This window comes from Streptomyces sp. NPDC014907, from assembly GCF_055562975.1.
This window is the reverse complement of the sequence record NZ_JBVHEG010000009.1, coordinates 168965-218920: the sequence shown is the minus strand read 5'-3', so window position 1 is coordinate 218920 and position 49956 is coordinate 168965. Positions and strand designations below refer to the sequence as shown.

Below are 49956 nucleotides of genomic sequence, written 5' to 3'. Positions count from 1 at the left end.
GGCGCGGGGGGCAGCGCCCCCCCCGCGGGGGCGGGCCCCGGCGGGGCCTTCACGGCCCGGGCGGCCCGCAGGGGGGGGGCGGGGGCGGGTCGGGCGGCACCCCGGGGTGCCGCCCTCCGCTCCGTCTCCCCGCCCGTGCGCGGCTCAGCCCTCGAAGGCCTTCGCGTGGTCCCCGGCGAGGTGCAGGTACATCTCGGCGTTGAGCCGGATGCCCGCCCGCTCCTCCTCGGTCAGCGGGCGGCGCACCTTCGCGGGGACGCCCGCGACCAGCGAACCCGGCGGGACCTCCATGCCCTGCGGGACGAGCGCCTGGGCGGCGACCAGCGAGCCCGCCCCGATCCGGGCCCCGTTGAGGACCGTGGCGCCCATGCCCACGAGGACGTCGTCCTCGATGACGCAGCCGTGCACGGTGGCGTTGTGGCCGATCGTCACCCGGGCGCCGATCGAGACGGGGAAGCCGGGGTCGACGTGGACCGTGCAGTTGTCCTGGACGTTGGAGTCCTCGCCGATCCCGATCGGGCCGCAGTCCGCCCGCAGCACCGCGTGGTACCAGACGCTCGCGCGCGGGCCGAGGGTGACCTCGCCGAGGACCACCGAGGTCGGGGCGGTGAAGGCGGTCGGGTCGATCCGCGGCTCCTTGCCGCCCACACCCTTGATCAACGCCTCTGTCATCGTTCTTCGCTCCTGATCGTCAGCCGTCGTGTCGCGCCCGGGGCTCCCCCGCCGGCCGCAGCCTATGCCGTGCTCATGACGGACATCACAGCGCACGGCGCCGAACGGGCCGGCGGGGGCCGACTACCGTGGCCGGGTGCCCAGGAACAGAAACACGTTCTCCTCCCTCGCAGCCTGGCGGCGCCGGGCCGTCGCGCACGCCCTCCAGAGCGGCTGGCGCTGGGCGCAGCGGGCCGGAGCCGTCACCGCCGAACACCCCGGGAGGCTGCGCTTCCGCCGGATCGGCGAGGGCACCCGGCTGGCCTTCCCGCAGGGCACGGTCTTCGGCGAACGGTGGATCGAGATCGGCGCCTGCTGCATCATCGCCGAACAGGTCACGCTCACGGCCGGAATGCTGCCCGACCTCGACCTCGGCACGGAGACGGTCCTGACCCTCGGCGACGGGGTCGTCCTCGGCCGGGGCAGCCACGTCATCGCCGACGCGAAGGTGACGATCGGCTCCGACACGTACTGCGGTCCGTACGTCTACATCACCTCGACCAACCACAGCTACGACGACCCGGACGAGCCGATCGGCCGGCAGTGGCCCCGCTCCGCGCCCGTCTCCGTGGGGCCCGGCTGCTGGCTCGGCACGGGAGCGGTGGTCCTCCCCGGCGCGCGCGTCGGCCGGAACGTGGTCGTCGCGGCCGGCGCGGTGGTGCGCGGGGAGGTCCCGGACCACTCGGTCGTGGCCGGCGCCCCGGCGAAGGTGGTCCGCAGGTGGGACCCGGAGAACGGCTGGCAGCCCCCGCTCCGCACCCCCGCTCCCGTACCGATCCCGGAGGACGTCACCCCGGAGCAGCTCGCGGCGCTCGCGGAGTGGGAGATCGAGCAGGCGGGCACGGCGGCGTCCTGACCCGACCCGACCCGACCCGACCCGACCTGACTCGACCGGACGCGACCGCGCCCCGGCGGGGAGGAGCGGGGCGGGGCGGCTTCGGGCGTGGAGCGGGGGACGGAACTTCTCAGGAAGGCCGGGAAGGCCGGGCGGACGCCCTATCCCAGGCGCGGGATCTCGATGGCGGGGCAGCGGTCCATCACCATGTCCAGGCCCGCCCCGCGAACACGGGCGAAGGCGGCCTCGTCGATCACGTCCAGCTGGAACCAGACCGCCTTGGCGCCGATCGCCACCGCCTCGTCGGCGATCCCGCCCGCGAGGTCGCCGTTGACGAAGACGTCGACGACGTCGACCGGGAACGGGACGTCGGCGAGGGACGCGTAGCCCCGCTCGCCGTGGACCGTCTCCGCCTTCGGGTGTACCGGGACGATCCGCTTCCCGAAGCGCTGGAGGACGGCCGCGACCCCGTAGGCCGCCCGGGCCCGGTTGTTCGACAGGCCCACCACCGCCCAGGTGTCGCCCGTGGACGTCAGAATCCGCCGTACCGCCTCCGACGCGGAGTACTCGGCGGGACCGGTGGTCGTGCTGTCGGCGCTCATCGTCTCTGCTGCCTCTCCTCGGCATGATCCGTCTCCCGGGGGAACGAGCCGCGCCGATCGCTGATTCCCGCCGACCCCGACCGGCCGCCCTCCCCGGTCGGCCGCCCTCCCCGGTGGTCCTGCCTCCGGCCGGCCGCCCTCCAGAGGTCATCGCCTCCCATCGGACGCCCCCCGGACCGGCCGCCGGGGAGCACCGGGCCGGCGGAACGTAGGCTGGCCGGATGCAGGAGCAGTACCGCACCCCGGCCCGCGAAGGCGTGCACGAGACCGAGATCAACCGCTCGCGCTTCCTCTGCGCGCTCGCGCCCGTCGCCGACGAGCGGGAGGCGCAGGAGTTCGTCGCGCGCGTCCGGGGGGAACACCCGACCGCCACCCACAACTGCTTCGCCTACGTCCTCGGCGCCGACGCCTCCGTCCAGAAGGCCAGCGACGACGGCGAACCGGGCGGCACGGCGGGCGTCCCCATGCTCCAGATGCTGCTGCGCCGCGACATGCGCTACGTCGCCGCCGTCGTCACCCGCTACTACGGCGGTGTGAAGCTCGGCGCGGGCGGCCTGATCCGCGCGTACGGGGGAGTGGTCGGCGAGGCCATCGACGCGCTCGGCACCGTGACCCGGCAGCGCTTCCGGCTCGCCACCGTCACCGTCGATCACCAGCGGGCGGGCAGACTGGAGAACGACCTGCGGGCGACGGGCCGCGACGTCCGCGACGTGCGGTACGCCGACGCCGTCACGATCGAGATCGGCCTCCCGGACGCGGACGTCCCCGCCTTCCGTGCCTGGCTCGCCGCCGCCACGGCGGGCACGGCCGGGTTCGAACTCGGCGGCGAGGCGTACGGCGACGCGTGAGGCGCGAGGTGTGAGGCGCGAGGTGTGACGCGTGAGGCGTGACGGGCGGTCCCGGGCCGCCGGGCGCCGGGGACGGCCGCGCCCCCGCCCCCGCTCGGGATAGCGTGGTGGACGCACACGACGGGAACCGGCGGCGAGGGGCGGCACACATGCGGGGTGGGACGGCATCGTGAGGCTCCTGCACACCTCGGACTGGCACCTCGGCCGGTCCTTCCACCGCGTCGGACTCCTCGGCGCCCAGGCCGCGTTCCTCGACCACCTCGTGGCCGCCGTCCACGAGCACCGGGTCGACGCCGTCCTCGTCGCCGGGGACGTCTACGACCGGGCCGTGCCCCCGCTGCCCGCCGTCGAACTCTTCGACACCGCCCTGCACCGGCTCGCCGACGCCGGGGTCCCCACCGTCATGATCTCCGGCAACCACGACTCGGCCCGCCGTCTGGGCGTCGGTGCCGGACTCATCGAACGGGCCGGCATCCACCTCCGCACCGACCCCGACGGCGTCGGCACCCCCGTCGTCCTCACCGACGCCCACGGCGACGTCGCCCTCTACGGCCTGCCCTACCTCGAACCCGCCCTGGTCCGCGACCGGCTCGGCGCCGGGAAGGCCGGCCACGAGGCCGTGCTCACCGCCGCCATGGACCGGGTCCGCGCCGATCTCGCCGCCCGGCCCGCCGGCACCCGCTCCGTCGTCGTCGCCCACGCCTTCGTCGCCGGCGGCGCCCCCAGCGACAGCGAACGGGACATCACCGTCGGCGGCGTCGCCGCCGTCCCCGTCGGGGTCTTCGACGGCGTCGACTACGTCGCCCTCGGGCACCTCCACGGCAGCCAGACCCTCACCCCCCGCGTGCGCTACTCCGGCTCCCCCCTCGCGTACTCCTTCTCCGAGGCCGGCCACCGCAAGACCATGTGGCTCGTCGACCTCGGCCCCGCGGCACCCGGCGGCGCGGCCCTCGACGCCGAACGCCTCGACTGCCCCGTCCCGCGCCGCCTCGCCCGGCTCCGGGGCCGTCTGGACGACCTCCTCGCCGACCCCGCGCTCGCCCCCCACGAGGAGTCCTGGGTCGAGGCGACGCTCACCGACCCCGTGCGGCCCGCCGACCCCATGAACCGGCTCGCCGCGCGCTTCCCCCACACCCTCAACCTGGTCTTCGACCCCGAGCGGACCGGCGACGACACCGGCGCCTCCTACGCCCGGCGGCTCCGGGACCGCAGCGACCGGCAGATCGCGGAGGACTTCGTGGCCCACGTACGCGGCGGCGCGGCCCTCGACGGGGCGGAGCGGGCCGTCCTGTACGGCGCCTTCGACGACGTACGGGTCGGCGCGGCCGAACGCGAGGCGGGCCGGTGAGGCTGCACCGCCTGGAGATCACCGCGTTCGGGCCCTTCGGCACCACGCAGACGATCGACTTCGACGCCCTGTCCTCCGCCGGGCTCTTCCTGCTCCACGGACCGACCGGCGCGGGCAAGACCTCCGTCCTCGACGCCGTCTGCTTCGCCCTCTACGGCAGCGTGCCCGGCGTCCGCCAGACCCCCGGCGCCACCCTGCGCAGCGACCACGCCCCCGCCGGCACGCCCACCGAGGTCATCCTCGAACTGACCGTGGGCGAGCGGCGGCTGGAGATCACCCGCCGCCCGGCCCAGCGGCGGCCCAAGAGGCGCGGCACCGGCTTCACCACCGAGAAGGCGCAGACCTGGCTGCGCGCCCACGACCCCGCCACCGGCACCTGGACCGGCCTCAGCCGCTCCCACCAGGAGACGGGCGAGGAGATCACCCAGCTCCTCGGCATGAGCCGCGAGCAGTTCTGCCAGGTCGTCCTCCTCCCGCAGGGCGACTTCGCCCGCTTCCTGCGCGCCGACGCCGAGGCCCGGGGCAAGCTCCTCGGCCGCCTCTTCGACACCCGGCGCTTCGCCGCCGTCGAGGAACGCCTGGCCGACCTGCGGCGCGTGACCGAACAGCGGGTCCGGGAGGGGGACGAGCGGCTCCTCGCCCTCGCCCACCGCATGGCCCAGGCCGCCGGCGGCCCCGGCGCGGTCCACCCCCCGGTCGAGGGACGGCCCGGCGACCCCGGGCTCTCCGCGTCCGTCCTCACCTGGGCCGCCGTCGCCCGCGCCGAGGCGTACGAGGCCCTGGACATCGCGGAGGTGCGGCTCGCCGCCCGCGAGCGCGCCCGGGACGCGGCGCGCGCCGCCCTCGACGCGGAGAACGACCTCGCCGCCCGCCAGGCCCGCCACGCCGACGCCCTCCTGCGCCGCGAACGGCTCGCCGCGCGGGCCCCCGAACGCGACCGCCTCGAAGCCGCACTCGACCGGGCCCTCAGGGCCGACCGGGTCGCCCCCGCCCTGGCGCTGCGCCGGGACGCCGAGCACGAGCACGCCGCCGCGCGGGCCGCCCTCGAACGGGCCCGCGCCCTGCTGCCCGCCGACCTGGCGGACGCCGGGACCGAACAGCTCTCCGCCCTACAGAACAGGCTCCGCGGAGAGCTCGGCGGACTCGAGTCGGCCCGCCGCGCCGAGCGCCGCGCCGCCGCCGTCGCGGAGGAACGGGCCGCGCTGGAACGGGAGGAGCGCGCCGACGAGGACGTCCTGCGGGACGCGGCCGACCGGCTGGCCGGCTGGGAGGGGCGCCGCGCCGGACTCGCCGGACGCGTCGAGGCCGCGCGGGACGCCGCGGCCCGCGCCGAACACCTCGCCGCCCGCCTGGAACCCGCACGCCGCCGCCTCGCCGCGGCCCGCCGCCGCGACGCCCTCGCGCGGGACGCCGAGGCGGCCGAACTCCGCCTCGCGGAGGCCCGCGAGCGGCGGAACGACGCCCACGAGGCCTGGCTCGGCGTCAAGTCCCGCCGCCTGGAGGGCATCGCCGCCGAACTCGCGGCCGCCCTCGTCCCGGGCGACCCCTGCCAGGTCTGCGGCTCCACCGCCCACCCGGCCCCCGCGCGCACCACCGCCGGCCACGTCGACCGCGCCACGGAGGAAGCCGCCTACGCGGCCTACACCGCCGCCGAGGAGGCCCGCGCCTCCGCCGAACGCGAACGGGCCGCCACCCGCGAGGCCTGGGCCGCGGCCCGCGCCGAGGCCCGCGCCGTGCCGGACGGGAACGCGCCCGGCCCCGCCGGTCCGTCCGGCGACCCCGCCGGCCCGGGGACCGGCCCCACCGTCGCGGACCTCTCCCGCGAGGTGGAGGAGGCGGAACGGCGGTACGCCGAGGCGCACGCGCTCGCCGGACGGGAACACGAGGAGCGGGAGGCGCTCGCGCGGGCCGAGCGGGAGCACGAGGAACGGCTGGGCGCGCAGCGGGAGGCCGAGCGGCGGGTCGCCGCGCGGACCGCGCGGCGCGAGGCCCTGGACCGGGAACGGGCCGAACTCGACGAGGAGGTCGCCCGGGGGCGCGGCACGTTCGCCACCGTGACCGAGCACGCCGCCCGCCTGGAGCGCCGGATCGCCCTCCTGGCCGACGCCGCCGACACCGTGGGGGCCGCCGAACTCGCCGCCCGGAGGCTGAAGGAGGCCGACGACCGGCTCGCCGACGCCGCCTACCGGGCCGGCTTCACCACCCCCGACGACGCCGCGGCCGCCTTCCTGCGCGAGGAGGAGCGCCGGGGCCTCCGGCAGCGTCTGGACGCCTGGCGGGCGGAGGAGGCCGTCGTCGCGGACCGGCTCGCCGAACCGGGCACCGCCGCCGCCGCGGCGCTCCCGCCCGCCGACCCCGGGGCCGCCGGAGCCGTCCACGCGGCGGCGGAACGCGCGCTCCGCGAGGCCGACTCGGCCCTGGCCGCCGCCCGCGAGCGGGTCGCCGGCCTGGCCGGGCTGTCCCGGCGGGCCGCCGCCGAGGTCCGGGACCTGGGACCGCTCCGCGAGGAGTACGACCGGGTGGCCCGCCTCGCCGGCCTCACCGCCGGCACGTCCGCGGAGAACGAGCGCCGGATGCGCCTGGAGTCGTACGTCCTGGCCGCCCGGCTCGAACAGGTCGCCGCCGCCGCCACCGCCCGCCTCCTGCGCATGTCCTCGGGCCGCTACACCCTCGTCCACTCCGACGCGCGTTCCGGCACCAGGCGGTCCGGTCTCGGGCTGCACGTGGTGGACGCCTGGACCGGCAGCGAGCGCGACACGGCCACGCTCTCCGGCGGCGAGAGCTTCTTCGTCTCGCTCGCCCTCGCCCTCGGGCTCGCGGACGTCGTCACGGACGAGGCGGGCGGGGTCCGGCTCGACACCCTCTTCATCGACGAGGGCTTCGGAAGCCTCGACGAGCAGACCCTCGACGAGGTCCTCGACGTCCTGGACTCCCTCCGGGAGCGGGACCGCAGCGTCGGCATCGTCAGCCACGTCGGTGACCTGCGGCGGCGCATCCCCGCCCAACTGGAGGTCGTCAAGGCGCGGCACGGGTCGGCGGTGCGGCTGCGGACCGGCGGGGACGCGCTCAGCGGCTGAGGGGGCGCCGGGGCAGCGGCGAGGAGTAGACGACGCTGGTGGTCACCGGGCCGAGCCCGGAGATCCTCCCGGTGATCGCCTCCAGGTCCCGCATGGAGCGCGCGGCGACCTTCAGGACGAAGCAGTCGTCGCCGGTGACGTGATGGGCCTCCAGGACCTCCGGCGTGGTGTCGAGGAGGTCGTGGAACGGCTTGTAGTTGCCGTGCGGGTAGCGCAGCCGCACGAAGGCGAGGACGGGGAGCCCGAGCCGCTCCCGGTCGACGAGCGCCGTGTACCCGGTGATCACCCCGGCCTCCTCCAGGCGCCGCACCCGGTCGGTCACCGCGGACGGCGACATCGACACGGCGCGGGCGAGTTCGGCGAAGCTGGCGCGGCCCTCGGCCTGCAGGGCTTCGAGGATGCGCCAGTCGGTGGCGTCCGGGGAGTACGCGGTGCTCATGGAGGAGGGATAGCAGGGGGGCACCCGGCCGATCAAGCGGACGGCCGGGGACCCGGTCCCGTCCTCAGAGCCGTGAGATCTCGTCCACCAGGTCGTCCAGGCCCAGCGGCCCCTGGGAGAGGGCCGCCATGTGCCAGGCCTTCGCGTCGAACGCCTCGCCGTGCGCCGCCCGCGCGTTGGCGCGGCCGAGGAGCCAGGCGCGCTCGCCCAGCTTGTAGCCGATGGCCTGGCCGGGCACCGAGAGGTAGCGGGTCATCTCGCTCTCCACGAAGGCCGGCGGGCGGCTGCTGTGGAGCTGGAAGAACTCCTGGGCCAGCTCCGGGGTCCACCGTTCGCCCGGACGGAACGGCGAGTCCGCCGGGATCTCCAGGCCCAGGTGCATGCCGATGTCCACGATGACCCGGCACGCGCGCATCATCTGGCCGTCGAGGTATCCCAGGCGCCGTTCCGCGTCGGGAAGGAAGCCGAGTTCGTCCATCAGGCGCTCCGCGTACAGCGCCCAGCCCTCCATGTTGGCGCTGACCTTGCCGATGGTCGCCTGGTAGCGGGAGAGCCGGTCGGCGACGTGCACCCACTGCGCGGACTGGAGGTGGTGTCCGGGCACGCCCTCGTGGTACCAGGTCGACACCAGGTCGTACACCGGGAAGCGGGTCGTGCCGTCCACCGGCAGCCAGGTGCGGCCGGGCCGGGAGAAGTCCTCGGAGGGGCCGGTGTAGTACGGCGCGGCGGCGCCGCCGGGCGGGGCGATGCGGGACTCCACCCGGCGCACCCGTTCGGCGAGTTCGAAGTGGGTGCCGTCGAGCGCCTCGACGGCCTCGTCCATGAGCCGCTGGAGCCAGGCCCGGACCTCGTCGACGCCCTCGATGTGGGCGCCGTGCTCGTCCAGGTGGGCGAGCGCCTCCCACGGGTCCGCGCCGGGCAGGATGCGGCCGGCCTCGGTCCGCATCTCGCCGAGGATGCGGTGGTACTCGGACCATCCGTACGCGTAGGCCTGGTCGAGGTCCAGGTCGGTGCCGTTGAAGAAGCGGGACCAGCGCCGGTAGCGCTCGCGGCCGACCGTGTCCGGCGCGCCGGCGACGGCCGGGGCGTACACGTCCCGCATCCAGTCCCGCAGCGCCGCGACGGCCGCGGTGGCGGCCCCGGCCGCCGCCGCCAGTTCGGCGCGGAGGCCGCCGGGGAGCGTGGCGGGCCCGGCGGCGAACTCCTCGAACCAGCCGGGCCCCCCGCCCTCGCCGCCCGCCCATTCGGTGAGCTGGCCGACGAAGGTGGCGGTGGCGCGCGGTCCCGCGTACAGCCGGCGCTCCAGGCCGAGCGCGAGCGAGGAGCGGTAGCCGTCGAGGGCGGCCGGGACCGCCCGCAGCCGGGCGGCGACCGCCGTCCAGTCCTCCTCGGTCTCCGTCGGCATCACCGTGAAGGCGATGCGGACGCTGTGCGCGGGCGAACGCATGTTGCTGACGGTGCGCAGGTGCTCCTCGCCCTCGTGCACGGCCAGTTCCGCCGTCAGGCGTTCCCGCAGCAGCCGCGCGCACCGCCGCTCGGCGTCACCGTCCGCGCCCGGCGCGCGTTCGGCCCGGTCGAGCCGGGCGAGCGTACGGCGGGCGAGATCGGCCACGGCCTCCCGGCCCGCGGGCGAGAAGTCGGGCAGCAGTCCGGCGCTCTCCCTGACTCCCAGGTACGTACCGGTGATCGGGTCGAGGGCGATGAGTGCGTCGACGTGGTCGTCGGCGACCTGGCGGGGCAGCGGGCTGCTGGAGATCTCTGGCATGGAGGGCATCCTGACGCCTCCGGCGGGCCCGCGTCATCCTCGTCCGGGCTCGGTCGGCCGACAAGGAGGGGCCCCGGAGGGCGGGAGGAGCGGCCCGCACTCCCACTGCTGGAAGATCAGCCGGGTCTCGACCCGGGCCACCTCGCGGCGGGAGGTGAACTCGTCCAGGACGAGTCGTTGCAGGTCGGTGGGGTCCGCCACGGCCACGTGCACCAGGTAGTCGTCGGGCCCGGTGAGGTGGAAGAGCGCCCGGGTCTCCGGGAGCGCCCGGATCCGCTCGACGAACGGACCGATCAGCTCCCGTCGGTGCGGACGGACCTGGACGAGCAGGAGCGCTTCGAGCCCGCGACCGAGTTTGGCCGGATCCAGTCGTAGTTGGTGTCCGAGGATCACGCCCGTGCGCCGCAGGCGGGCCACGCGGTCCAGGCAGGTCGAGGGAGCGACGCCGACCTCGGCGGCGAGGTCGCGGTAGGTGGTCCGGGCGTCGTTCTGCAGGAGGCGAAGAATGTGCAGATCGACCGTGTCCAGTACGACGGAATCGGCCATCGGGCGAACGTAGCACGGCCATTTCGCGCTACTTACCGGTATCCGTTCACAGTGCCGCCATGGACGCCATGGATCTCGGCTCCTCGGTCACCCCGAGGGCCCTTGCCACCGAAGCCGTGCACGCGGGCCGCGAAGACCTCGCCTCGCTCGGGCTGCACGCCCCGCCGCTCGACCTGTCCACCACCTACCCCTCGTACGACGCCCGGGCCGAGGCCGCCCGGATCGACGAGTTCGCCACCACCGGCGCCCGGCTCGACGGACCGCCCGTCTACGCCCGCCTCGACAACCCGACCGTCGCCCGCTTCGAGGAGGCGCTCGCCCGCCTGGAGGGCACCGAGTCGGCCGTCGCCTTCGCCAGCGGCATGGCGGCCCTGACCGCCGTCCTCCTGGCGCGGGCGAGCCAGGGGCTGCGGCACGTCGTCGCGGTCCGCCCCCTGTACGGGTGCAGCGACCACCTCCTCGACGCCGGCCTGCTCGGCACCGAGGTGACCTGGACCGACCCGGCGGGCATCGCGGACGCGATCCGGCCCGACACCGGCCTGGTCATGGTCGAGACGCCCGCCAACCCCACGCTCGCCGAGGCCGACGTCCGGGCCCTCGCCCACTCCTGCGGCACGGTGCCGCTCCTGGTCGACAACACCTTCGCCACGCCCGTCCTCCAGCGGCCGGTCGAACAGGGCGCCCGGATCGTGCTGCACAGCGCGACCAAGTACCTGGGCGGCCACGGCGACGTCATGGGCGGGATCGTGGCCTGCGACGAGGAGTTCGCCCGCACCCTCCGCCAGGTCCGCTTCGCCACCGGCGGGGTGCTCCACCCGCTGGCCGGTTATCTGCTCCTGCGCGGCCTGTCCACCCTGCCGGTACGGGTGCGGGCGGCGTCCGCGACGGCCGCGGAACTGGTGCGGAGGCTCACCGCCGACCCCCGGATCGCCCGGGTCCACTATCCGCGGATCGGCGGCGCGATGATCGCCTTCGAGGTGCACGGGGAGCCGCACGACGTGATCGCCGGGGTGCGGCTGATCACCCCGGCGGTCAGCCTCGGCAGCGTCGACACCCTCATCCAGCACCCGGCCTCCATCAGCCACCGGATCGTGGCCGAGGGGGACCGGCGCTCGGCGGGCGTCAGCGACCGGCTGCTGCGCATGTCGGTCGGCCTGGAGGACGTCGAGGACCTCTGGCGGGACCTGTCGCGGGCGCTCAGCGCTCCGCCGGCCGGATCTCCCCGTGCTGCCGGGTCCGCGCTTCCGGACGCCGTGCCGGGGACAGCCGGGCGGTGATCACCAGCGTGCCCTCCTCGATCTGGTAGTCCAGCGGCAGGTTCAGCGCCCGCATCGCGGCCACCATCCCCGTGTTGGACGACTGGGTCACGGCGTACACGCTGTCGCAGCCGGCCTCCTCGGCCATCGCCACGAGCCGGCCGAGGAGTTCGGAACCGATGCCGCGCCGCTGCCAGTCGTCCTCGACGAGCAGCGCCACCTCCGTCTCGTCCCCGTCCCACAGCAGGTGGCCCAGGGCGACGAGACGGCCGGAGGCGGTCCGCGCGGCGAGGGTGCGCCCGAAGCGGGGGCTGAGCAGGTGGTCGAGGTAGCGGTCGGCGTCGCGGACCGGGCCGTGGTAGCGCAGGCCCAGGGTGCGGGCCGAGCAGCGGTCGTGCATGGCCCGCGCGGCGGCCAGGTCGCGCCGGTCGGCGCGGCGGACGGTGATCTCGTTGCCCTCGGGCAGGGTCAGGACGTCCCGGCCGCGCGGGACGCGCGGACCGAGCCGGGCGTCGAGCTCGACCAGGGCGCGGGCCCGGGCGAACTCGGTCGGGGTGAAGGGCAGGTGGGGACGCTCGACCACGAGCGTGCCGCCGTGCGGGTCGCGCAGCCGCATCACGGTCTCCTCCAGGACCCCTTCGACCGGGGCCCGTTCGCCGGTGGGACGGCCGGCGAGGGAGACGGCCGGCACGGAGTGGAGGGTGCAGCGGCCGAGGAGCCGGCGCAGCGCGAGCGGCAGTTCGGCCGCGTCGAGCGCGGTGCGGGTGGCGAGTTCGAGGACCCGGGTGGGCGTGTCCACCAGGTCGTGGGCGTCGGCCCGTTCGGTCCAGGTGTCCCGCCCCCCGGCGGCCGCGACCTCGTGCGCCAGGGTCCGTGCGGAGAGGTCCGCGGGGGCGCGCAGCAGGAACTCGTCGACCGTGCCGTCGGCCAGCGGGTGCGTCTGGAGGGTGAGGATGTCCACGCCCAGGCGGGCGAGGGCCGTGCACAGGGCGGCGAGGCTGCCCGGGGTGTCCGCGACGGTGGTGCGCATCCGCCACAGCGTGGTCCCGCCCGGTGCCCCCGTCCCCTCCGGTGCCCCGGCCCCCTCCGGGACGCCGGCCTCCGGAGCCGTCCGGGTCGCGGGGGAGGGGCCGGACGGGCCGGTGGCGGGCCCGCCGGTGTCGACGGCGGGTGGGGCGTGACCGCGCCTCCGCGCCCACCAGGTGTGGAAGGCCGCGGTGGCGACCAGCGCGATCGCCGAGAACACCAGCAGGTAGGGGCCGTCGGGCCCCTTGACCACGGTCTTGGCGATCGTGTCGGCCGCCACCACGGCGGTGAACAGGCCGGCCAGCTCGATCAGGTCGTGCCGCCAGTGGTGCGGGCGGCGGATGTTCTTCGAGGACGTCACATCGGTCATGACCTCACTGTGACCCGGCGGTGTTGCGTGATCGCGAACGCCCCGTGACCGATGGGTTAAGCGCCCCTCTGGCGCCTTAAGGGCCGGTTCGGCCCGTTTCCGGCGGCAGTTGACCGGCTTCCCGCCGGAGCGCGTTCAGCAACCTCCTGGCCTGGACCGCCGGGTGGGAGGAACCCCGCTCCGACGCCACCCCGGCGAGCCCGGCGACCTCGCCCCGCGCCCCGCACCGCTCCACGCAGTCGGCCGCGACCGCCAGTACCTCCCCGAGCCCCCGCACCGGCTCCGGCGCGCCGAACAGCTCCGGCAGCATCGCCTCCAGAACCGCCCAGACCGTTCCGTACGCCCCCGTCACGGCCGCCGTCCGGACCGCGTCCGCCACCCGGTTCGGCCTGACCGACCCCTCGGCCACCAGCCGCCCCAGCTCCGTGCCCAGCGCCCGCGCGTTCAGCTCGCCCCCCGACGCCAGGACGAGCAGGGCGTCCACCGCGCGCAGCCGGTCGTCGGGGTCCGGGCAGCCGAGGCCGAACGCCAGGGCCAGACGGACGGCGTGACCGGCCGGCCCCCCGGCCTCGGCCAGCGCGGTCAGGGGCTCGGTCCCCCCGCGCCGGCCGTCGCCGGCGCGGCTCGCCAGGACCGGCAGGACGCAGGCCGCCAGGACCTCGCGATCGGCCGGAAGCACCGGACCCCACTGCGCCTCTCCCCCGATCCGGTGGGAGCAGTGCCGGGGAGCCGCCCGGAGCGCGCCGCCCAGCCAGTGGAAGGCGGCCGGGAAGGACTCCCGGATCACGGCGCGCTCACCGAACTCGACCACGATCCGGCCGGCCGGTCCCCCCTCCTCCGGGGACGGCCGCCCGCCCCGGCGGAAGAGGCGCACGGTCACCCCCGGCGCGTCCTCGTCCCGCAGCCAGGCGGCGAGCCGCAGACCGGCCGCGGTGCCGAGCGCCGCCGCCTCCCCGGCCGCCCGCCCCGCCGACGGCGCGGCCCGCAGGACCCGGAGCAGGGCCTGGGCGAAATCGGCCGGGGCGGGCTCCGCCCCGGCGTCCCGGTAGGCCCGCAGCCGCTCCACGAGGACCGGCGGCTCGATTCCGCCGGTGTGCCGGGTCGGCGTGGCGAGCAGGAACGGCAGCGCGTCCGTGCCCACCAGGGCGGCGGCCTCCCACAGCCGTGCGTCGAGCACCCCCGACAGGGCCTCGTGGACACAGGAGTCCCGGTGGGGCGCCGCCGCCCGGCGCTCCTCGGCCACCGCCCGGTCCACGGAACCGAGCAGCGACGCCAGGACCACCCCGATGCCGTGGGCGGGGTGCGTGACGAGGCGGGGCGCGCCCCGGGACGCCTCCGGGAACGCCTCCCGGAGCGCTTCCGTCACCGCGGCCCGGTCCCGGTGCGCGTGCCGCACCAGACCGTCGAGCGCCCGCTCGAAGGCCACGGGGTCCTCCATGAGCCCCCCGGCGGCCAGCTCTCCCGTCAGGGCCCCGACCGTGGCCGCCGGGGGAGCCACCGGCTCCGGCTCCGGAACGGGCGGCAGGATCTCCTCGTACGGCCCCCGGCCCGCCTCCGCCGGCACGTACCCGAACAGCTCCGCGGCGGCCCGCCGCTGCGCCGGGCCCAGCAGCCCGGCCGCCCCGGCCAGTTCGTCCCGCACCTCCGCGTCCACGCCGGGCAGGTGGCGGCCGACCAGCTTGAGCGCCCGCTCCTGGACGTCGGTGTCCTCGTGCCCGAAGGCCTCCGCCACCGCCGGCAGCAGCTCCCCCGCCGCCTCCGGCTCCCGCGCCAGCACCTTGCCGACCAGCGCCAACTGCGCCCGCACCAGCTTCTTCTCGGTACGGAAGAGCACCGCGGCCGTCATCCCGGCCAGCGCCCCGGCCGGCAGCGTCCCCGCCGCGGCGAGCCCCGCCAGGACCTCCTGCGCGTATCCGGCGGCCGGCGACGGCGCGTCGGCGGCCACCCCGATCCAGTCGGGCACGCGCTCCCGCAGCTCCCCGTCGTCCGGCGCGAGGAGCCGCAGCACCTCCAGCGGGAACCGCAGGTCCCGGGGCCGCCCGCCGCGCAGCAGCCGGGACACGCACAGGTCCAGGACCCCGGCCCGGTCGAGCACCCCTTCCGCCACGAGCGCCGCGAGCGCGGCGGGCCAGCGCGCCGGCGCCTCCGGACCGGCCGGCCGGGTCATCGGGTCGGGGGTCTCGCCCATCGAGAGCGCGTGCGCCACCAGGACCGGGGTCTGCGGGTCCTCGCGCAGCCGCTCCAGGAGCCGCCCGCCGGTGATCCGCCGCGACCAGCCCAGGACGTAGCCGTCGGTCGCCGGCACCGGGCGGCCGGAGCGCACCACGAGCCCGTGGACCAGCGTGTAGCCGTCCTCCGCGACGCTCCGCCGCCGGGCGAGCCGTTCCGCGACCTCCGCCGTCCACGCCGGGTCCCGGCCGGCGAGCACCGAGAGGACCAGGGCGTCGTCCCCGGAGCCCGGGTCCAGCAGGTCGCGCCCGCCGAGCCAGGCGGCGGCCGCCGCGGCGTCCGTGTGGCACCCCGCCCCCGCCACGTACAACCCGCGCCGGACGGCGGCCGTCTCGTGCCGCCGCTTCCGGTCCCAGGAGCGCACCTCGGCGCGCAGCGCCCTCAGCTTCCCGAGGGCCGCCCCGCGCGCGGCGGCGTCCAGCGGCTCCAGGAGCTCCGGCACCCGGTGGACCCGCCCGGCGCGCACCGCGTCGAGCAGCTCCCCGACCGCCGTCCCGGCCCGCGCACCGCCCTTCACCGACACTTCCGCACCGCTCTCCGCAGCGTTTTCCGTCCTGGCTCCCATGGTGTCCCTCCCCGTCCGCTCCCCGCCTCCGGTCACGGGCCCGGTCACGGCACCGGCCCGTACGCCCGCGGCCCCGCGGGGTGCCGGGGCACCCGCTCCGGGGCGGCCGGCCGGCCGGAGCCCGTGGGCTCCGGTACGGACGGACGTGCGCAGGCGAACGCCTGTACGAATCGCGTCATGGGAAAACCGTAGGACCCGCCACTGACAACGCCCCGGCGCGATCACCCCGGGGCCCGAGCGGGCGACCGCCCGGCCCGCGTCACCGCCCGACCCGCCCCGGCCGCGGGACCCCGGTGAAGCACGGGCGGCCCGCCGCCCGCTCAGCCCGGGGAGCCCCCGCCCACCGCCCCCGCCAGCCGGCCGATCCCCTCCGCGACGGCCGCGGGCGACAGGTGCGCGTACCCGATGACGAGCCGTACGGCCCCGTCCGCCGGCCGGGCCGTGCCGTACTCCTCCAGGGTCCGCAGCGCCACCCCCGCCTCCGCCGCCCGCGCGAGGAACCGTTCCGGCGGCCCGAAGCGCGCCGGTACGCGCGCGATGACGTGCAGACCGGCCGCGATGCCGCTCACCCCGGTGCCGGGAAGGTGCTCGGCGAGTGCGGCGAGCAGCGCGTCCCGCCGCTCCCGGTAGGCCCGCTGGCAGCGGCGCAGCTGCCGGTCGTACCCGCCCCGCGTCACGAACTCCGTCAGCACGGCCTGGTCGAGCACCGGGTTGCCCAGGTCCATGGTCCGCTTCCGCTCCACCACCTCGTCCACCAGCTCCTCCGGCACGAGCGTCCAGCCGAGCCGCAGTCCGGGCGCCAGCGACTTGCTGACCGACCCGGCGTAGACGACCCGCTCGGGGTCGAGGCCCTGGAGCGCGCCGACCGGCGCCCGGTCGTACCGGAAGTCGCCGTCGTAGTCGTCCTCGAGGACGTAGCCGTCGACCGTCCGCGCCCAGTCGAGGAGGGCGGCGCGGCGCTCCGCCGACCAGCCGATCCCCGACGGGAACTGGTGCGAGGGCGTCACGACCACGGCCCGTACCCCCGAGGCGGCGAGCGGCCCCGGCCTCAGGCCCTCCCCGTCCAGCGGCAGCCGCACCGTCTCCATGCCGGTCGAGGCGAAGAGACGTCCGTGCTCGGGACTGCCGGGGTCCTCGACGCCGACCGCGCGCAGCCCCCGCGCCCGCAGGACGAAGCCCAGGAGCGTCGAGGCCTGCGCGACGCCGGAGCACACCACCAGCCGCTCCGGATCGGCCACCACGCCCCGGCGCCGCGCCAGCATCCCCGCCAGCGCCTCGCGCAGTCCGGGGAGTCCGCGCGGGTCCGGGTAGCCGAGCGCGGCGTGGGGGAGCCGCGCCAGGACCGACCGCTGCGCCGCCGCCCACGCGCTCCTCGGGAAGAGCGAGAGGTCCGGCGTCCCGGGACGGAAGTCCACCCGGACGCCCGGCGTTCCGGCGGCCGGGTCGCGGGTCCCGCGCACGGCCGCCCTGGCGGCACCGCTCACCCAGGTCCCCGCGCCCCGTTCGCCGCGCAGGTACCCCTCGGCGGTCAGCTGCTCGTACGCCTCGGTGACCAGGCCCCGGGAGACGCCCAGGTCGGCCGCGAGTTCACGGGTGGACGGCAGGCGCGTCCCGGCCGCGAGCCGCCCCGAGCGCACCGCCTCGCGCAGCGCCTCCTGGAGCGCCCTTCCCCGCCGCCGCGCCGGTGCCCCGGCGGCCGGGAGCAGCAGTTCCCACGCGGGCTGCGCCTGGGTCCGCATGTGGAGTGTCCTGTTCTCTCGTCGTGGTCCGGCCCGGAAGCCGATGGTCCGGCCCGGAACCGATGCTCCGGGTCCGCCCGGGAGCCGCGCCCCCTACGGGGAACGGTCCCACCGCGATCGGCGCGGCACCGGATTCTCCCGCAGCCAGTCGAGCCGTTCGGCGGCCTTCCGGGTCAGGGGGTGCCGCGGGCCGAAGACACGGGCGTAGTCGTCGCGGCAGCGGGTGAGGAGCCGCGCGGCCTCGTCGTGCTCGCCGTCGTCGATCAGCACGTTGGCCAGGTTGTCGCGGGTGTGGACGGTCTCCGGATGGTCGTCCCCGTACCTCCCGGACACGGCCGCGAGGACCTCGCGCAGCACCGCCGCCGCCTCCGCGTACCGCTGCCGGGCGTGCAGCACGGCCGCGAGGTTGTTGCGGGAGGCGAGCACCTCCGGGCGGTCCGCGTCCCCGGTCCGGAGCTGGGCGGCGAGCACGTCGCGCATCACCGCCTCCGCCTCGTCGAGGCGGCCCAGCCGGCACAGGGCGGCACCGAGGTTGGCCCGGGCGGAGAGGCCGACGGAGCCGTCCTGTCCGCCGTGGCGCTCCAGACGGGCGACGAGTCCGCGCAGGACCGGTTCGGCCTCGTCGTAGAGGCCGCTCCTGACCAGCGCGGCGGCGTGCAGTCCGGCGTCGGCCAGCACCGCCGGGTCGTCCGGTCCGAGCAGCAGGGTCCTGCGGTCCAGCACGTCCCGGTGGAGCGCGACGGCCTCCGCCTCCCGGCGCAGGTCCTCCAGGACCCTCGCCAGGGCGCTCGCGGCGTCCAGGGTCCGCGGATGACCGGGGCCGAGCAGTTCCGCCCGGCTGGTCCAGACGCTGCGCCAGACCTCCTCCGCCTTGACGAGGTCGCCCATGTCCCCGAGGAGGCCGGCCAGGTCGGCGGCGGTCGTCAGGGTCTCCTCGTGGACGTAACCGAGGGTCTCCGCCTGGAGGCGCACCAGATCCATGAACCGCTCGCGGGCCTCCTCCTGACGGCCCTCCGTCCGCGCCAGCACCCGTGTGTACTCCCGGAAGGCCAGCAGGGTCTCGGGGTGGTCGGGCCCCAGGCGTTCGTAGGCGGCGTTGGCCTTCATCCCGAAGAACTCGTGTGCCGGGATGCCGACCCGGGCGATCTCCTCCTCCCGCCCGTCCTCTCCCGTCAGGGTCACGACCAGGTCCGCCGCCGGGGGCTCCCGCCCGGCCGGGGGCGCGGGCGGTTCGCCCCGCCCCGCGTCGTCGTTCCGCCTCCTGCGCCATCTGGGGGTCATGTCGCGGTCGCTTCCTTCCCTCGGGATCGTCAGGCTCCGGAATGCACATGGGCGGTCCACAGGCTGGGGCTGTCCCGGAAGGCGGCGCGGCACTGCCGGACCGCCCGGTGCAGCGCGAGGGCCGCCCGCCCGGCGTCGAGCCCCCGGGGCCCGCCGTCCCCGTCGTCGAGCAGATGGCGGTAGAGGCTCCGGGTCACCCGCCCCGCCACCGCGTCGTGCACGGGCCACAGGGTGCCGATCACGTGCGGGTAGCCGGCGATCCGGAAGGCGGAGGTGATGTGGAGGGACTCGTCCGCGAGCTGCTCGGAGCCCCGCGCGGTCTCGCAGGCGGACAGCACGGCGAGCGCGGCGTCCGGCAGGTCCAGCCGGGAGACGTCCTGGACCGTCAGGGGGTGTTCCCGGTGGTCGTGCACCAGGAGCCGCGCCCGGGACGGGTCGTCCGGGTCGCTCACCCCGTGGCAGGCGAAATGCACGTACGGGTGCGCGGGCAGCGCCTCCAGGACGGTGGCGAACGTCGCGCCCGGGCCGGAGAGGACCCGGGTGGGCAGCAGCGCGCCCAGCTCCCGCACCTCCCGGCGGACGCCGCCGAGCACGCGCGTTCCGGGGGCGTCCGGCACGGCCACGGCGAGCAGGGCGCCGCCGGGGCGCCGGACCGGTGCGCGCCGCCGCGCGTAGGCCAGGGCGCGGACGGTCGGCGTGTACGAGGAGACCACCAGGTCGAGGACGGCCCGGGGGCGGGGGCCCGGCGGGTCGTCGTGGTGTCCGGCCGCGTGCAGCGGCAGCGCGGCCAGCGCCCCGACCGGCGACCACCACAGCCGGGGCCAGTCGTCGCCGGCCGGCGCGTCGAGCAGGCCGAGCCGGGCGAGGACCGGTTCGGCCACGCGGTCCCAGGTCCAGGCGAGCACCCCCGAGACGGTCTCCTGGGCGCTCCGTTCCCCGGCCGGCGAGGTCGCGGCGGCGAGTGCCCCGTCGAGCCGCGCCACCTGCTCCGCCACCGCGCCGGGACTCACGCGCGGCAGCGGCACCTGCCGCACGCCCCCGGGCAGCAGGACCAGCGCGTCGCTGCGGTAGACGCTGGAGTACGCCATGACCACGGGGCCGTGCCCGGCGCAGGCCAGGACCTCGTCGTGCGTCGGCGGTCCGAGGAAGTTCCCGAAACCCGGCAGTGCGCGGATCTCGCCCACCAGCCGCTCCCACCGGGCCGCGAGGGCGTGCCGCGCGTCGGAGCCGGGGGCGGCGGCCTCCGGGCCGGTGGCCTCGGCCTCCAGCGCGTCGATGCGGTCGCGCACCCGGGCGAGGCGCCCGGCCGCCTCCGGGTGCGCGGCGCGCAGCCGTTCCAGTTCGGCGCGGGCGGCGATCGTCTGGCCGAGCAGGACGCCGCGTCCCTGCTCCAGCAGCAGCGCCGCGTGGTCGGGCCGCCCGAGGTGCACGGCGCACGCGGCGGCGTCGGCGGCCAGCCCCTGGACACCGCTGAGCCGGTGCTCCCGGTCACCGTGCAGCAGCCGTCCGGTGAGGCCGAACGGCAGCAGCGACAGGGCCAGTTCGAATCCGGCGAGGGCCTCCTCCCACCGGCCCGCGTCACCGGCGGCCGCGCCCCAGTCGCGGGCGGCGCGGATGCGGTCGGCGGCCGGGAGGACCTCGTCCGTGGCGACCCGCCGGTAGGCGTCCTCGGCCGCGAGGAGGACCGCGGGGTCCCCGTGCGCCTCGTGCAGCGTGCGGAGCGCGGAGGCGTACGACTGGAGGTGGCCCGCGGTGCGGACGGAGCCGGGGGGCGACGCGTACACCGCGCGGCCGAGCGTGGCCACCGCCCGGTTCAGCAGCGCGTCGTCCCCGGTCGCCCGCGCCCCGGTCAGCTGCGCGAGCCCCAGGTTCTGCAGGTGGCTCGCGTGTTCCGGCCCGCCGTAGGCCGTCTCCGCCACGGCCCGGGTGAGGACGGCGACGGACTCGTCCAGGTCGGCCGGGTCCCCCCGGGCCTGGTAGCGCTTGTGCAGGGCGTTGCCGAGGTGGTTCAGCCGTGCGGCGAAGTGGGCGCTGTCCCCGGGCGTCCGGCCGAGGACCTGCCGGGCGGCCTCCACGGCCTCGGCCGCCGCGGCGGCGTCTCCCGTCCGGTCGTACCAGGTCTGGAGGATGACGCCGAGGCTGGCGAGGGGGACGGCGGGGACCAGGGGCGACCGGGGGGAGCGCAGGGCCGACCGGGCCAGCCCGGTGGCCTCCCGCAGGACCGCCAGGTCGCCGGACCGGTGGTAGAGCTCGCGCAGGACGAGCGCCAGGTTCACGACGCGGCCGAAGCGGTCCGGGTCGCCGGGGGACGACCTCGCGACGGCCTCGCGCAGGTGGCCCACGGCCTCGTCCAGCAGCGTCACGTCGCCGGTGTGCTCGCCGAGCCGGTGCGCGGCGTTGCCGAGGCTGTTCAGGCGGGCGGGGCGCGACCGGTCGGACGGGGCCGTGGCCCGTACGGCCTCGCGCAGGAGCGCGACCGACTCGCGCAGCGGGCCGGTCTCCCCGCCGTGCTCGGCCGACAGCCTCAGCGCGACTCCCAGCACGGCCAGGCCGCGCGCGTGCTCGGGGTGTCCGTCCGGCGTCGCTGCGTGCGCCGCCCGGGCCGCCGCGACCATCGCCCCGACGTCGGCCGCCGACCAGGTCCGTTCGGCCTTCTCGCGCAGGGTCTCGGCGAGCCGGAGCAGTACCGGCGCGTGCCGCGGCGAGCCGGGGGGCGTCGCCGCCAGGGCGGCTCGCAGGAGGCCGGCGGCCTCGTCCGGGGCGGGGGGCGTCCCGGCCGTCCGGGAGGCGCGGTCGAGGGCCACCGCCAGGTTGTACCGGCTGGTGGCGATGTTCTCCGCGTTCCGCGGCTCCTCGGCGGCCAGCAGGTCCAGGGCGCGTCGCAGCAGTTCCACGGCCTCCGCCGCTCCGGCCGCGTCGCCCGTCTCCTCGGCGCGCTCCGACAGGAGGGTGCCGAGCCTGTCGAGCGTCGCCGGCCGCTGTTCCGTACCGTCCGGGGGCATTCCGGCGGCCTTCCGCAGGACGGTGATCGCCGCGTCCCCGTCCGCGCGGTTCCGGCCGAGGTCGAACCGGTCCGCGAGCCCGCACCCCAGGAGGCGCAGGTCCTGCTCGTGGGGGGAGTCGCCGGCCGCCAGCAGGTGGCCCAGGCGGATCGACTCGTCCAGGTCGGGGCGTTCCCGGAAGGACCACCAGCGCTTCATCAGGACGGTGCGCAGGGCCCGGAGCCAGAACACCCGTACGTGCCCGGCGACGGGCTCCCCGTCCAGCGCGGCCCGGCACGTCCCGACGGCGGCGTCCAGCCAGGCGCGCTCGCCCGTGCGGTCGAACCGTCCGACCAGCTCGGCCACCCGGCCGGCGGACCCCCCGGCCGTTCCGTGCGCCTCCGACATCACCGACCCCCCGGTGTCACGTCTCGCCGCGGGCTCCCGGCGACGGGAACTCCACCTCTGCGATCCTACCCAAGTACCTTGTGGGGCAGGCTCGTTATACTGCGAGCGCGGTCGGCCGATCCACGGAGGTGCGGCAGTGAGCGGACCCGGGGACGACACCGCGCGAGACGGCGCCGACGCGGTGGCCGACGGGCCGGGGCACGAACGGCTGGCGGCGCTCTGCCACCGGTTCGCGTCCCCGCCGGGCATGCCGGCGCTCGGCGCGGAGGGAGACCGCCTGGTCGGGCACATCGTCACCCAGGTGCGGAACGGACGTCCCCCCGGAGAACTCGAGGACGCCTTCGACGAACTGGAGGACCGGCTCCTCGCCGCCGGCCACAGCGCGGGCCTCGGCTCCTACCGCACGGACGCCCCGCCCGCCTACCGGAGCTTCCCCGGCACCGGCCACCCCCGGCTCCACGTCCTCGCCTGCCCGCGCGGCCACTGCGCCCGCGTCGAGGCACCGGCGCCCGAGGGCGGGGAGCCGCCGGTCTGCCGCGTCTTCGGCGGACCGCTGCGCGAGGTCGGACTGCGCCCGTGAACGCGTTCCTCGGCGCGCTCGGCGGAAGGCTCGCCGAACGCTGGATGGCGCTCCTGGCGGTTCCCGGCCTGGTGTACCTCGTGACCGCGGCGGCCGCGGTCACCCTGGGCCAGGGCCACTGGCACGACGCCGGGCGGCTGCGGGCGCGGCTCGACTCCCTGGCGGCCGCCCCCGGCGCCCACAGCGCGGGAACCCTCGCGGTGGCCGCGGTCGCCGTGCTGGCCGGGGCGGCGATGACCGGGGCCGTCGCCCAGGCCGGCGGGGCGCTGGTCGAGAAGGTCTGGCTCGTCGACGCGCGCGGACCGCTGACCCGCCGTCTGGCCGGGCGCCGGGCGCGCCGCTGGCGGGAGGCCGACGCCGGGTACCGGGCGGCCCTGGTCGCCGCGGGCCGGGCCCGGATCGGCGGCGCGGCCGACGCCGCCGCCCTCACGGAACGGGCGGAACTGCGCCGCGCCGCCCGTGACCGGATCTCCCCGGTCCCGCCCCGGCACCCGTTCTGGACCGGTGACAGGATCACCGCCCCGGACCGGCGCGTCCGGCGCGCCTACCGCCTGGACCTGACCCTCGCCTGGCCCCACCTGTGGCTCCTCGCCCCCGACCCGGCCCGGGCCGAACTGACCGCCGTGCGCACGGCGCTGAGCGCGGCGGCCCGCCTCACGGCCTGGGGCGCGGCGTACCTCCTGCTGTCCGTCTGGTGGTGGCCGGCCGCCCTGATCGGAGCGGCCGCGGCGGCGACGGGCGTGGCACGCGGCCGCGCGGCGGCCGCCGCGTTCGCGGAGCTGGCCGAGGCGCTGGCCGACCTGCACGGCAGGGACCTGGCGGTGGCGGTGGGCGTGGAGTGCGAGGGGCGCCTCGACCCCGCCGTGGGGGAGAAGGTGACACGGCTGCTGGGCAAGCCGGACTGACGGGGCGCCCGAAGTGGTCCCCGACGGCGGCCCGGAAGTGGACCTCAACCGGGGCCGCGCGGGTTCCTAACGTCGGGTCCATGAACGCGAACTCCCTGCGCGGGGTCCTGGTCGTGACCCTCGCCTACGCCCTCGTCGGCGCCTCCTTCACCGCCAACGGCCTGCTGGGCGCCTACCCGTACGCGGGCGGGCAGGCACTCCGCTACGGCGCCGCCTGCCTGCTCCTGCTCCCGCTGCTCGGCCGGGGCGGACTCCTCCCGCTCCGGCTCCTCGCCCCCCGCCACTGGCTGCGGATCGCCGCCCTCGCGGCCGTCGGCATGATCGGCTTCAACCTCGCGGTCCTGGCCGCCGAGCGGAGCGCCGAACCGGCCGTCCCGGGCGTCCTGGTCGGGTGCGCGCCGGTCGTCGTCGCCGTCCTGGTCCCGCTGGCGGAGGGCCGCAGACCCGCCCGCGCCGTGCTGTACGGGGCGCTGCTCGTCACCGCCGGCGCGTTCACGGTGCAGGGCTGGGGGCGTACGGATCTCGCCGGGATCGGCTGGTCGGTGGCGGCGCTCGCGGGCGAGGTGGGCTTCACGGCGCTCGCCGTCCCGGTGCTGCGGCTGCTCGGTCCGAAGCTGCTCACGGCGACGGTCTGCGGGGTCGGCGCGGTGGAGGCGGCGCTGCTCGGTCTGGCCGTGGACGGCGCGGACTTCGTACGGACGCCGACGGCCGTGGAGGCGGGGGCCCTGGTCTGGCAGGCGGCCCTGGCCACGGTCGTCGGGTTCGTCCTCTTCTACAGGGGCGTCCAGCGGATCGGCATGGAGCGGGCCACCCTCTTCACCGGGGCGATCCCGGTCGCCGCCGCGCTGAGCGCCGCCCTGGTCGCGGACGCCGCCTTCGGCGTCCCGCAGGCGGTCGGCGGTCTGCTGGTGGGGGCCGGCGCCGCCCTGGGCACCGGCCTGTTCACCCGCGCGGGGCGGCCGGTCTCAGCGGCTGCCGTCCAGGATCACGCGCGCGACGAGAGCCGGGTCGTCGTTCATGGGCACGTGGCCGCAGCCGGGCAGCCGGACCAGCCGCGCGGCGGGCAGGACCCGCTTCGCCCGCACGCCCTGACGGCGCAGGAGCAGCCGGTCGCGGCTGCCCCAGGCGACGGTGACGGGCACCGAGGGGAGGTCGTCGCGCCAGAGCACGGTACGGCCCGCCGCCAGGGTCTGGTGGAAACCGGTCGCGCCGCGCAGGGCGAGCGTCTCGGCGACGACCGCCTCGGGTGAACGCCGCGCGGGCCGGGCGTAGATGGTGCTGGTGAGGGCGGTGCGCCCGGCGGGGGTGCGGGAGAGCCGTTCGATCACCGGGACGGGCATCGACAGGGCCGCGCCGCGCATGGCCCGCAGCGTCCCGAAGGCGTACCGCCGCTCGGCCTCCGTCCAGAAGCCGGCGGGGGAGAGGGCGGTGACCGAGCGCACCTGCTTCTCCCGGCCGAGTCCGAGCGCCAGCAGTCCGCCGAGCGAGTTCCCGGCCACGTGCGGGCGTTCGACGCCGAGCGCCTCGCAGAAGGCGTGGAGGACGGGGACGACGGTGGGCAGGTCGTGCGGGGTGCCCTCCGGCAGTCCGTCGGAGGCGCCGAAGCCGGGCAGGTCCACGGCGATCACGTCCCGCTCGGCGGCCAGGACGTCGAGGACGGGTTCCCAGGCCTGCCAGTGGTGCCCGATGCCGTGGAGGAGGAGGAGCGGATCGCCCGCCCCCCTCCTCTCGTACACCAGGGTCGTGCCGCGGGGACCCGTGGGGGTCTCGGTCGTGAACGTGATCCGTGCGGGCATGCGCACTCCCTGTCGTGACACTCCTGGACGACCCGTCAGTAAGGATTACCGGTCGGTAGCCGGGAGTTCAAGGGTCCGGCCGGGAGTTCGGGGTCCGGGCCCGGCCGGGAACGGCCCCCGGGAGCACGGCTCCGGCCGGGCGTTCCGGCGACTGGACAGGCCGGGGGCGGTGAGCTGGGATGGGCGGGTGGCCACCGACATCCCGACCGACACCCTGACCGAACTCTTCGAGGAGCACCGGCCGGTCCTCCTCGGCGTCGCCTACCGGATGCTCGGCCGCGCCGCCGACGCCGAGGACGTCGTCCAGGAGGCGTGGCTGCGCTGGACCGCCGAGGACCGGGCCGCCGTCCGCGAGCCGCGCGCCTTCCTCGTGCGGATCACCACCCGCCTCGCCATCGACCGGCTGCGCCTCGCCCACACCCGCCGCGAGACCTACGTCGGCCCCTGGCTGCCCGAACCCGTCGTCACCGACTTCGGCCCGGCCGCCCCCGACACCGCCGAACGCGCCCTGCTCGCCGACTCCGTCTCGCTCGCCGTCCTGGTCGTCCTCGAATCCCTCTCCCCCCTGGAGCGGGCCGTCTTCGTGCTGCGCGAGGCCTTCGGCTTCCCGTACGGGGAGATCGCCACCGTCCTCGACCGCTCCGAGGCCGCCGTGCGCCAGCTCGCCGGGCGGGCCCGGCGCCACGTCGACGAGGGCAGACCGCGCTACGACGTCGACCCGGCCGAGCGCCGCGACCTCACCGAACGCTTCCTCGCCGCCGCGACCGGGGGCGACCTCGGGGAACTCCTCGCCCTGCTCGCCCCGGACGCGCGCCTCGTCGGCGACAGCGGCGGCAAGGCCAAGGCACCCCTGCGGGTCATCGAGACCGCCGACAAGGTCGGACGCTTCCTCGCCGCCGTGATCGGGGGCGTGGACCTCCGCGGCCACCGTCTCGTCGAGGTCAACGGGGGCCCGGCGCTGGTGGTGTTCGCCGACGGACGACCCGACACGGTGCTCCAGATCGAGGTCGGGGACGGCCTCGTCCGCGCCGTCCACATCATCCGCAACCCCGACAAGTTCCACGGCCTGTCCGGCCTCCGGCCCGCCGGGTCCGGCAAGGACGGGAGGGCCCCCCACCGCGCGGTGTGAGGCCCCCTCGCCCGTCAGCGGGCCGGGAACGGGTGCGGGCGGGCGTCACACACCCGCGACCGACCGGATCCAGGAGCGGTACGCCGTCACGTTGGTGTAGGCCGTGGTGGTCTGGCGGTCGCTGGTGGAGGCGACGCCGACCTGGGCTCCGGCGGCCATCATCGGACCGCCGGAGTCGCCGCCCGCGGTGATGCCGTCGCCCCGGCGGGCGCAGATCGCGGAGCCGCCGTAGGCGTCGGTGCAGCCGCTGGTGACGGTGACGTTGGCGACCTTCAGGTAGCGGGACTGGCAGCTGGCCTCCGAGCCGCACTGGGACGTGGCGCCCCAGCCGTACACCTGGACGTTCTGGCCGACGCGCACGGTGCCCGGCTGGCCGAGCGTGGCGTAGGTCGCCTGCACGGAACGGTCGAGCCGGACGAGGGCCAGGTCCGCGCCGTGCGTGTAGGTCTGGACGCCGTTGGCCGTGGTGCCGCCGCTGTACTGGTCGAGGCTGCCGATCCGGAACGAGAGGCCGCCGCCCGTGACGCAGTGCTTGGCGGTGAGGATCCAGGTCGGGGCGATGATCGTGGCCGAACAGGTCTCCCGGCCGTTCGAGAGCAGCCGGGCCGCCCACGGGGCGTTGGAGGCGTAGCCCCCGCCGATGATGGGCTGCACGGCCTGTACGGCCGGTGCCGCGGGCGCCGGGGCCGCGCTCGCGGTGGGGGAGAGGAGGGCGAGGACGGAGACCGCCGCCGCCGCGAGGGCGGGCAGGAGCCGCGAAGGGCGCATGGTTCCTCTATTCGGAGGGCACGCCGGACGGGCGTGCGGGTGGGGGGCGTGCGGCCCGCGAGGAGCCGCGCGCATGCCGGAACGCCGCCGGCGGGGCGGTGGTTCGGCATGGACATGACCCATGATTCCGAAGGGGAGGACGGACGGGGTAATAGCACTTGGGCATAACGCGGTGCTCTCCCCGGGGGAGGGGGGCGGGGGCGCTCCTCGCGGGCCCGGGGACGTCCCCCGCGCATCCGGGGCCCGGACCCCGGGCCCCGGGCCCCGGCCCCGGATGCGCGGGGGCGCAGGGGCGCGGGAGGCGATCCTCTCCTCCGCCCCCGCGCCTCTCACCCCTCCGAGGGTCCGGAAGGCCCCGGTGAACCGGCCGGCAGCGTGGGCAGGTACCGGGGCGCCCGCCACGCGTCCAGCCGCCGCTCCACCGCGGCCCCCAGCGAGAGCAGTTCCGCGTCCCGGTGGTCACCGGACATCAGGAGCAGGCCGACGGGCAGTTCGCCCACGAAGCCGGCGGGCACCGACAGCGACGGATAGCCCGCGACGGCGGCCGGGGTGGACGACGGGATCACGTCGTTGTCGCCCCGGGCGCAGTCGGTCGTCCAGGCGGGCGGATTCGTCGGGGCCGCGATGGCGTCCAGACGGTACGCGGCGAGCGTCTCGTCGACGGACCGCCGGGAGAGGTCCTTCAGCTCCGCCCGCGCCGCCCGGTACCCCGGGTCCGTCACCGGCGGCGCGGCCAGCGCCTGTTCGAACAGCTCCTGCCCCGCGAAGCAGGACCGCTCGGCGGGGTGGGCACGGTTGAAGGCGATCAGTCCGGCGAGGTCACGGGGTCCCCCGCGCGTGGCGAGATAGGCGTCGATGTCCCGGTGGAACTCGGTCAGGAGCGCCGGGAACTCCAGCTCGGCGAGCCTCTCCTGGTACGGCGGCACCACCTCGACCACCTGCGCCCCCGCCTCCCGCAGCCGCGCCGCCGTCCGGGTCATCAGGGCGTCCACCCCGGGCCCGAGCGAGGGGAGCCGCCACAGCCCGATCCGTTTGCCGCGCAGCCCGGCGGGCCGCGTGGCCGCCTCCGTGAGGCCGGGCGAGCCGGGCCGTACGGTGTCGCGGCCGCTGAGCACCGCCAGGGTGAGCGCCGCGTCGGTCACGTTGCGCGCCATCGGGCCGGCCGTGTCCTGCTCGGCCGAGATCGGCACCACGCCCGCCGGACCGACCAGCCCCAGGCTGGGCTTGTGGCCGACCACCCCGTTCATCCCGGCCGGGCACACCACGGAACCGTCCGTCTCCGTGCCGATCGCCACCTGCGCGAGCGAGGCGGCGACCGCGGCGCCCGACCCCGACGAGGACCCGCAGGGGTTGCGGTCCAGGACGTACGGGTTGTGCGTCTGGCCGCCCACCGCCGACCAGCCGGACGTCGGCCGCGCCGCCCGGAAGTTGGCCCACTCGGACATGTTGGTCTTGCCGAGGATCACCGCGCCCGCCGCCCGCAGCCTCGTCACCAGGGCCGCGTCCCGGCCCGGCGGGCTCCCGGCCAGGGCGAGCGATCCGGCCGTCGTCGACAGGCCGACGGTCTCGATGTTGTCCTTGACGAGGACGGGAATGCCGTCGAGCGGGCCGCGGGCCCTCCCCAGCCGGTGCCGGACGTCGCTGGCGGCCGCCTGCGACAGGGCCGTCGGGTCGGTGCGCAGCACCGCGTGGATCTTCGGGTCGACGGCCTCGATCCGGCGCAGGTACGCCAGGGTCAGTGCCGTCGAGGTCAGCGAACCCCGCGCCATGCGCTCCTGCAGCGCGGGGATCGTCGCCGTGTCGAGGTCGAGCCCGCGGACCGGGGACGGCGCCCGCACCGGGCCGCTCCCCGCCGGACCGGCCGCGAACCCCGCCGGACCGTAGGACTCCGTCCCGGCCCCGGACGGGAACGCGATCCGCGCGGGACCGTACGCCCCGGACCGGGACGCGATCCCCGCCGTGCCCTCCGTCCCGGCCGAGGTCCGCGCCGTTCCGTCCCGTCTGGGCGGTCCGGCCGCCTCCGCGCCCGGGGCGGGCGCGCCCACCGCCAGGGGAGCCGCGACCAGGGCGGCGAGCAGGACCGCCGCGCCCCGCCGCCCCGTGCTCCCCGTGCTCCTCGTGACCGTGCTTCTTCTTCTCGTCATGGCGGGCAAGCCCACTACGGGAGCACCCGCCGCACAAGACCGCCCCACGGGGGACGGCGGCTTTCCACCGCCGCCGCGCGACCGCACGAACCACGGCCTTCCCGCCCCCGAGGAGGGGGTTTTCCGCCACGGGCGCCCCACGGGGGTACGAACGTCCTGTGAACGATCGAGGCCGGAGGGTCACATCCCGGGGTTTTCACCGGAGGATTGGTCTTGACCAAGGGGGTGGCTCGCTTTATGGTCGCAGAGTTAGTGCAGGAACCTTTAATAAACAAGGGCGCGGAAAACGCCGCGGGACACGGCGAATTGCGGAGGATCAGGGTGGGGACCACGCAGCTGGCATCGGTGGCGGAGCCGAAGTACCAGCACCTCAAGACAGTCATCGGCGAAGCGCTCGACTCCGACTTCGCGGTCGGGGAGATCCTGCCCAACGAGCGCGAGCTCGCGGCGCGCTTCGGCGTCGCCCGCGCCACGCTCCGGCAGGCCCTGGAGCAGCTGGAGCTGGAAGGGCGTCTCCAGCGCCGCCGCGGCGTCGGCACCACGGTCGCCCCGCCGCGCGTCGGCGTGGACGTCTCCACCGCCCAGCACGCCTGGCCGGGCGCCGGGGACGAGGCCTGGCAGTCCCTCGACTCCGCCTCCGACGTCGCTCCGCCCGCCGTCGCCCGTCTCCTGGAGACCGGCGACGGAGAGCGGACGCATGTCGTCCGCCGCCTCCGGATCACCCAGGGCCAGCCGGTCGCAGCCGAACTGATCTACGTGCCGACCGCCTCCGTCCCGGGCCTCGGAGCCGTCGACGCCCCCGCCGGCCCGGCCCGCGCCCGCGCCGTGCTCCGTGAGCTCCGGCGCCTCGCCCTCGACGGGCAGGACCGCTCCGTCGAACTCGGCTCCGCCCGCGCCGACGACGCCAAGGAGCTGGACCGGCTGCCGGGCGCACCCGTCCTCGTGGTGACGACCCGCTACCTCTCCGGGGGCCGCACCGCCGCCGTCTCCGTGGCCACCTACCGCGCCGACACCTGCCGCCTCACCTTCGGCGACTCGGGCGACCTGGTCATGGCCTCGTAGGACCCGCCCGCCCGTTCCGCCCCCGGCGACGCCGGGCACCGGCCCGCCCGGGACCGCCCCTCCGGCGGTTCAGCGGCGGGCCGTCACCGTGCCGTCCACCGCGAACAGCTGCTCCTCGACGTGGTCGAGGGCGAGCCGCAGCGCCCCCGTGCCCACCGCGGCCTCGCCCAGCAGGGACAGCACCACCCGGGGCGGCCGCAGACAGAACCGGGCCAGCTCCTCGCGGAGCGGCGGGAGCACCCCGTCGAGACCGGCCGCCCAGCCGCCGACCACCACCAGCTCGGGGTCGATCGCCAGGACGAGCGCCGCCACGTCGTGCACGAGGCGCTGGATGAACCGCTCCACCGCCGCCCCGGCCCGCGCGTCGCCCTCGCGCGCCAGCGCGAAGACCTCGGCGACCGCCTGCTCGTCCAGCGGGTGCAGCGGCTCGTCCGTCGTCGAGAGCAGGTGCTCGGGGGTGACGCCCCGGCCGAGGAGGTGGAGGGCGCCGATCTCCCCGGCCGCCCCGCCGAAGCCCCGGTGCAGCCGGCCGCCGATCAGCGACCCGGCGCCCGGGCTCAGCCCGGCCAGGACGAACACGATGTCGTCGGAGTCGGTCGCGGCACCCTTCCAGTGCTCGGCGACGGCCGCCGCGTTGGCGTCGTTCTCCACGATCACCGGGCAGCGGAAGGAGCGCCGCAGCCGCTCGCCGAGGGCCAGTCCCGTCCACCCGGGCAGCGCCGTGCCGAGCCGTACCGTCCCGTCGGCCTCCACGATGCCGGGCGAACCCACGCCCACGGCCCGCAGACTGGACCGGGCGACCCCGGCCCTGCGCAGCACGTCCGCGACGACCGCGCGGACCCGGTCCAGCCGCTCGTCCGCCGGCGCCGACTCGGACACGTCGCGGGAGCCGGCGCCGATGATCCGCCCGTCCAGGCCGGAGAGCAGGGCCGCGACCCGGTGCGGGCCGATCTCGATGCCGAGGAGGTGACCCGCCTCCGCGCGGAAGCGGAACCTCCGTGCCGGGCGTCCCTGGCGCCGGGCCCCGCCCTCCTCGGGAGCCGACTCGACGACGAGCCCGCCCTCCATGAGGCCTTCGACGACCCCCTCGACGGTGGGCCGCGACAGGCCGGTGACGCGGGTCAGGTCCGTGAGCGTGGGCGCGTCGGCGCCCCGCAGCGCATGGAGTACCACCGCGGAGTTGATCCGCCGCAGCAGAGACGGGTCTCCGCCGGTCAGCCGCCCCACCGTGTCCTCCCAGCTCGCGCACCTGTCAGGCGGATGGTACTCAATGGGTCCGGTCGCGGGGAGGGGCGCCCCGTCACGCTTGGGTGACGTTCCGTGCCCGCTCCCGCCCGGCGCTCGTCCCCGGCGGCGACCGCTCCACCGGCCCGACGGCCACCACCGCGCTCCACGGGGACCACCGCGCTCCACGAGGACCGCGAAGCGGAACGGGGCGCGGCGGACGACGCGGCTCCGTCCGCCGGCGCCCGCCCTACGTCTCCGTCCGCCGCTCGATCCCCGCCGCCTCGCGGAGCCGGGCGAACTCCTCGGCCATCGCCGCCGTCGACCAGTGGGCGTTCAGGCCGCTCGGACTGGGCAGCGCCCAGATCCGGGTGGTCCCGATCGTGCGCTCCTGCGGCCCGACGGCCGCCTTCGGCTCGTCGAAGGCCGCGCGGTACGCCGTGACGCCGGCGATCGCGAGCCAGCGCGGCGCCAGCCGCTCCACCCGTTCGGTCAGCAGCCGCCCGCCCTCCAGGTACTCCTCGCGGGTCAGTTCGTCGGCCCGCGCGGACGGCCGTTCCACCACGTTCGTGATCCCGAGCCCGTACGCGAGGAGTTCTTCCTGCTCGTCCGGCCGCAGCTGCCTCGGGGTGAACCCCGACAGGTGCAGCACCGGCCAGAACCGGTTGCCGGGCCGGGCGAAGTGATGGCCCGACGCCGCCGTCATCAGCCCCGGGTTGATCCCGCAGAAGAGCACCGAGAGGCCGGGCGCGACCACGTCCGGAACGACGCGGTCGCGAGCGGCCTCCAGCTCCTGCCGGGTGAACCGGGGGGACGGGGTCAGAGGATCGCCCCGGGGGTGTAGGCGGCGGCCTCCGGGTGCTGCTTGAGGATCTCCTCGACGCGGGAGACCACGGACGCGACCTGGTCGGCGGCGGCGCCCGTGAAGGACAGCTTGTCCGCCATCAGTTCGTCGAGCCGCGCCCGGTCCAGCGGGATGCGCTCGTCGGCGGCCAGCTTGTCGAGCAGCTCGTTGCGCTCGGCGCCCTGCTCGCGCATCGCGAGGGCGGAGGCGACCGCGTTCTCCTTGATCGCCTCGTGGGCGACCTCGCGGCCGACCCCGGCGCGCACGGCGCCCATGAGGACCTTGGTGGTCGCCAGGAACGGCAGGTAGCGGTCCAGCTCGCGGGCGACGACGGCCGGGAAGGCGCCGAACTCGTCGAGCACGGTCAGGAAGGTCTCCAGGAGGCCGTCCAGGGCGAAGAAGGCGTCCGGCAGCGCGACCCGGCGGACCACGGAGCAGGACACGTCGCCCTCGTTCCACTGGTCGCCGGCCAGCTCGCCGGTCATCGAGGCGTAGCCGCGCAGGATGACCATGAGGCCGTTGACGCGCTCGCAGGAGCGGGTGTTCATCTTGTGCGGCATCGCCGAGGAGCCGACCTGGCCGGGCTTGAAGCCCTCGGTGACCAGTTCGTGGCCCGCCATCAGACGGATCGTCTTGGCGGTCGAGGACGGCGCGGCGGCCAGCTGGACCAGGGTGGTGACCACGTCGTAGTCGAGCGAGCGGGGGTAGACCTGGCCGACCGAGGTGAAGGCGTGCGCGAAGCCGAGGTGCCCGGCGATCCGCCGCTCCAGCTCGGCCAGCTTCCCGGCGTCGCCGCCGAGCAGGTCCAGCATGTCCTGCGCGGTGCCGACCGGACCCTTGATGCCGCGCAGCGGGTAGCGGCCGAGCAGCTCCTCCAGGCGGGCGTACGCCACGAGCAGTTCGTCCGCCGCCGTCGCGAAGCGCTTGCCGAGGGTGGTGGCCTGGGCGGCGACGTTGTGCGAGCGGCCGGCCATCACCAGCTCCGCGTACTCGGCGGAGAGCCTGCCCAGGCGGGCGAGGACGGCGACCGTGCGGTCCCGCATCAGTTCGAGGGAGAGCCGGATCTGCAGCTGCTCGACGTTCTCGGTGAGGTCGCGCGAGGTCATGCCCTTGTGGACGTGCTCGTGGCCGGCGAGGGCGTTGAACTCCTCGATGCGGGCCTTCACGTCGTGCCGGGTGACCTTCTCGCGCTCGGCGATGGAGCCGAGGTCGACCTGGTCGAGGACGCGCTCGTAGTCGGCGAGGGCCTCCTCCGGAACCTCGATCCCGAGGTCCTTCTGCGCGCGCAGCACGGCGAGCCACAGCCGGCGCTCCAGCCTCACCTTCTGCTCGGGGGACCAGAGGACGGCGAGCTCCGCGGAGGCGTAGCGGCCGGCCAGAACGTTGGGGATGCGGGGCTTCGCAGTCACAGCAGTCACGTGGACAGAGTTTACCTGGCGGTTTCTGCAGGTCGGCGCCGCCGTTCGATGTGGAGCTTGCTACGAGACGCGGGTCACGCGGCCCCGCCGCGCCGCACCCCGCGCCGCCCCGGACGGTCCCGTCGTGCCTTCCCCGCGCGGCCTTCCCGCCACCCCGGTCACGGGCCGGCCGGAGGCTCGTACGGGAGGAGTTCCGGGCGCTTGGGCGGGCGGCCGTCGCCGGAGGACCGGCCGGTCAGCCGCCGTCCGATCCAAGGGCCCAGGTGCTGCCTGGCGAAGCGGGCGTCGGCGGCCCGCCGGCTCGCCCAGGGGATCGGCGCGGCCGGCGGCAGCGGCGCCCGCCAGTCCTCCGCGGGCTCCAGGCCGAGCGCCTGCCACACGGCCTCGGCGACCCGCCGGTGCCCCTCGGCCGTCAGATGGAGCCGGTCCACGTCCCACAGCCGGGGGTCGCCGAGGGACGGAGCCCCGTACAGGTCCACGACCAGGGCCCCGTGCCGGGCGGCGAGCGCGTCGATGTGGGCGAACAGCTCCTCCATCCGGGGCCGGAAGCGCTCCATCACGGGGCCGTTCCGGCCGGGGCTGCGCATGAGGACCAGCTGCCCGCAGGCGGGTGTGAGGCGTTCCACTGCCTCGGTGAGGAGGTCCCGCACCCGGACCATGTCGACCTTGGGACGCAGGGTGTCGTTGAGGCCGCCGACGAGGGTCACCACATCGGCCTCCATCGTTGCGGCCGGGCCGACTTGCTCCTCGACGATCTGCCGGATGAGCTTGCCGCGCACGGCGAGGTTCGCGTACCGGAAGCCGGGGGAGCGGGCGGCGAGCCGGCCGGCCAGGACGTCGGCCCAGCCTCCGTAGGAGCCGTCGGGCCTCAGGTCCGACATACCCTCTGTGAAGCTGTCGCCGAGGGCGACGAAACTGTTGTACGTGGCATTGATCTCCATGGCGGAGCGATCATACCGCGCGGTATGCCGCACATGCCGTGGGGAACCCGGGAGGGGAAATCCGATGAGCGACGCGCTGCTGAGCGCCCTGGCCGAGGCCCTGGCCGAGCTGGCGACGGCCGTCGGGACCTGCGACGACGAGGTCCTCGATCCCGGCACGGCGGCGAAGTGGCTGGAGAGCGCGGGCCACCCCCTCGCCGGGCTCACGGCGGCCGACCGGCGGACCCTCGACGGCCTGTTCCGCGCGGCGGCCCCGCGCGTGTCCGAAGGCCCCCGGCGGGACGGACCGCTCTTCTCGGTCTCCGAGGGCCTCGGCCTCACCGGCGACCCCCACGCCGCCGCCTGCGGGGCCGTCCTGGACCACGCCCGGCGCTTCGCCGCCGTCGTCTCCGGCGCCGACCCCGCGCTCCCCGTCCCCGGCTGCCCCGACTGGACCCTCGCGGACCTCACCCGTCACGTCGGCACCTTCCACCGCTGGGCCGAGCACCTCGTACGGACCCGCCCCGCCACCCGCGTCCTCGCCGGGGACGTCCCCCTCGGACTGCCGGACGACCCCGCCGCGTACCCCGGCTGGCTCGTCGAGGGCGCCGCGCGGTTCGCCGCCACCGCGCGCGACGCCGACCCGGACGCCCCGGTCTGGTCCCCGGGCGCGGACCCGCACGTCCGGCACTATCCCCGCCACGTGCTCTCCGAGACCCTCGTCCACCTCGCCGACGCCGAACTCGCCGTCTGCGGCGAGGCGCGGCCCCTCGACCCGGGCACGGCCGCCGCCGCCGTCGACCACTTCCTCGCGGACGCCCCCTACACCCCCCGGATCGCGGAACCCCTCTCCCAGCTCGGCCGGGACGGGGCGGTCCTCCGGCTCACCGCCCGGGACGCCGGCACGGTCTGGACCCTCGTCCTGGGCGGGGGCGGCTTCACCTGGACCCGGGGGAGCGGCGGCGCGGAGCCGACCGCCGCCGTCGAGGCGGACGCCGGGGAACTGCTCCTGCTCCTGCACCGCAGGTACGGGGCCGGCGACCCGTGCTTCGCGCACACCGGCGACCGGGGCCTCCTCGACGACTGGCTGGCCGCCACCGCGCTCTGAACGGAGCCCGGGAAAGCCCCGCTCCCGAAGGGCCCGGTCCCGAAAGCCCCGGCCTCGAAGGCCCCGGTCCCGAAAGGTCCGGTCCCGGACGCGGCACGAGGGGCCCCGGGACGGTTCCCGGGGCCCCTCGTTCCCTTCACGGACCGGTCACGACGCCGCCGGGCGCCCCACCAGCTCGCGCAGCACGTCCTCCATCGCCACGAGACCGGCCGGCCGGCCCTCCTCGTCGAGGACCGCCGCCAGGTGCGTCCGGCTGCGGCGCATCGCCGTCAGGGCGTCGTCCAGCGGGGTCGCCGCCCGGACCCGGGCGATCGGCCGCAGCGCCGACACGGGGAACGGCAGATCGCGCGGAGTGGCGTCCAGGGCGTCCTTGACGTGCAGATAGCCCAGGATGCGCCGTCCGGAGTCGACCACCGGGAAACGGGAGAAACCGGTCCGGGCCGACAGCGCCTCCAGCTCCTCGGGGGTGGTGCCGATCTGCGCGTACACCACCTTCTCCGAGGGCATCACCACGTCCCGCACGGGGCGGCGGCCCAGCTCCAGGGCGTCGTGCAGCCGCTCGGCGGCCCGGTCGTCCAGGAGCCCGGCGTCACCGGCGTCGGTGACCATCCGGGCCAGCTCGTCGTCCGAGAAGGTCGCGGACACCTCGTCCTTCGCCTCCACCCGCAACAGCTTGAGCAGGACGTTCGCGAACGCGTTGATCGCGAAGATCACCGGTCGCAGCGCCCGCGCCAGCGTCACCAGGGGCGGTCCGAGGAGCAGCGCGGAACGCGAGGGCTCGGAGAGCGCGATGTTCTTCGGCACCATCTCGCCGAGCAGCATGTGCAGGTACGTCGCGACCGACAGGGCGATCACGAACGAGATCGGGTGCACCAGGCCGTGCGGGACGCCGACCGCGTCGAAGACCGGTTCGAGCAGGTGCGCGATGGCCGGTTCCGCGACGATGCCGAGGACCAGCGTGCAGAGGGTGATGCCGAGCTGCGCCGCCGCGAGCATCGCGGAGACGTGCTCCAGCCCCCAGATGACGCTGCGCGCCCGCCGGTCCCCCGCTTCGGCGAGGGGTTCGATCTGGCTGCGGCGGACCGAGATCAGGGCGAACTCGGCGCCGACGAAGAAGGCGTTGACGACCAGGGTGAGCAGACCGGTCAACAGCTGGATCACGATCATCGGCCGGCCTCCCCGGTCTCGTCGCCGGCGGCGGGCGCGGGGGCGTGCAGCAGCACGCGGGCCGCGCGCCGGCCCGAGGCGTCCACCACGTCGAGCCGCCAGCCGGCCAGGTCCACGCCGTCACCGGCCGCGGGGATGCGGCCCAGCTCGTGGGCGATGACGCCCGCGAGCGTCTCGTACGGCCCGTCGGGCACCTTGAGTCCGATCGTCCCGAGCTGGTCGGTGCGGGCCGCGCCGTCGGCCGACCAGAGCGCGCGCCCGTCGGCGTCCTCGCCGGCCCGCGCCAGGTCCGGCGTCTCGTGCGGATCGTGCTCGTCGCGCACCTCGCCGACGACCTCCTCGACGATGTCCTCCAGGGTGACGACCCCGGCCGTGCCGCCGTACTCGTCGATGACCACCGCCATCGTCTGCTTCCCGGACAGCCGGTCGAGCAGCCTGTCCACGGTCAGCGTCTCGGGGACGAGCAGCGGCTCGCGCAGTATCTCGCCGATCCGGCGGCGCGGCCTCTCCGAGGCCGGTATCGCGAGCACGTCCTTGATGTGGGCGATGCCGACGACCGCGTCGAGGCTGCCCCGGTAGACGGGGAAGCGGGACAGGCCGGTCGCGCGGGTCGCGTTCGCCACGTCCTCGGCGGTGGCCTGCGCCTCCAGGGCGGTGACCTGCACGCGGGGCGTCATCACGTTCTCGGCGGTCAGCGCCGCCAGGTTGAGGGTGCGGACGAACAGCTCGGCCGTGTCCGCCTCCAGGGCCCCCTCCTTCGCGGAGTGCCGGGCCAGCGCCACCAGCTCCTGCGGGGAGCGCGCGGAGGCCAGCTCCTCGGTCGGCTCCATGCCGAGCCGGCGCAGGATGCGGTTGGCGGTGTTGTTGAGGTGGCTGATCAGCGGCCGGAAGGCGGCCGTGAACACGCGCTGGGGGGTGGCCACCACCTTCGCCACGGCGAGCGGCGAGGAGATGGCCCAGTTCTTGGGGACCAGCTCGCCGACCACCATCAGGACGACGGTCGACAGCGCGGTGCCCAGGACCAGGGCCACCGAGGAGGCCACCGAAGGGGAGAGGCCGACGGCCTCGGCCGGGCCCCGGATCAGCTTGGCGACCGACGGCTCGGCCAGCATGCCGACCACCAGATTGGTGACGGTGATGCCCAGCTGGGCGCCGGAGAGCTGGAACGTCAGCGACTTCACGGCCTTGAGCGCGCCCGCGGCGCCGCGCTCGCCGCGCTTCGCCGCGGCTTCGAGTTCGCCGCGCTCGACCGTGGTCAGCGAGAACTCGGCCGCGACGAAGGCGCCGCACGCGAGGGAGAGCAGGAGCGCGAGGAGGAGCAGGAGCACTTCGGTCATCGGTTCACCTCCGTCCCATGATCGGCCAAGGGGGGAAGGAACGCTCGATGTCGGCCGGCGGGGCCGGGACCGGGGGAACGGTCGGAAGCGGTGCTACTGGGAGGCTCGCCCATGGGCGGACGCTCACACCTTTCGGTCGTCGGGATGAGGGACCATGGTAAAGGACAGGCAAAGCGGGGTGGCGGTCACCCCCTGTGTTCCTCACCGCGCGAGCGGCTTCACCCAGCGGCGCCAGTGGTCCTCGCGCTGATACCCGGCGGCGCCCCAGAGCATCCGTCCCGTCCCGTTCGCCTCCAGGACCATGGCGTCCGCGCGCCGCGCCCCGAGCGCGGCGAACCGTTCCTCGGCCGCCCGCAGGAGCGCCGTGGAGATCCCCCGGCGCCGGTACGGGGGCAGGACGGCGAGCCGGTACAGCGAGGCGCGCCAGCCGTCCCAGCCGGCGATCACGGACCCCACGATCCGCCCGTCGGCCACCGCGAGGAGCAGGGCCTCCGGGTCGCGCTCGACGAGCCGGGTGACCCCCGGCACGTCGTCCGAGACGGACGTCCCCTCGGCGGACTCCCGCCAGAAGGCCAGGACGGCCTCGGCGTCGTCGACGGTGGCGGTGCGTATCTGCGGATCGGTCACGACCGCATCCCATCACGGGGGCCGCCGGCCGCGCCCGGGGGTTCCGGAGAGCGGGACGGCGGCGCCTCACCGTCTCGCCGCGCCCAGGACGCAGGGGGAGGACGGCAGCCGCGGCCCGCCCTCCGGGACGTCGAAGGAGCGGTACGAGACGAGGTCGAACCCGGCCTCCCCGATCGCCGCCAGCGGGGTGCGGGAGGTGTGGCAACCGCCGAAGAGCAGGGGCCACACGGTGCGGTCGAGGCCCCGCTGGACCCGTGCCGGGCCGGCCGTGTCCGCCGCTCCGTGCTCGAAGAAGCGCAGCTCCCCGCCGGGGCGCAGGACCCGGCGCAGCTCCGCGAGGGCCGCCGGCACGTCCCGCACCGTGCACAGGACCAGCGAGACCACGGCGGCGTCGAAGGCGCAGTCCGGCAGCGGCAGCGCCTCGGCCGTGCCCGGCAGCACGCGCACCGGAACGGCGGACCGCCGCGCGGCCTCCTCGGCGAGCGCGCGCAGCCGGGCCTCCGGCTCGACGGCCACGACCTCGGTGACCCCGGCCGGACAGTGCGCGAAGTTCAGGCCGTTCCCGGCCCCGACCTCCACGACCCGGCCGGTGAGCCCGGCGAGCAGCTCCGCGCGCAGGGCGCCCAGTCCGCCCCGCGTCTCGGCGGAGACGCTGAGGCGGGCGTAGAAACGGGCGAAGAGGGGGTGGTGCACCCGGGCCGGGCGGCCGGGCACGGGACGCGGCGGTGTCATCGGGACTCCTCGTCGGCACGGGGGCGGCGGCCCGGCGGCGCGGCGGGCGGTCCGGTCCGGGCGGACGCCCCCGTTCCGGCGGACGACCCGGGCTCGGCGGACGACCCGGGCCCGGCGGGCGGTCCGGTGTACGGCCGGCCCGGGGTGCGGCGGGCGGTCCGGTCCGGGGACGGCCGGTGCGCGGGCCGCGACCGCTCCACGGCTCAGTCCGACACGAAGCAGAACTCGTTCCCCTCCGGGTCCCGCATCACCTGGAAGGTGCCCTGCGCGTCGGTGACCGGATCGCCCACGCGGACCGCGCCCAGGGGAAGCGCCTCCTCGGCGGCCCGGCCCGGCTCCTCCACCCTCAGGTCGAGGTGCAGCCGGTTCTTCACCGCCTTGCCCTCCGGCACCCGCTGGAAGGCGAGCCGGACGGAACCCGGCGGGTCCACGAAGGACCAGTCGCCGCTCCGGTCGACCGGAACACCGCCGAGGAGCCCGGCCCAGAAGCGGACGAGGGCCGCCGGATCGGCGCAGTCGAAGACGATCTCCTGTACGTGGGCGCGCATGCGTCCACCCTAGGCAACCGCCGCCGGTGCCGCGCGGCACGGACCCCCCCGCCCGTACGGCCGGACGGGGCCACCCCCGCGGGCCCCGTCCCTCAGGCCCCGACCGCCGCCGCGAACGCCGTCGCGTCCCACGTTCCTCCCAGGGCGGGCCCCAGCCAGCCCCCCGCCGCCTCGCGGAACTCCGCCGGGGCGAGGCTCCCCGCCCCCTCCGGTACGGCTCCGAGCAGCGGCGCGCCCGCCGCTTCCGGCAGGTCGGCCAGATTGCAGCGCGCCGCGAGGTCCGGCGCGGCCGGCCAGCTGCCGATCACCACGCCCAGGTGCTCGATGCCGCGTGCCCGCAGCGCTTCGGCGGTCAGGGCCGTCGAGTTGAGCGTCCCGAGTCCGGCCGGGGCGACCACCAGGACCGGCGCGCCGAGCAGCGCCGCCGCGTCCGCGAGGGTGCCGCCCTCCTCGTCGAAGCGGACGAGCAGCCCGCCCGCCCCCTCCACGAGGACCAGGTCGTGGCCGCCGGCCAGTTTCCGGGCGGCCTCGGCGATCTCCCGGGGCCCCACCGGCGCGAGCCCGGCCCTCCGCGCGGCCGTGCCGGGGGCCAGCGGCTCCGGGAAGCGGCCCAGTTCGGCCGAGGCGGCGGCCCCCGAGAGCCGCACCACCTCGTCCGCGTCGCCCCGTTCGTCCGGCCCGACGCCGGTCTGGGCCGGCTTCAGGACGGCGACCGAACGCCCGGCCGCGGTCGCGACGGCGGCCACCGCCGCGGTCACGACGGTCTTGCCGATCTCGGTCCCGGTGCCGCTGACGACGACGATTCCCACGGTCGTTCCCCTCCATCTCTTCCCGCCGGTCTTCTTCCGGCCGGCCCGTTCCTCAGCCCGCGGCGGCCGCGGCGCGCACCGCCGCGCAGATCCGGGCCAGGTCCTCGTCACCGGTCACGTACGGCGGCATCGTGTAGACGAGGTCCCGGAACGGGCGCAGCCACACGCCCTCCCGGACCGCCGCGCGCGTCGCCGCCGCCATGTCGACCTCGTGGTCGAGCTGGACGACCCCGATCGCGCCGAGCACCCGCACGTCCCGCACGCCCGGCAGGGCGGCGGCCGGGGCGAGCCCGGCGCGCAGCCCGGCCCCGATCCGCCCGACCTCGGCCCGCCAGTCCCGCGAGAGCAGCAGGTCGATCGAGGCCAGGGCCACCGCCGACGCCAGCGGGTTCCCCATGAAGGTCGGCCCGTGCGCCAGGACCGGCACCTCGCCCCGCGAGATCCCGTCGGCGATCCGGCCCGTGCAGAGCGTGGCGGCCATCGACAGGTAACCGCCCGTCAGCGCCTTGCCCAGGCACATCACATCGGGGGAGACCCCGGCCGCGTCGGCCGCGAACAGGGTGCCCGTCCGCCCGAACCCGGTCGCGATCTCGTCGAACACCAGCAGGACCCCGTGCGCGTCACAGGCCTCGCGGAGCACCCGCAGGTACGCCGGGTCGTGGAAGCGCATCCCGCCCGCGCCCTGCACCACCGGCTCCACGATCACCGCGGCCAGCTCGTGCGCGTGCCGCCCGATCGAGGTCCGCAGCAGTTCCGCGTACGACTCCTCGTACGCGGCCGGCGGGGCGTCCGTGAACACCTGCGGCTGGAGGACCCCCGACCACAGCTCGTGCATCCCGCCCTCGGGGTCGCACACCGACATCGGCTGCCAGGTGTCCCCGTGGTACCCCCCGCGCCAGGTGAAGAGCCTCCGCTTCTCGGGGCGGCCCAGCGAACGCCAGTACTGGAGGCACATCTTGACCGCCACCTCGACGGCGACGGACCCGGAGTCGCTGAGGAAGACGTGCCGCAGCGGCGCGGGGGTGATCTCCACCAGCCGGTGCGCGAGCCGGACGGCCGGCTCGTGGGTGAGGCCGCCGAACATGACGTGGCTCATCCGGTCCAGCTGGTCGCGCACCGCCGCGTCGAGCACGGGATGGCCGTATCCGTGGACCGCGGCCCACCACGAGGACATGCCGTCCACCAACTCGTCCCGCCCCTCGGCGGGTTCGGCGAGCCGGAGGCGCACCCCGGACGCGGACGCGACGACCAGCGGGTCCGTGCGGCCCGGCATGGGGCCGTACGGGTGCCAGACGTGCGCCCGGTCCAGGGCGAGGAGTTCGTCGTCACGCATTCGGCGCGAGGTCCGTCCCGGCCCCCCGGCGGCGCACCGCCACCAGATCGGTCCGGGCGCCGCCCGGCACGGCCCCGGCGGCCGGTTCCCCGGCGGGCTCCGGGGCGTGTCCGCCGCACGGGCCGCAGCCGCCGCCGGAGTGCGCGCCGCACCCGGCACCGCTCTCCGCCGGCGCGTGCGCGCCGCAGCCCGCGCCGCTCTCCGCCGGAGCGCGGGAAGCCCGGTCCCCGGCCGCCGCGAGGGCGTCCGCGCGGTGGGCGGGCAGCGTCGGCGTGCCCGCGCCCTCCACCTCGAAGCCCGCGTCCGCGATCATCTCCAGGTCGGCCTGCCCGGCCTGGCCCTCGCTGGTCAGGTAGTCGCCCAGGAAGATCGAGTTCGCGATGTGCAGCGCGAGCGGCTGCAGCGAACGCAGGTGCACCTCGCGGCCGCCGGCGATCCGCACCTCGACGTCGGGGCAGACGAACCGGACCATCGCCAGGATGCGCAGACAGCGCTGCGGCGTCAGGTTCCACTCCTTGGCGAGCGGGGTGCCCTCGAACGGGATGAGGAAGTTGACCGGCACCGAGTCGGAGCCCAGCTCCCGCAGCGCGTACACGACGTCGACCAGGTCCCCGTCGGTCTCGCCCATGCCCGCGATCAGGCCCGAGCAGGCCGAGAGCCCGGCGGCGTGCGCCTTCCGCACGGTGTCCACCCGGTCCGCGTACGTGTGGGTCCTGGTGATCCCCGCGTACGTCGCCTCGGACGTGTTCAGGTTGTGGTTGTACGCGTCGGCCCCGGCCTCCCGCAGCCGCTCCGCCTGGCCGTCCGAGAGGAGACCGAGACAGGCGCACACCTCGACGCCCTCGTTCTCCTCCTTGATGGCCTCGATGGTCCTGCCGACGCGCTCGACGTCCCGGTCCGTCGGACCCCGCCCGCTCGCCACCAGGCACACCCGCTTGGCGCCGCCCGCGACGCCCGCCGCCGCGGCCCTGGACGCCTCGTCCGGCTTCAGCCAGGTGTACTTGAGGATCTCCGCCGTGGAGCCGAGCCGCTGCGAGCAGTACGAGCAGTCCTCGGGGCACAGGCCGGACTTCAGGTTGACCAGGTAGTTGAGCTTCACCCGCCGCCCGAACCACTGGCGGCGCACCTTGCCGGCCGCCGCCACCACATCGAGCAGTTCGTCGTCGGAGGTCGCCAGGACGGCGAGCGCTTCTTCACGGGTCGGCGGCTCGCGCCGCAACCCCTTCTCCACCAGCGTGTTCAGCAGGTCCATAACCGCTGATCCTGGCCTACCGCCCGCCCCCGGGCCAAGGAGGAACCGAACAATCGCCCCCGAACGAGGTGTGTGGATGACCACACCACGGCCCCGCCGCCCTGCGGCTAGGGTCTGTGCGCTGCCTACAAAAGGCGCCGGCCGGCCGACCGGGGGCGCCGCCGGAGGAACGCCCATGCCACAGGCCGACGACGCGCGGGCCGAGGGCCCGCGCCGCACCGCGTTCGACTGGACCGACGCCGAGGCGCGCCACCGGTCCGAGGCGGGTCTCGTCCGTACGCTGCGCCCCCGGGCCGCCGAGTCGGACCTCCTCGACCTGGCGGGCAACGACTACCTCGGTCTCACCCGCAGGCCCGAGGTCACCGGGGCGGCGGCGGACGCGGCCCGGCGCTGGGGCGCCGGCTCCACCGGTTCCCGGCTCGTCACCGGCACCACCCGGCTGCACACCCGTCTGGAGCGCGAACTGGCCGGCTTCTGCGGTTTCGAGGCGGCCCTCGTCTTCTCCTCCGGCTACACCGCCAACCTCGCCGCGCTCACCGCGCTGACCGGCCGGGGCTCCCTGATCGTCTCGGACGCCTCCAACCACGCCTCCCTGGTGGACGGCTGCCGTCTGGCGCGCGCCGAGACCGCCGTCGTCCCGCACGCCGACCCCGAGGCCGTGCGCAAGACCCTGGAGGCGCACCCGGGGCGCCGGGCCCTCGTCGTCAGCGACTCCGTCTTCTCCGTGGACGGCGACAGGGCCCCGCTGCCGGAACTCGCCGCCGCCTGCCGCGCACACGGCGCCGGACTGGTGGTGGACGACGCCCACGGCTTCGGCGTCCTCGGCGACGGCGGCCGGGGCGCCCTCCACGAGGCCGGGCTCGCGGGGGCGGAGGACGTGGTCGCCACCCTGACCCTCTCCAAGTCCCTGGGCAGCCAGGGCGGCGCCGTCCTCGGGCCGGCCCGCGTGATCGAGCACCTGGTGAACGCGGCCCGCACCTTCATCTTCGACACCGGCCTCGCCCCGGCCGCCACGGGCGCCGCGCTCGCGAGCCTGCGGCTGATCGCGGCCGAACCGGGGCTCGCCGGACGGGTCCGCACCGTCGCCACCACCCTGTACGAACTGCTCACCGGAGCCGGTCTGTCCGTGACGCGGCCCGACGCGGCCGTGGTGTCGGTCCGCGCGCCCTCCCCGGAGGCGGCGCTGCGCTGGGCGGCGGACTGCCGGGAGCGGGGGCTGGCGGTCGGCTGCTTCCGGCCCCCGTCCGTGCCCGACGGCGTCTCGCGCCTGCGCCTGACGGCGCGCGCCGACCTGACGGACGCGCAGATCGGGCGCGCGGTGGAGACGGTCCTGCGGACCGCGCCCGCCGTCTGACGCGCCGGGGAAGCGGTCTTTCCGGCCGGGGGGCGCCCAAGGGCGTTCGGGAACGCCAGAGTTCACCGCTTCGGGCGACAGATGCGCCCTTGCCCCGGGGGAACGCCTCCCGGCGCGGCACCATCGGTGGGAATCTGGCGCGAAGCGCAATCCGGGGCACCGGCCCCGGCGGGAAAGGGACAGCGTCGTCATGGCAGACCATCAGGAAGCATCCGTCACGCTGCCGAGCGAACCCGCTTCGGTCTCCACGGCCCGGCGGTACGTCACGGAGGTGCTCGCCGGGTGGGGTCTGGACGGCGCCGCCGACCGGGCGGACGCGGTCCGGCTGATCGTCTCGGAGCTGGCCACCAACGCCGTCGTGCACACCTTCGGGCAGTCTCCCACCTTCACGGTGGCCCTCTGCCTGGAACGGGGGGAGCGGCTCCACATCGGCGTCACGGACAGCCATCCGCGCCTGCCCCGGCGCCTTCCGGCGGCGGTCCAGCAGGACAACGGCCGGGGCCTGGTCATCATCCGCTCCCTGGCCGCGGAGGCCGGGGGGCGTCTCTCCGTGACCCCCACCGCGGCGGGCGGCAAGACGGTCCGGATCACCCTGCCGTGGACGGCGGCCGCCCCCGTGGCGAGCCGGTGACGGGCGCTCCGCGCGGCGGGGGCGGGCGGGGCCGGTACGGCGGGGGCGGGCGGGGCCCGTACGGCGGGGCGGGCGAACCCCGTACGGAGCGGGACGGCGGAGGCGGGGACGGAGGGGCGGAGCGGGCGGAGGACGGCGGCGCCACCGTTCCTCCGGCCCGTCCTCCGCGCCCGCTCAGCGCCCGGGCGGGGTCACCGGACGCGTCCGTAGAAGACCTTCGACGACCAGATCTTGTCGAGCTTCACCCAGGAACCGGTCTTGGGGGAGTGCCAGATCCGGCCGTTCCCGGCGTAGATGCCCACGTGGTAGACCCGGCCGCCGGAGTGGAAGAAGACCAGGTCGCCCTTCTGCCGGCCGGCGGCGGAGACGTGCCGGGTCTTGTTGTACTGCTGCTGCGCGGTGCGGGGCAGCGACTTGCCCGCCTGCTTGTACGCGTAGAGCGTCAGGCCGGAGCAGTCGAACCGGGAGGGTCCCGCGGCTCCGTACCGGTAGGGGGCCCCCTTCTTGGAGGCGGCGACGTTCAGCGCCTTGCTCGCGTGCGAGGTCGTGGCCTGCGCCTCCGGCGCCGTGCCCGGTGCGAGCAGTGTGCCGCCGACGGCGGCGAGGGTGAGAGCCGAGACGGCTCCGGCCCGGGACAGCAGGGACGGGACGTGCATCTGCGCAGTCATGCGCAACCCTTCGTCAGCCGCCTGTGAAGGATGACCTGTCGGGTTCGGGCAGGCGAAGATGCCCGGCCGCGGTAGCGGCTTCACCCCGAGGGCCGGTCCCGCCGCGGAAACGGCGTGTACGGCCCGTACTGCTCGGGTCCTCCACTCCTGCCGGTCCAATCCTGTCGACCAGACGTCCGGGACGGCGGCAGGACTCGGCGTCCGCCCGGACCGCCCCGCCTCGGATGGCGGGGGCTTGTCGTCGGCAGGGATCTTGCCCCACTTCATGGTCGAAATCCGAGTGGAAGCGACTATTTGTGAGGCTCCTCACGACTGAACCATTCGGGTGGACAGGATGCTTTCGTGATCGTCGGAGGTTTGGGCGGCGACCCTCGCACCAGGCAACGGAACGTCCGATTCCGCCAGATGTGTACCGTCGGCGCGCAACTCGCCCCCTCCGCGCACCGGCTCACCGGCTCCACCGAACGGAGGAGCGTTTCCGCGCCCGGTGTCGGCCGTCCGGCCCTCGACACGACATGCCGGAATGTCAACGCGGCCGCGTCCGGGGAAGCGTGACCCGGGCGGTCCTGCGTTCCCCGTCCAGGGCGCGGAGGGCGCGCGCCAGGGTCTCCGCGTGGACCTCGCTCTCGCCCCGCGCGTGCATGAGCGCCAGCGCCTCGCGCAGCGCCTCGGCCCGCCCCACCAGGGCCTGAGCCGCCCTCAGGGCCCCGTAGGTGTGCGCGTTCCGGGAGGGGTTGATCCGCCCCAGGAGGTCGGCGGCCGCGAGGTACGCGTCGACCAGCTCGCCCTCGGCCCGCGTCAGGGCCGGCAGCGGCGGCGGTTCGGGAACCACGGTCCGCTCACCGCGCCGTGCCGCCGGCGGAGGCGCGCCGGCTCATGATCACATGGTCCACCAGCCCGTACCCGATCGCCGCCGGGGCGTCCAGGACCGTGAGGCGTTCGAGGTCGGCGTCGATCCGCTCCCTGCTCCGTCCGGTGTGCTCGACGAGCAACCCGGCCACGAGGGCGCGTTGGCGGAGCAGTTCGCGGGCCTGGACGTCGAGGTCGCTCGGCTGTCCCCGCAGGGGCTCGTCCAGGGCGGGCTGCCGCAGCGTGACCCGGGCGCCAGGGAGCATCGCGCGCTTGCCCGCCGTGCCGGCGGCGAGCAGCACGGCGGCGGTGGAGGCGGCCTGGCCCAGGCAGGTGGTCGCCACGTCGCAGGCGAGCATCCGGATCGTGTCGTGGATCGCGGTCATGGCGCTGACGGAGCCGCCGGGCGAGTTGATGTAGAGGGCGATGTCCTGGTCGGGCGCCGCGTACTCCAGGTACAGGAGCTGGGAGATCACGTCGTTGGACGAGATCTCGTCCACCCGGGTGCCGAGGAAGACGATCCGGGACTCCAGCAGCTTCGTGTACGGATCGAGGGTCCGGGTCCCGGAGGCGGTCCGCTCCGTGAACTCCGGCAGGACATGACGAGCGTCCATGGCATGTGCCTCCATCGGTAAAAAATGTACAGGACGTACAGGTCGTAAGATGGGGAGCATGACCTACGAGATCCCGGTGACGCAAGCGCGGGCTGAGCTCGCGGACCTCATCAACCGCGTCGTGTACGGCGGCGAACGCGTCGTCGTCACCCGTCACGGCAAGCCCCTCGTGGCCCTGGTCTCCGCCGCCGACCTGGACGTACTCGAAGCGGAGGCGCGGCCGGGCGAGGAGCCGGTGATCCGCTCCGTCTCCGGTTTCCACTCCGTCGACTCCGCTCCCGGCGAACAGGGGCACTTCGGCCTCGCCGCCCGCCACCGCGAGCCCGGCGCTCCCTGAGGGGTGCCGGAGGGACGCCCCGGGGGCATCACCGATCGGATGATCATGAGAACGCAAAGCCGGGGTTAACGAGCCGGAAAAACTTCCGCCCCAACGTGCAATGTCTCGCCGCGGGCCACGTCCGAGCAGTTCAACAGAGTGTTGACGGTCGGTAGGGTCCGCAGCTGTCCGGGTGCCGTCCCGGTCGACGACAGTGAGGTGGAAGAGTGCAACTGAGCCCGCACGAGCAGGAGCGCCTGCTCATCCATGTGGCGGCGGACGTGGCCGAGAAGCGCAGGGCCCGGGGCGTACGGCTCAACCACCCCGAAGCCGTCGCCCTCCTGACCTCCCACATCCTGGAGGGCGCCCGTGACGGCCGGACCGTCGCCGAACTGATGGCCTCCGGCCGCGCGGTGCTCACCCGCGACGACGTCATGGAGGGCATCCCGGAGATGATCCGCGACGTCCAGGTCGAGGCCACCTTCCCGGACGGCACCAAGCTCGTCACCGTCCACGACCCCATCGTCTGAGCGGGCGCCGCCGATGATCCCCGGAGAGATCCTGTACGCGGACGGCCCCGTCGCCCTCAACGAGGGGCGCCCCGTCACCCGCCTCACCGTCCTCAACGCCGCCGACCGGCCCGTCCAGGTCGGCTCCCACTACCACTTCGCCGAGGTCAACCCCGGCCTGGAGTTCGACCGCGCCGCCGCGCACGGACGGCGGCTGCACGTCGCCGCCGGAACCGCCGTCCGCTTCGAGCCCGGCGTCCCCGTCGAGGTCGAACTCGTCCCGATCGCCGGCCGCCGCGTCGTGCCCGGACTGCGCGGCGGGACCGCGGGCCCGCTCGACACGGAGCCGAACGGAGACCCCCGTGCCTGAGCTGCACCGCGCCGTCTACGCCGACCTGTTCGGCCCCACCACCGGCGACCGCGTCCGGCTCGCCGACACCGACCTCTTCGTGGAGATCGAGGAGGACCGCTGCGGCGGCCCCGGCCGCGCCGGCGAGGAGGCCGTCTTCGGCGGCGGCAAGGTCGTCCGCGAGTCCATGGGCCAGGCCCGCACCACCCGCGCCGAGGGCGCCCCCGACACCGTGATCACCGGCGCCGTGGTCATCGACCACTGGGGGATCGTCAAGGCGGACATCGGCATCAGGGACGGGCGGATCACCGCCCTCGGCAAGGCCGGCAATCCCGACACCATGGACGGCGTCCACCCCGCCCTGGTGATCGGCCCCGAGACCGAGATCATCGTCGGCAACGGGCGCGTCGTCACCGCCGGAGCCGTCGACACCCACGTCCACTTCATCTCCCCGACCGTCGTGGAACAGGCCCTGGCCACCGGGGTCACCACCCTCGTCGGCGGCGGCACCGGGCCGGCCGAGGGCACCAAGGCGACCACGATCACCCCCGGCCCCTGGCACATGGCCCGGATGTTCGAGGCCCTGGACACCTTCCCGGTCAACATCGGGCTGCTCGGCAAGGGCAACACCACGTCCCGCGAGGCCATGCGCTCCCAGCTGCGCGGCGGCGCCCTCGGCTTCAAGATCCACGAGGACTGGGGCGCCACCCCGGCCGTCATCGACGCCTGCCTGGACGTCTGCGAGGAGACGGGCGCCCAGCTCGCCATCCACACCGACACCCTGAACGAGGCCGGCTTCGTCGGCGACACCCTCGCGGCCATCGCCGGCCGCACCATCCACGCGTACCACACCGAGGGCGCGGGCGGCGGACACGCCCCCGACATCATCACGGTCGTCTCCGAGCCGCACGTCCTGCCCAGCTCCACCAACCCGACC

The 49956-nt window shown here is 76.0% G+C and carries 44 protein-coding genes and 1 riboswitch (1 of these 45 running past the window's edge); of the genes, 16 read left to right on the top strand and 28 right to left on the bottom strand.

All coding sequences use genetic code 11. The features are described from left to right. Nucleotides 1-144: 144 nt before the first annotated feature. A complete protein-coding gene (locus ACZ3IL_RS23005; protein ID WP_467392843.1) occupies nucleotides 145-672 on the bottom strand; it encodes a gamma carbonic anhydrase family protein in 528 nt (175 codons plus the stop codon). A gap of 136 nt (nucleotides 673-808) precedes the next feature. Between ACZ3IL_RS23005 and ACZ3IL_RS23000 the strand changes: the two genes are divergently transcribed. Next, nucleotides 809-1567 (top strand): acyltransferase, encoded by a 759-nt coding sequence (locus ACZ3IL_RS23000; RefSeq protein ID WP_467392841.1) that lies wholly within the window; start codon nucleotides 809-811, stop codon nucleotides 1565-1567. Nucleotides 1568-1707: 140 nt separating this feature from the next. On the opposite strand, the gene ACZ3IL_RS22995 is transcribed toward ACZ3IL_RS23000, so the two are convergent. Further along, entirely contained in the window at nucleotides 1708-2148 is a 441-nt protein-coding gene (locus ACZ3IL_RS22995) for a CoA-binding protein (protein ID WP_467392839.1), read from the bottom strand. A 221-nt stretch (nucleotides 2149-2369) separates the two neighbouring features. Here ACZ3IL_RS22995 and ACZ3IL_RS22990 point away from each other — a divergent pair, with 221 nt between their 5' ends. The 3 genes from ACZ3IL_RS22990 to ACZ3IL_RS22980 all read left to right on the top strand — a co-directional run bounded on the left by ACZ3IL_RS22990 (nucleotide 2370) and on the right by ACZ3IL_RS22980 (nucleotide 7421). Next, entirely contained in the window at nucleotides 2370-2996 is a 627-nt protein-coding gene (locus ACZ3IL_RS22990) for a YigZ family protein (protein ID WP_467392837.1), read from the top strand. Between the two features lie 169 nt (nucleotides 2997-3165). Then, nucleotides 3166-4344, top strand: a complete 1179-nt coding sequence (locus ACZ3IL_RS22985; protein WP_467392835.1) for an exonuclease SbcCD subunit D — start codon at nucleotides 3166-3168, stop codon at nucleotides 4342-4344. Next, nucleotides 4341-7421 (top strand): AAA family ATPase, encoded by a 3081-nt coding sequence (locus tag ACZ3IL_RS22980; protein WP_467392833.1) that lies wholly within the window; start codon nucleotides 4341-4343, stop codon nucleotides 7419-7421. Before ACZ3IL_RS22985 ends, ACZ3IL_RS22980 begins: the two co-directional genes overlap by 4 nt. Here ACZ3IL_RS22980 and ACZ3IL_RS22975 read toward each other — a convergent pair. From ACZ3IL_RS22975 to ACZ3IL_RS22965, 3 genes are all read right to left on the bottom strand, one after another. Next, nucleotides 7411-7860 carry an Lrp/AsnC family transcriptional regulator gene (locus tag ACZ3IL_RS22975; RefSeq protein WP_467392831.1) on the bottom strand — a complete coding sequence of 150 codons (450 nt, stop codon included), beginning with the start codon at nucleotides 7858-7860 and terminating at the stop codon, nucleotides 7411-7413. The two genes, ACZ3IL_RS22980 and ACZ3IL_RS22975, sit on opposite strands and share 11 nt — an antisense overlap. Before the next feature lie 64 nt (nucleotides 7861-7924). Continuing rightward, the gene (locus ACZ3IL_RS22970; RefSeq protein ID WP_467392829.1) at nucleotides 7925-9625 is read right to left on the bottom strand and encodes a DUF885 domain-containing protein; all 1701 of its coding nucleotides are present in this window, start codon (nucleotides 9623-9625) and stop codon (nucleotides 7925-7927) included. 33 nt (nucleotides 9626-9658) lie between these two features. Further along, entirely contained in the window at nucleotides 9659-10171 is a 513-nt protein-coding gene (locus ACZ3IL_RS22965; RefSeq protein WP_467392827.1) for an Lrp/AsnC family transcriptional regulator, read from the bottom strand. A 59-nt stretch (nucleotides 10172-10230) separates the two neighbouring features. Between ACZ3IL_RS22965 and ACZ3IL_RS22960 the strand changes: the two genes are divergently transcribed. Beyond that, nucleotides 10231-11448 carry a trans-sulfuration enzyme family protein gene (locus ACZ3IL_RS22960; RefSeq protein WP_467392825.1) on the top strand — a complete coding sequence of 406 codons (1218 nt, stop codon included), beginning with the start codon at nucleotides 10231-10233 and terminating at the stop codon, nucleotides 11446-11448. On the opposite strand, the gene ACZ3IL_RS22955 is transcribed toward ACZ3IL_RS22960, so the two are convergent. The 5 genes from ACZ3IL_RS22955 to ACZ3IL_RS22935 all read right to left on the bottom strand — a co-directional run bounded on the left by ACZ3IL_RS22955 (nucleotide 11369) and on the right by ACZ3IL_RS22935 (nucleotide 22026). Continuing rightward, nucleotides 11369-12823, bottom strand: coding sequence for a GNAT family N-acetyltransferase (locus ACZ3IL_RS22955; protein WP_467392823.1), 1455 nt, complete (start codon nucleotides 12821-12823; stop codon nucleotides 11369-11371). The genes ACZ3IL_RS22960 and ACZ3IL_RS22955 overlap by 80 nt on opposite strands. Before the next feature lie 76 nt (nucleotides 12824-12899). Then, nucleotides 12900-15569, bottom strand: a complete 2670-nt coding sequence (locus ACZ3IL_RS22950; RefSeq protein ID WP_467392821.1) for a DUF7824 domain-containing protein — start codon at nucleotides 15567-15569, stop codon at nucleotides 12900-12902. Nucleotides 15570-15937: 368 nt separating this feature from the next. Beyond that, on the bottom strand, nucleotides 15938-17356 hold the full coding sequence (pdxR, locus tag ACZ3IL_RS22945) for a MocR-like pyridoxine biosynthesis transcription factor PdxR (protein ID WP_467392819.1): 1419 nt from the start codon (nucleotides 17354-17356) through the stop codon (nucleotides 15938-15940). A 93-nt stretch (nucleotides 17357-17449) separates the two neighbouring features. After that, nucleotides 17450-18637 (bottom strand): tetratricopeptide repeat protein, encoded by a 1188-nt coding sequence (locus ACZ3IL_RS22940; RefSeq protein ID WP_467392817.1) that lies wholly within the window; start codon nucleotides 18635-18637, stop codon nucleotides 17450-17452. Nucleotides 18638-18666: 29 nt separating this feature from the next. After that, nucleotides 18667-22026, bottom strand: a complete 3360-nt coding sequence (locus tag ACZ3IL_RS22935) for a CHAT domain-containing protein (RefSeq protein ID WP_467392815.1) — start codon at nucleotides 22024-22026, stop codon at nucleotides 18667-18669. Between the two features lie 136 nt (nucleotides 22027-22162). Here ACZ3IL_RS22935 and ACZ3IL_RS22930 point away from each other — a divergent pair, with 136 nt between their 5' ends. Together ACZ3IL_RS22930 and ACZ3IL_RS22925 are read left to right on the top strand one after the other, a co-directional pair. Then, nucleotides 22163-22606 carry a hypothetical protein gene (locus ACZ3IL_RS22930; RefSeq protein WP_467392813.1) on the top strand — a complete coding sequence of 148 codons (444 nt, stop codon included), beginning with the start codon at nucleotides 22163-22165 and terminating at the stop codon, nucleotides 22604-22606. Then, entirely contained in the window at nucleotides 22603-23511 is a 909-nt protein-coding gene (locus tag ACZ3IL_RS22925; RefSeq protein WP_467392811.1) for a hypothetical protein, read from the top strand. Before ACZ3IL_RS22930 ends, ACZ3IL_RS22925 begins: the two co-directional genes overlap by 4 nt. Nucleotides 23512-24476: 965 nt before the next feature. Here ACZ3IL_RS22925 and ACZ3IL_RS22920 read toward each other — a convergent pair. After that, nucleotides 24477-25307, bottom strand: a complete 831-nt coding sequence (locus ACZ3IL_RS22920; RefSeq protein ID WP_467392809.1) for an alpha/beta fold hydrolase — start codon at nucleotides 25305-25307, stop codon at nucleotides 24477-24479. 199 nt (nucleotides 25308-25506) lie between these two features. Between ACZ3IL_RS22920 and sigJ the strand changes: the two genes are divergently transcribed. Next, on the top strand, nucleotides 25507-26436 hold the full coding sequence (gene sigJ / locus ACZ3IL_RS22915; protein WP_467392916.1) for an RNA polymerase sigma factor SigJ: 930 nt from the start codon (nucleotides 25507-25509) through the stop codon (nucleotides 26434-26436). A gap of 45 nt (nucleotides 26437-26481) precedes the next feature. On the opposite strand, the gene ACZ3IL_RS22910 is transcribed toward sigJ, so the two are convergent. Both ACZ3IL_RS22910 and ACZ3IL_RS22905 read right to left on the bottom strand, forming a co-directional pair. Further along, the gene (locus ACZ3IL_RS22910; RefSeq protein ID WP_467392807.1) at nucleotides 26482-27204 is read right to left on the bottom strand and encodes a S1 family peptidase; all 723 of its coding nucleotides are present in this window, start codon (nucleotides 27202-27204) and stop codon (nucleotides 26482-26484) included. A 329-nt stretch (nucleotides 27205-27533) separates the two neighbouring features. After that, nucleotides 27534-29348, bottom strand: a complete 1815-nt coding sequence (locus ACZ3IL_RS22905; protein WP_467392805.1) for an amidase — start codon at nucleotides 29346-29348, stop codon at nucleotides 27534-27536. A gap of 321 nt (nucleotides 29349-29669) precedes the next feature. On the opposite strand from ACZ3IL_RS22905, the gene ACZ3IL_RS22900 reads away from it, so the two are divergent. Next, on the top strand, nucleotides 29670-30410 hold the full coding sequence (locus tag ACZ3IL_RS22900; protein WP_467392803.1) for a GntR family transcriptional regulator: 741 nt from the start codon (nucleotides 29670-29672) through the stop codon (nucleotides 30408-30410). 69 nt (nucleotides 30411-30479) lie between these two features. Here the strand turns inward: ACZ3IL_RS22900 and ACZ3IL_RS22895 are convergent, their stop codons facing one another. From ACZ3IL_RS22895 to ACZ3IL_RS22880, 4 genes are all read right to left on the bottom strand, one after another. Beyond that, a complete protein-coding gene (locus ACZ3IL_RS22895; RefSeq protein WP_467392801.1) occupies nucleotides 30480-31637 on the bottom strand; it encodes an ROK family transcriptional regulator in 1158 nt (385 codons plus the stop codon). Nucleotides 31638-31884: 247 nt separating this feature from the next. Beyond that, entirely contained in the window at nucleotides 31885-32391 is a 507-nt protein-coding gene (gene mug / locus ACZ3IL_RS22890; RefSeq protein ID WP_467392799.1) for a G/U mismatch-specific DNA glycosylase, read from the bottom strand. A gap of 62 nt (nucleotides 32392-32453) precedes the next feature. Next, on the bottom strand, nucleotides 32454-33896 hold the full coding sequence (gene purB / locus ACZ3IL_RS22885; RefSeq protein WP_467392797.1) for an adenylosuccinate lyase: 1443 nt from the start codon (nucleotides 33894-33896) through the stop codon (nucleotides 32454-32456). 158 nt (nucleotides 33897-34054) lie between these two features. Then, entirely contained in the window at nucleotides 34055-34837 is a 783-nt protein-coding gene (locus ACZ3IL_RS22880; RefSeq protein WP_467392795.1) for an SGNH/GDSL hydrolase family protein, read from the bottom strand. Between the two features lie 64 nt (nucleotides 34838-34901). Between ACZ3IL_RS22880 and ACZ3IL_RS22875 the strand changes: the two genes are divergently transcribed. Then, nucleotides 34902-35924, top strand: coding sequence for a maleylpyruvate isomerase N-terminal domain-containing protein (locus tag ACZ3IL_RS22875; RefSeq protein WP_467392793.1), 1023 nt, complete (start codon nucleotides 34902-34904; stop codon nucleotides 35922-35924). A 147-nt stretch (nucleotides 35925-36071) separates the two neighbouring features. On the opposite strand, the gene ACZ3IL_RS22870 is transcribed toward ACZ3IL_RS22875, so the two are convergent. From ACZ3IL_RS22870 to bioB, 8 genes are all read right to left on the bottom strand, one after another. Next, complete coding sequence (locus ACZ3IL_RS22870; RefSeq protein ID WP_467392791.1) at nucleotides 36072-37091, bottom strand: hemolysin family protein; 1020 nt, start codon at nucleotides 37089-37091, stop codon at nucleotides 36072-36074. Beyond that, nucleotides 37088-38428, bottom strand: coding sequence for a hemolysin family protein (locus tag ACZ3IL_RS22865; protein ID WP_467392789.1), 1341 nt, complete (start codon nucleotides 38426-38428; stop codon nucleotides 37088-37090). Before ACZ3IL_RS22865 ends, ACZ3IL_RS22870 begins: the two co-directional genes overlap by 4 nt. A 201-nt stretch (nucleotides 38429-38629) precedes the next feature. Further along, complete coding sequence (locus tag ACZ3IL_RS22860; RefSeq protein WP_467392787.1) at nucleotides 38630-39055, bottom strand: GNAT family N-acetyltransferase; 426 nt, start codon at nucleotides 39053-39055, stop codon at nucleotides 38630-38632. A gap of 66 nt (nucleotides 39056-39121) precedes the next feature. Next, nucleotides 39122-39787 carry a class I SAM-dependent methyltransferase gene (locus ACZ3IL_RS22855; protein WP_467392785.1) on the bottom strand — a complete coding sequence of 222 codons (666 nt, stop codon included), beginning with the start codon at nucleotides 39785-39787 and terminating at the stop codon, nucleotides 39122-39124. A 203-nt stretch (nucleotides 39788-39990) separates the two neighbouring features. Then, entirely contained in the window at nucleotides 39991-40335 is a 345-nt protein-coding gene (locus ACZ3IL_RS22850; protein WP_467392783.1) for a VOC family protein, read from the bottom strand. A gap of 92 nt (nucleotides 40336-40427) precedes the next feature. After that, nucleotides 40428-41144 (bottom strand): dethiobiotin synthase, encoded by a 717-nt coding sequence (bioD, locus tag ACZ3IL_RS22845; protein WP_467392781.1) that lies wholly within the window; start codon nucleotides 41142-41144, stop codon nucleotides 40428-40430. A gap of 52 nt (nucleotides 41145-41196) precedes the next feature. Then, nucleotides 41197-42477, bottom strand: coding sequence for an adenosylmethionine--8-amino-7-oxononanoate transaminase (locus tag ACZ3IL_RS22840; protein ID WP_467392779.1), 1281 nt, complete (start codon nucleotides 42475-42477; stop codon nucleotides 41197-41199). Beyond that, entirely contained in the window at nucleotides 42470-43729 is a 1260-nt protein-coding gene (gene bioB, locus ACZ3IL_RS22835; RefSeq protein ID WP_467392777.1) for a biotin synthase BioB, read from the bottom strand. The genes ACZ3IL_RS22840 and bioB overlap by 8 nt, the downstream gene beginning before the upstream one ends. 175 nt (nucleotides 43730-43904) lie before the next feature. Between bioB and ACZ3IL_RS22830 the strand changes: the two genes are divergently transcribed. Together ACZ3IL_RS22830 and ACZ3IL_RS22825 are read left to right on the top strand one after the other, a co-directional pair. Further along, the gene (locus ACZ3IL_RS22830; RefSeq protein WP_467392775.1) at nucleotides 43905-45083 is read left to right on the top strand and encodes an 8-amino-7-oxononanoate synthase; all 1179 of its coding nucleotides are present in this window, start codon (nucleotides 43905-43907) and stop codon (nucleotides 45081-45083) included. A gap of 190 nt (nucleotides 45084-45273) precedes the next feature. Continuing rightward, a complete protein-coding gene (locus ACZ3IL_RS22825) occupies nucleotides 45274-45714 on the top strand; it encodes an ATP-binding protein (RefSeq protein WP_467392773.1) in 441 nt (146 codons plus the stop codon). A 191-nt stretch (nucleotides 45715-45905) separates the two neighbouring features. Here the strand turns inward: ACZ3IL_RS22825 and ACZ3IL_RS22820 are convergent, their stop codons facing one another. The 3 genes from ACZ3IL_RS22820 to ACZ3IL_RS22810 form a co-directional block, all read right to left on the bottom strand. Then, the gene (locus ACZ3IL_RS22820) at nucleotides 45906-46382 is read right to left on the bottom strand and encodes a C40 family peptidase (protein WP_467392771.1); all 477 of its coding nucleotides are present in this window, start codon (nucleotides 46380-46382) and stop codon (nucleotides 45906-45908) included. A gap of 3 nt (nucleotides 46383-46385) precedes the next feature. Beyond that, a riboswitch (cyclic di-AMP (ydaO/yuaA leader) is annotated at nucleotides 46386-46516 on the bottom strand. A gap of 392 nt (nucleotides 46517-46908) precedes the next feature. Continuing rightward, a complete protein-coding gene (locus ACZ3IL_RS22815) occupies nucleotides 46909-47214 on the bottom strand; it encodes a hypothetical protein (RefSeq protein WP_467392769.1) in 306 nt (101 codons plus the stop codon). Between the two features lie 7 nt (nucleotides 47215-47221). After that, nucleotides 47222-47845 (bottom strand): ATP-dependent Clp protease proteolytic subunit, encoded by a 624-nt coding sequence (locus ACZ3IL_RS22810; protein ID WP_467392767.1) that lies wholly within the window; start codon nucleotides 47843-47845, stop codon nucleotides 47222-47224. 58 nt (nucleotides 47846-47903) lie between these two features. On the opposite strand from ACZ3IL_RS22810, the gene ACZ3IL_RS22805 reads away from it, so the two are divergent. The 4 genes from ACZ3IL_RS22805 to ACZ3IL_RS22790 all read left to right on the top strand — a co-directional run. Further along, a complete protein-coding gene (locus ACZ3IL_RS22805; protein WP_467392765.1) occupies nucleotides 47904-48182 on the top strand; it encodes a type II toxin-antitoxin system Phd/YefM family antitoxin in 279 nt (92 codons plus the stop codon). A 206-nt stretch (nucleotides 48183-48388) separates the two neighbouring features. Continuing rightward, the gene (locus ACZ3IL_RS22800) at nucleotides 48389-48691 is read left to right on the top strand and encodes an urease subunit gamma (RefSeq protein ID WP_467392763.1); all 303 of its coding nucleotides are present in this window, start codon (nucleotides 48389-48391) and stop codon (nucleotides 48689-48691) included. A gap of 13 nt (nucleotides 48692-48704) precedes the next feature. After that, on the top strand, nucleotides 48705-49040 hold the full coding sequence (locus ACZ3IL_RS22795; RefSeq protein WP_467392761.1) for an urease subunit beta: 336 nt from the start codon (nucleotides 48705-48707) through the stop codon (nucleotides 49038-49040). Continuing rightward, nucleotides 49033-49956, top strand: the 5' portion of a protein-coding gene (locus tag ACZ3IL_RS22790) for an urease subunit alpha (RefSeq protein WP_467392759.1). It continues 798 nt past the right edge of the window; the window shows 924 of its 1722 coding nt (coding positions 1-924); it begins with the start codon at nucleotides 49033-49035; its stop codon lies off the right edge, out of view. Before ACZ3IL_RS22795 ends, ACZ3IL_RS22790 begins: the two co-directional genes overlap by 8 nt.

Excerpts from the sequence above, each read along its gene's own strand:
- ACZ3IL_RS22920 (WP_467392809.1), bottom strand. The coding sequence starts at position 25,307 with ATGCCCGCACGGATCACGTTCACGACCGAGACCCCCACGGGTCCCCGC.
- ACZ3IL_RS23005 (WP_467392843.1), bottom strand. The coding sequence starts at position 672 with ATGACAGAGGCGTTGATCAAGGGTGTGGGCGGCAAGGAGCCGCGGATC.
- ACZ3IL_RS22960 (WP_467392825.1), top strand. The coding sequence starts at position 10,231 with ATGGACGCCATGGATCTCGGCTCCTCGGTCACCCCGAGGGCCCTTGCC.
- ACZ3IL_RS22965 (WP_467392827.1), bottom strand. The coding sequence starts at position 10,171 with ATGGCCGATTCCGTCGTACTGGACACGGTCGATCTGCACATTCTTCGC.
- ACZ3IL_RS22970 (WP_467392829.1), bottom strand. The coding sequence starts at position 9,625 with ATGCCAGAGATCTCCAGCAGCCCGCTGCCCCGCCAGGTCGCCGACGAC.
- ACZ3IL_RS22865 (WP_467392789.1), bottom strand. The coding sequence starts at position 38,428 with ATGACCGAAGTGCTCCTGCTCCTCCTCGCGCTCCTGCTCTCCCTCGCG.
- ACZ3IL_RS22840 (WP_467392779.1), bottom strand. The coding sequence starts at position 42,477 with ATGCGTGACGACGAACTCCTCGCCCTGGACCGGGCGCACGTCTGGCAC.
- ACZ3IL_RS22905 (WP_467392805.1), bottom strand. The coding sequence starts at position 29,348 with ATGACGAGAAGAAGAAGCACGGTCACGAGGAGCACGGGGAGCACGGGG.
- ACZ3IL_RS22810 (WP_467392767.1), bottom strand. The coding sequence starts at position 47,845 with ATGGACGCTCGTCATGTCCTGCCGGAGTTCACGGAGCGGACCGCCTCC.
- ACZ3IL_RS22975 (WP_467392831.1), bottom strand. The coding sequence starts at position 7,860 with ATGAGCACCGCGTACTCCCCGGACGCCACCGACTGGCGCATCCTCGAA.
- ACZ3IL_RS22875 (WP_467392793.1), top strand. The coding sequence starts at position 34,902 with ATGAGCGACGCGCTGCTGAGCGCCCTGGCCGAGGCCCTGGCCGAGCTG.
- ACZ3IL_RS22825 (WP_467392773.1), top strand. The coding sequence starts at position 45,274 with ATGGCAGACCATCAGGAAGCATCCGTCACGCTGCCGAGCGAACCCGCT.
- ACZ3IL_RS22990 (WP_467392837.1), top strand. The coding sequence starts at position 2,370 with ATGCAGGAGCAGTACCGCACCCCGGCCCGCGAAGGCGTGCACGAGACC.
- ACZ3IL_RS22820 (WP_467392771.1), bottom strand. The coding sequence starts at position 46,382 with ATGACTGCGCAGATGCACGTCCCGTCCCTGCTGTCCCGGGCCGGAGCC.
- ACZ3IL_RS22940 (WP_467392817.1), bottom strand. The coding sequence starts at position 18,637 with ATGACCCCCAGATGGCGCAGGAGGCGGAACGACGACGCGGGGCGGGGC.
- ACZ3IL_RS22935 (WP_467392815.1), bottom strand. The coding sequence starts at position 22,026 with ATGTCGGAGGCGCACGGAACGGCCGGGGGGTCCGCCGGCCGGGTGGCC.
- pdxR (WP_467392819.1), bottom strand. The coding sequence starts at position 17,356 with ATGCGGACCCAGGCGCAGCCCGCGTGGGAACTGCTGCTCCCGGCCGCC.
- ACZ3IL_RS22805 (WP_467392765.1), top strand. The coding sequence starts at position 47,904 with ATGACCTACGAGATCCCGGTGACGCAAGCGCGGGCTGAGCTCGCGGAC.
- ACZ3IL_RS22855 (WP_467392785.1), bottom strand. The coding sequence starts at position 39,787 with ATGACACCGCCGCGTCCCGTGCCCGGCCGCCCGGCCCGGGTGCACCAC.
- ACZ3IL_RS22795 (WP_467392761.1), top strand. The coding sequence starts at position 48,705 with ATGATCCCCGGAGAGATCCTGTACGCGGACGGCCCCGTCGCCCTCAAC.
- ACZ3IL_RS22850 (WP_467392783.1), bottom strand. The coding sequence starts at position 40,335 with ATGCGCGCCCACGTACAGGAGATCGTCTTCGACTGCGCCGATCCGGCG.
- ACZ3IL_RS22910 (WP_467392807.1), bottom strand. The coding sequence starts at position 27,204 with ATGCGCCCTTCGCGGCTCCTGCCCGCCCTCGCGGCGGCGGCGGTCTCC.
- ACZ3IL_RS22870 (WP_467392791.1), bottom strand. The coding sequence starts at position 37,091 with ATGATCGTGATCCAGCTGTTGACCGGTCTGCTCACCCTGGTCGTCAAC.
- bioB (WP_467392777.1), bottom strand. The coding sequence starts at position 43,729 with ATGGACCTGCTGAACACGCTGGTGGAGAAGGGGTTGCGGCGCGAGCCG.
- ACZ3IL_RS22830 (WP_467392775.1), top strand. The coding sequence starts at position 43,905 with ATGCCACAGGCCGACGACGCGCGGGCCGAGGGCCCGCGCCGCACCGCG.
- ACZ3IL_RS22995 (WP_467392839.1), bottom strand. The coding sequence starts at position 2,148 with ATGAGCGCCGACAGCACGACCACCGGTCCCGCCGAGTACTCCGCGTCG.
- ACZ3IL_RS22880 (WP_467392795.1), bottom strand. The coding sequence starts at position 34,837 with ATGGAGATCAATGCCACGTACAACAGTTTCGTCGCCCTCGGCGACAGC.
- ACZ3IL_RS22955 (WP_467392823.1), bottom strand. The coding sequence starts at position 12,823 with ATGACCGATGTGACGTCCTCGAAGAACATCCGCCGCCCGCACCACTGG.